Origin of the sequence: Plesiomonas sp. (assembly GCF_051652165.1) — a bacterium.
Lineage (GTDB): Bacteria > Pseudomonadota > Gammaproteobacteria > Enterobacterales > CAMTGL01 > Plesiomonas.
The window spans coordinates 57,672-115,342 of record NZ_JBOFTR010000017.1 but is presented as its reverse complement, the minus strand read 5'-3'; the positions used below and the strand labels follow the sequence as shown (position 1 = coordinate 115,342).

Below are 57,671 nucleotides of genomic sequence, written 5' to 3'. Positions count from 1 at the left end.
GGCCGAGATAATATTAATTTTAAGTTAATGAACCAGAAGTATTGGGATGGCATTAAAATTGATAAAGATGTGTTCTGGATATACCGTGATAATACAGAGTTGCTCAAAAAAATCGTAATGATTTGTCATCACTCTGCTGACGCTGTCATTATTGAAGGGGTTGAGAAAACAACAGATTGTGAAACGGCCAGAAAGTCAGGGGCTTATTATGGTCAAGGGTTTTTATGGTCAGATATTAATAGCGATGAATACCTAATCTATAACATTAAAAAATAATTATTACCCTATTGAGTTATGTAAGTGCGTATTTATAACGTATTGAAAAGATATACTTGCTTATTTTATCTGGCTTTATATTTATTTAATGGAGTTTGATTTGTCACCTCGCAATATTTTTGCAAGTGGCAAAGAGATGTGGTGCAGAAGCGATATCTGCTTTTTATTATAAGATAAATAGATGTGGTAGAAGAGTGAAATTATCAAAAATTGCATTATTAACATTAGCGGCATTAAGTTCAAATGCTTGGGCTCACGGTTATGTTGAAACGCCTCAATCACGTGCTTATGCGTGTAAAACAGGTTTAAACAGTGAGTGTGGTTCTGTGCAGTGGGAGCCACAGAGTGTAGAAGCGCCGTCAGGTTTCCCATTGGCAGGCCCTGCTGATGGAAAATTAGGCAGTGCCGGTGTAGTGCAATTTAGTGAGCTTGATGCACAAACCAGCACGCGTTGGGCGAAAATGCCAATGCGTAGCGGTAAGCAAAAAATCAGCTGGAATTTTACAGCTAATCACGTTACCCGTGAATGGCGCTACTACATTACCAAACAAAACTGGGATCAAAATGCACCACTGACCCGTGACTCATTTGAACTGACACCATTTGCCGTACAAAGCGGTAATATGGTACAGCCACCAAAGCAATTTAGTCATGATATTGTTGTACCTGAGCGCAGTGGTTATCAAGTCATTATGGCTGTTTGGGAAGTGGGTGATACCACTAACAGTTTCTATAACCTGATTGATGTCATGTTTGATGAAAATGGCAACGGGGGTGAGGAAACACCAAATGCGCAGTGGGATAGCGTAGGTACTATCTACCCAAGCGTGAACTTGCAAGTAGGCGACAAGGTAAAAGCACGCGCGTTTGATGCTCAAGGCGAGCGCCATGATCTGGCGACAACCCTGACCATTAAATCAGATGAGCTGGGCGAGAAAAACCAGTGGGCATACGCACTGGCAGAAACCATCAACCGTAACCAAACACTGTATCAAGCTGGCCAGAAAGATGCGCAGGATAAAATTAACCCTGTGTATGGTCAAAATACCGTGTATGCCAAAAAAGGCAGCGGTGTAGAGCGTGTTGAAATTCAAATTATTAAAGCTGAAACAAGCCTGCCACTTGATATTGAAATGAGCGGGTTACAAGAGACTTATCAACTGGTTAATGGTAGCACTACCATTAAGTTTGATGTACGTGCCGTTGGTGATTTGGCAGTACAAGCTACCGTATATAACCACAGTGGTGTTGCACAGGCATTTAGCGCGTTTGATCTGAAAGACAGTGCGCGTGCAGTTGAGCTGAAGTTGGATAACGCGCAAGCAGGCCACCACCGTTTGGTGATTAAAGCGAGCAATAAAGATCAGAAAGTCATTCAAAAGAGTGCTGATTTTATGCTAGAAGCTGAATCTACAGGCCCAGAAGAGCCATCTGATAAGTATGACTTTGTTTTCCCACAATCACTGAATACTTACACTGCCGGAACAACCGTTCTGCAACCTAAAACGGGCAAAGTATACGAGTGTAAACCTTTCCCATATAGCGGTTATTGCGTGCAGTGGAACAGCAGTGCCACTCATTATGAACCGGGTGTAGGTTCAAACTGGCAAGATGCCTGGATTGAAAAGAAGTAATTAAGTCTTTGCAGATGCGATCACGCATGCAGTAAAAACGTGCGTTAAAATCAGTACAACACAAAGCCCCGTATTTTTTGTACGGGGCTTTTTTACATATTGTCATGCAGTAATATGACAATGTTTTTATCACTGTTTTGTTTTCGCTTAATCATAAAAATAGCAGGTGTGATTTATTGTTATTTGAATAACATATTTCTCGTGATAAAGGAAAAGTGAAATACAGGCTATGCACGTTATTATGTTATCACAATGAGTTATTTGATATTTATGCTGGGATTATTGCAGTTTTCTCTTATCGTATAAATTCACTATTTTTCACCCCGTGCTCTTCTCACTTACCCGCACTTCTCTTTATTGCAATTGAATATACTCTGTTTATCACATAGCTGATATTAAATAGCCTATTTTATTAGCGCGAGTTTTGTGTGTGCAATGTGATTATTGTTTAGGCAATAAGCCTATGACTTTAACACGGCAGATAACAATAAACAGAGGAGTATTAACGTTGAAATTATCGCAAATAGTGTTATTAACCCTTGCCTTATTGAGTACACGAGCAGTACTCGCGCACGGTTCAATTCAACAACCAGCATCGCGAGCCTATGCCTGCCACCTTGGTGATAATCTCAATTGCAGCCACAGTGGTTCAACATTTGATTATTTTAGTTTAGAAGGGATAGCTGGATTTCCAGAACAAGGTGTACCTGATGGTCAGATTGCCAGTGCAGGTAAAGAAAAATTTGGCGCATTAGATATTCAAACATCAACACGCTGGAAAAAAACGCCTATTTCGGCAGGCAATAACACTTTTCGTTGGGTGCTCACTGCAAATCATATTACCCATAATTTCGTCTATTATATTACCAAGCAAGATTGGGATCAAAATGCAGTATTAACCCGTGAGTCGTTTGATTTACAGCCATTTTGCACGGTTAATAGCAATATGCAACAGCCGGCTAAAATATCACTGCATACCTGTCATGTTCCTGCGCGTACCGGTTATCAAATTATATTAGGGGTGTGGAATGTCGGCGATACTCAACATGCTTTTTATAATGTGATAGATGTTGATTTTGGTGGAGCAAGTGAAAAAACAGATTCACCTTGGCGAGATGTCGGCGATATTAACCCTACTGAAGATTTAAATACGGGGGATGAGATAAAAATCAGTGTGCTCAATAAACAAGGGGGAGACCAACCTGATTTATCGGCATCATTCACTATTGCATCAGAAGATCAAGGTAAAAAAGATAATTGGGTCTTTGCATTGGCTAGTAGCATTAATGAAAAGCAGACATTATATCAAGTAGGCAGAAAGAATACGGAAGATAAAATTATCCCTGTTTATGGAAGAAACGATATTTTTGTGAAAAAAGAGAGTGATATTAGCTCCGTTGTTGTCGATATCGCCAAAACTAAAACAGAACAACCGTTAGATGTGGAGTTTACTGGGTTAAAAGATAAATACGCCATTACTGATGGAAGCGCACAATTTGATTTTACGTTACATGCTATTGGCGATCTTACGGGTGATGTCCGTGTGTATGATCATAACAATAATCTAAAATGGATGATGCCGTTTAAACTTAATAATACCACTCAGCCTATTAATGTAGATGTAAAAAAGGTGACAGAAGGGCGCTATAAGGTTGTAGCCGTGGCACATGATAAAGAGAATAACTCTGTGCAGCAAAATAGCAATATCACACTCACGAATGAAGCAAGTATCGGAGAGGGGGATTATGACTTTATCTTCCCAGATTCATTAGCCGCTTATACTGAAGGCACAAAAGTGCTACAACCTAAAAATGGTAAAATATACATCTGTAAGCCTTTCCCAGAGAGTGGTTATTGTATTCAGTGGAGTGAAAGTACTCCTCAATATGAGCCAGGAGTAGGAGAGAGCTGGCAAGATGCTTGGGTTGAACAATAACCTCGTTTTGTTGACTACCAATATAGCAGGCTAATAACTACACTTGATGCCGATTCGGTGTTATTGCATGTTGAGCAAACCTGATGATGAAACATCGGGTTTTGCTCTTTGAATGCTCTGTTCGTCACCTTTGCGCAAAATGACGAATAAAAATTCCCTTTTTGTAATAAGTTTGGCAATTCTTTCCCTCTTTTCCCTTGAATATCGCCCTAACTCTGAGGCATGCTGAACGATGTTTGTTTAGTGTTGCGCAGGATGTCTAATGGCTTTGAAACTTCACCCTTTACATATTGAACTTCTATGTCTGGCAATAAGCCACTACACCTTATCGGTCGAGCAAGTATGCCAGAGGGTTCAAGTTACTCAGTCATTAGCACACCCTTTAGTGGTGCAGCCGGTTATTGATGAACTGTTTGAATACGGGTTATTTGATCAACACCCTACCGATACAACATACCATATCAGCGGTTCAGGCATCTGGGTGGTTTTGCGTTTGTGGCAGAGCGGAAAATTGCTGCAACCACTTAGCATTGCAAAAGATGATAGCCTGATGGCATGCCTATTCCAGTTATTATCTTGTTGGGCTGAACCGGCTACAACAGTTGAAAAAAGCCCATGCACCTTAGGCATACCATTACTGACGCACCCTGCATTAGGGGGATCGGTGATAGAGATAAGCTATTGGCTCGATGTGTTAACCAGCTCACCACTGTTGTGGGTTGGCTTACCGTATCTGCCTGAGGCATGGCGTAGCCCTCTTTACCAGCATGCACTGTTTAGTCAAATTCGCAGTGAGTGTGATCCCGACTTTTGGCAGCAAGCGGCCACATTTGCACATTTATTGCCAAATGCAGAGACCCGATTGGCCTGGCAAGCGGATGCTCAATTGTGTCACTCTGGCACACTTTCGCCTGAGCACTGGTTTTCAGCGTGGAGTCGGGAAGGGCTGGAGGCGTTACGCCATACCTTGCAACAGGGGTTTCCTGCAGATAAGAGCACAGCGCCAAGTTTCGTGACCCTGTTAGGGGCAGTATTACTGAATACCGATCAGCGCAGTCAGCGTAATAGCCGTTACCCTGAACAAAGCGAAGAGGCATACTCACTTTTTTGTCACTGCAGTGAGTGGGCAAAAAAAACGGGAAATCAAGGCCTGCAACGCGTGATCGTGCAATTAGCCACCCTTAATAACAATACTGACGCGTTGAGTACTATTCAGGCACTCGAACAACAACACCCTGACTGGGGAGATACCCTATTAATTGGGTTAGCCTTGCTTGTTCATGGTAAGCTTCTCGGCAATGTGCTGAAAAATCAACCGACTTATCAGCATATTATGCGTTATCCCCCACGTGCGCCGTTGATTAGCTTAACCCAAGCCATTTTTCATGCTTTAGCTGATGAACCGGTTAACCATCCACTACTCAACCGCTTTTTTCCTGATGGTTTTAAACGCACAATCGCCCCGCCAGCCAATGCTGATCTTACTAAACCACATGAAATGGCTGATACCGCATCATCTCTGGCACGATTGACCGAGTTACCACAAGAAAATAGTGAGCGAGTGATCTGGATTTTAGAGCCGAAAACCAAAAAATTGCAGGCAAAAATTCAAAAACGCGGTAAAAAGGGTTGGACTAAAGGGCGGATTGTCAGCATCTATAATCTACGATTAGAAGCTGAACGCTTGTTAGATGAAGATGATCTCAAAGTATATCGCGCGACTAACCCGCAAGAGCACTATTTTTATCGGGATGTGATAGTCGATGAAGCTTTGTTACAAGCACTGAGCTTGCATCCTAGAGTCTTTTTACCTGAAGGCGAGCCGCTTACCTTATTACCGATTCAACCCCTGATTCGCTTTGAAGTTCAGCCAGACAGTGAGGGTGTAAACTGTATTTTAGCCCCACGGCAAGCGATGGATCCGGGAACATTGCGTGCAATTACAGCCGATATCTGGCAGTTTTATCAGTTGCCACAACAGCTTGCTCCACTATTGCGATCATTTCGCCGTGCACCGAGCGCACTGCCTGCAAGCTCGTTGCCCTCCCTACAAAAAATGATCCAACGTTGGCCACAACAACCGTGGTATAGCCAACACCCAGCTTTACCGGGAAATATTGACCTTACCGTATGGCAGCCAAAACTCTATTTATGGCTCAACTGGTTGGGTGATGGGTTAGAACTTCAGTTGTTAAGTCAACCACAAATGAGCTGGCGACACCCCGTTCCTGCAGGAAAAGGTGATGAGTGGGTTGTTGATCCACAAAATACCCTGCACTGGTATCAGCGTGATCTGGCGCAAGAGCTCGCACAGGCCCAGCCATGGCATACACTACTTGGTGGGGAAGAGGGGCAGTACCAATGGCGTTGGCAAGGTAGTGCTGCAATAGGTCTGTTACAACAGTTGCAACATAGCCCACTGTTGCGGCAAGTGAATGTATTATGGCGTAAACAAAGTCAGCGTGCACACACGGTAGATGTTGCCGACTTACAACTGCGCGTGAGTGATCAAAAAGAGTGGTTTGCCCTTGAGGGGGACATCACTATTGATAAAGTGGTGGTTGCCTCACTGAGCCAGTTGTTAACCAACGAAGCACAAAACTACATCACGCTTGAAGATGGCCAAATCTTACTGTTAACCGAACAACTGCAACAGCATTTGGCTGCACTACGAAACTTGGTCAATGACGATCACAGCTTCAACAGCCAATTGGCATTTCCACTGCAACAACTCTTAGGGCAAAAAACACTAGAGGGGGGCTCGCAGTGGCAAGCACTGACTGCACGCTGGCAACAGCAAGTTACCCTGCCCGAATCTCTTTTGCACCTATTACGCAGTTATCAGCGTGAAGGGGTGCAATGGTTAGCGCATTTAAGTGAGCATGGTTTTGGGGCGTGTTTGGCTGATGATATGGGGCTAGGAAAGACCCTACAAGCCCTAACCTTATTACGATTCCGGCAACAGCATGGCCCTGCATTGGTTGTTGCGCCAAAATCAGTTTTGCATAACTGGAGTGCTGAAATTGCCCGTTTTGCCCCCGAACTGAATGTACACAATATTGAGCATGCTGATGATCGGGCTAGCATGTTTACGCGTGCTACTGCTGGCGATATTGTGTTACTCAGTTATGGTTTGATCGCCCGTTGTGAAACGTGGTTATTAGAAAAATCGTGGTCAACCGTGGTGCTTGATGAAGCCCAGCAGATTAAAAATGCTAACACGCAACGAGCTCGCTCACTGTTTAAATTACAAGCGCAAGCCCGTATCGCCCTAAGTGGTACGCCGGTTGAAAATGATCTTACTGAATTGTGGAGTCTGTTTGCTTTTATCAACCCAGGCTTACTGGGCAGTAAAAATAAATTTACCCGCCAATACGCAACCGCTGTGCGTGATGATGAAAGTTTGCAACGCCTGCGAGCATTAGTTTCACCCTTTATTTTGCGTCGAACTAAAAAGCAGGTATTAACCGAGCTACCAGATAAAACAGAAATTACTCATAGCGTCAGCTTAACTGCGCAAGAGTGGGCATTGTATGAAGCAGCTCGCCAACAAACGCTGACAGAACTCAACGATGATAGCAACCAAAGTGGCAGTATGACACTGCTCGCAGGCCTAACCCGTTTACGGCAAATTTGCTGCCATCCACGCCTATCAATGGCTGATTACCACGGGCCTGCAAGTAAACTTGAAGAGGCGCTATTACTGATTGAAGAAGCCCTTGGTGGTCAACATAAAGTGCTGATATTTAGTCAGTTTGTAGGTCTACTGACCCTTTTGCGCGAACAACTTGATCAGCGAAAACTCACCTATAGTTATCTTGACGGTAGCTGTTCAAGTACTGCCCGCCAACAAGCAATTAGCCGTTTTAAAGAGGGTTTGCATCCGCTGTTCTTAATTAGTTTAAAAGCAGGGGGAACGGGGCTGAATTTAACCGAAGCCGATACGGTGATTCATCTTGATCCTTGGTGGAATCCAGCAGTTGAAGATCAAGCCAGTGATCGTGCGCACCGCATGGGGCAAACTCAACCGGTAACGGTATATCGCCTTGTTGCTGAGGGCACAATAGAAGAGAAAATAGTGGCTTTGCACAGTGAAAAACGCGAGTTGGCTGATAAAGTATTAAGTGGGCAATCACATGTTGATAAGATTGACAGTGAACAATTGTTTAACTTATTGCAACAGTAGCGATATAGTCTGACTTTTTAGTTTTTATCAAAACAATCTGCTTTGATGCCCAATAAGCAGTTAACCTATAAAAGTAGGTTAAAAAAGTGCGTTATTGAGTGCTAAGTAGAAAGGGATAAAAAATATCAGAGTAAGCGAAATCAGACAGGGAAGATGAACGCGTATTAATAAAAAAGAGGCAATTAAGCGATAAAATCATTAAAAATGGCAGGATAATTATTTTAACCAAATGATTGTTCTGCTGTTATATCGATCATGCTCTGTATTTTATCGTACTGATCCGTACGACAAAGATAGATTATTGTGTTGCCCTGATCGGGTATACACATAATAGGTCATATCTACAATATTGATTACGTTATTGCCATACGGTTTATGATTATCACCGTATAATAACTTATCTTCTAGCACTGCTATTTATTGCTTTGTATAAAAGCCAATGTGTAAAAATAGCTATACCAACAATAAAAGATAAAAGTGTTTTATCAACAAATTAAATGCTTTGTGCGTTGCGGATGTGCCAATACGCGCGTGCTTTATTGAAGGCGCGAGAGACTAAATTGATGGTAGCTTGTTGCTTTTGAGCCTGAACCGCACGTTGACGAATGATAGATAATGTCATGATAAGTCGCCCTAGTATTAAGAGAGGTTGATATTTATATACCTAACAAGCTGTGTGACTAACGTCTCATTTCCTGTTAAAGCTAGAATAGCTGAAACGATACAGCGATGCAATAGTGTGATCGCCTTAACACTAAGATTTTTTTTATCTGTACAACGGTATTTTTTGAAATGTATGATAATTAGTTAACCGAGCAACTAATCGACACTCTTGCACTCCGAAAGGTCGAGAGTGTATTGCGCTGAGTGTGCACTAAGTCAAGTGGGTATTTGGGAAAGCGCACACTTAACATGATCATGTGTGTGCTTGTAAATAACGCAGTGAAATCTAACGCAGCTTAAGAGAGCTGCGCATTGTTATCAGGCTTTTGCGGTTATATCGAATATACTCTATTGTTGATCGTATATTTCGTCTAAGCGTCATGTTTATTATTGCGGTAGGTATTAAACGCCTGCTGCACCTTACAGTTCACTGAGTTCACTACTGAATGATAAGTCAATGCGTAAAAACAAACAAAAGTTAGGCTTATTCTATCTCTTTATTATTATTAATATTTTAGTGACGTTATTTCTATTTAATAACGCACAAACGCGTTATGTTTTACGTAAAACTATTTTACTCGATGAAATTAATATTTTATTTCTCGATAGCTATTATCAACTGCGTAATATGGCCGTGGCTTACCATAATGCACCAAGGGTTTCGCTAGATGAAGCGAAAACCAAAAGTCAGCAATACCACAATATGACCTTTTTTACTTCAACAAAGTATGATCATCTGGTCTATAATGTTCCCGATATTTTTAATGATATCAATGCAATAAAACATAACCTTGAGAGTGTGACTCAAGGGTATTTGGCCACGTTATCGCTCGTAAAATATAATCGCGAATATGCGTTGATTGTACCGCAGCAGTATAATAACTACTCCCCACTACACCGCTCGGTATTGCAAAGTATTTTTCAAAAACACACATTAAAACAAGATGTATTTAGCGAAGAGTATAATCAGTCCTCCTTTCGGGGCTGTTTTGTGTATTTAAGCGAGCAACATAAAGAAAATGATTCAGGATTATCTCTATTTAGCATTCTTATGCCATTGTATAATAAGGGAAAGCTTGATGCGGTCGTGATTGCTGATATTAAATCAACCCTTTTTCCTGACATCATTCGCCGTTTTAATCGTGATAACAACACAACATTCTATTTATCCGCGGCGACTGCGCGTGAGCACTATACAATTCCCTGTTCACCGTATCAATTTTCCATCGGTTACAGTGACTTATCATTATTGCGAGTCTCTGATCTGCTTATTGCCCTGATCATCTCTACAGTCAGTGTGTTTGTGACTTCTCATCTGCTTGCCTTTCGAACCAGAATTTATTTAGACAGCTTAACTGGGCTACATAATCGCCACTATGTACATGATAATTTGAGAAAATTACCCCCTTGTTATAGCGTATTGGTGATTGATGCAGATGATTTTAAACAGGTTAATGATGTTTATGGGCATGATGTGGGTGATCAAGTTCTAAAATCTATTTCATTGGTATTACAAACACTTACGCGTGAGACCGATATTGTCGCCCGTTGGGGTGGAGAGGAGTTTGTCTTAATTATGATGACTGATAGAGAAGACATAATCCGTCATCGTGCCGAACATATTTGTCACACCATTGCGCAGATGTCTCCGGCAACCGATATTAAGCAGATTACAGTCTCAATTGGTGGGTGTATTGCTCGGTATCAAACATTTGACACAGTATTTAAAATTGCTGATGAGTGTTTGTATGCCTCTAAACACAAGGGTAAAAATCAGGTCACACTGACACAAATTTTGTAATACACAGGCAGGGGTTAGCAGCAGCAACCGGTTCTCGCCCTGCCGGGCGAGGACAAATTAAGGTTGAACATCACGTAAAATGGGGTTTTGCAGTGAGATCAGCGTTTCTGTTGACTGAATTTCATCAATATTCTGAATTTTATTGACCAGCACATGCTGTAACTCATCAATTGAGCGGGTCATCACCTTGATAAAAATGCTGTAGTTACCGGTGGTATAATAGGCTTCAACAACTTCATCAAGATCGCGTAATTTGCTCAGTGCCGAGGGGTAATCTTTGGCGCTTTTCAGATTAATACCGATAAAACAGCAGACATCATAGCCCAGCCGTTTGGCGCTAACTTGTACTCGTGTTCCCTCAATGATTCCGGCCTCTTTCATCTTCTCTACCCGCACATGAATTGTACCGGCGCTGACCCCAAAACGCTTGGCCAGTTCAGCATACGAAGTGCGCGCATTATCCATTAATGCACTTAATATCGATTTATCCAGATTATCGATTCGGTAATTTTCACCCATTTTTACCGCCTTTAATTATTGATTCATTAAATATGATGCTATTTTTTTAGCGATAATCACATGTAATGGTTATTTTTATTAATGAATATTGAATTGTAGAGTGGTTTTGTTGAAGAATCAAAAACAATGAGGCGCAGGAGCAAATGATATGCATGGCTCTGTTAGCGCGATATCCACCTTTTTTGACGGGTCAGCAGACCGGCAATAACAGAAGAAGAGCCGTATCATGAGCAGAGAATTTATCCAGCGCCAGCAGCAAATCAGCTTTGTAAAAACCTACTTTTCCGATCAACTGGCACAGCACCTTGATCTGGTGGAAGTGCAAGGGCCTATTTTGAGCCAAGTGGGTGATGGCATTCAGGATAACTTGTCGGGCAGTGAGCAGGCCGTGCAAGTGAAGGTCAAAACCTTGCCACAAGCACAATTTGAAGTGGTGCATTCATTGGCAAAATGGAAGCGCCATACACTAGGGCGCTACGGCTTTCAGGCCGGAGAGGGGATCTTCACGCACATGAAGGCACTGCGCCCTGATGAAGAGCACTTATCCGCCATTCACTCTGTGTATGTTGATCAGTGGGATTGGGAACGCGTCATGTTGGTAGAAGATCGTACACCGGCCTATCTGCAACAGACAGTGCAACATATTTACCGTGCGATTAAGCAAACTGAACGGGCTGTGTGTGCTGAGTATGGGTTAACACCATTCCTGCCCGCTGAAATCCAATTTATACACAGCGAGCAACTGTTACAACGTTACCCGCAGCTCAGTGCCAAAGAGCGTGAGCGGGCGATTGCCAAAGAGTGGGGTGCGGTATTCCTGATAGGCATCGGCGGGGCGTTGTCAAATGGCGAGGCACATGACTGTCGCGCGCCAGATTATGATGACTGGAGCTCTGCGGGAGTTGAGGGCTTGGCCGGTTTAAACGGTGATATTTTGGTGTGGAACCCTGTGCTGGATGATGTGCTTGAGCTGTCATCAATGGGGATTCGGGTCGATGCGGCCGCACTGCAACATCAGTTAGCCTTAACCGGTGATGAGGCACGTTTAAGTCAAACATGGCATCAGAACCTGTTGCAGGGCGCGATGCCGCAAACTATCGGTGGCGGCATCGGGCAATCGCGGCTGACTATGCTGTTATTGCAACGCCCACATATCGGGCAGGTGCAGTGCGGTGTCTGGCCGAGCGCGTTACACCATAAAGTGAGCGGGCTATTGTGATCTGACATCATTCCTCTTTCTGAACCGTTCGGTATCAACCCGTCGGTATAAAAACGCCCCTGAGTAGCATGGCTGCTCAGGGGCGTTTTGTTAACGAAAATGAGTGGCTGTTAGCCACCCAACGGTGGTTAAATCAGCCCTTCGGCTTTGAGTGTTTGCTGTACAGCCGGACGCGCGCCGATACGGGCAAGATACGCTTGTACATGTGGATACGGAGCAAAATCAATTTTCAGCGGTGTTGCCCAGCCAAGAACGGTAAACATATAGGCATCGGCTATCGAGAAGGTTGCACCAGTAACATACTCTTGCTGGGAAAACTGCTGATCTAAATAGGCCAGTTGCCCCTGAATGCGGGTTAGTACGACTTCACGCCATTCGGCTGGCATCGCCGGATTGAACAGGCTGCCCCAGGTTTTGTGCAGCTCGGTCGCAACATAGTTTAAACATTCGAGCAGATGATAGTGAGCACGACTGCCTGCCGCCGGTGTCAGTGGGTTGTTTGGGCGTTGATCGGCCAAATACTGCACAATCGCTACCCCTTCGGTCAGTATAGAGCCATCATCAAGCACTAGAGTAGGAATTTGCCCTTTGGGATTGATGGTCAGAAAATCAGTGCCGTGCTCAGTCAGTTTTGAGCGTAAGTCAACTTTTTCAATACTGTGAGGAAGTGCAAGTTCATTGAGCACAATGTGTGGAGACATTGAACAAGCGCCAGGGGTATAGAACAGTTTCATTATTCATCTCCTTTAGATAACGGCATGTATTGGAAACTAAGGTTCAACAACCAAAAAGAGCAGATTAATATGCATAGCACTTACCTTATCTACTGTAAACCAATATAGGTGACGGATATGTAGGAGAGAGCTCGTCATGCAGGCTAAATCCGATTACATAACCTTGAGTGGTTGACAACAAATACGGTACAGGCAGTGCAAGCAATAAGCGGATGGCTGGTAAAAGATCGTGCACAAAAAACAGTGGCTAAGACAGAATGTGACATCACACTAACGTGATTTTACTGCTGCGATTTAAGTCAGGATGCAGGATACTATGTACTCTACTTTGCCGCGACAAGGTGTATTTATGCCGCTTTATGTATGGTTATTTTCTTTTCGGGGGCGATTATTGCGCCAAGGCTTTTGGCAGGGAATGGGCATTTGTCTGCTGCTGTTGATGCTGGCAACCTGGTTGCTTGACGGTTACACCAATGCGGTCAGTGCGGTAGTGATAGTGCTGCTGTGGCCGATGCTGGCGGTCTTGGTCAAGCGTCTACACGACAGGGGTAAACCCGGCTGGTTTGCGGCACTGTTGATTATTCCGGTGTTTTTTCCGGGAATTGGCCCGTATTTAACCGAACCGCTGTGGCAGTGGGCGATTGCCCGTTTTATGCCGCTGTTCGTACTGGTGATTTTTGCCCTTGATTGTGGGCTGTTTCGTGGTCAGCCAGACCGTAATCAGTATGGTGATGTTCCGCAACCGGTGCGTTTTCGCCGCTAGTGTTGCGGGCTAATTGACGGTAATCGTTTCAAACTGATGACGTTTTATTATAGCGCGCGGCACGGTATTGGGTTGTTACCGTGCCGCGTCTGTGCATTGAACAGATTACGCGGGTGTTTTACTTACCAGTAATGCTCACAGGTGATCTGGCCGGGTTTACGGCGTAGATGTTTTTGCAAGTTAAAGCTGTTGATCAGCGTTTGCTGGGTATCGCGCACCATTTGTGGGTTTCCGCACAGCATAATGTGTGAATGTTCGGCCGTAATAGCTAATTGCGCTTTTTGCTCTAGTGCACCTGAGGTTAATAGCGCCGGAATTCGCCCCTCTAATCCATCAGGATTTGCCTCACGGCTCACTACACTCAGGCAGCGTAATTTTCCGGCATATTCAGCCTCCAACGCCTGCATCTGTGACCAGTAGCTGAGATCTGACTGTTGGCGCACGGCATGGATCAGGCGGATATGGCCAATAGACTCAAGTTGTAAGGGTTGTGCCAGCATTGATAAATACGGGCCAATGGCCGTACCGGTAGCGATCATCCATAAATCACGGGTCGGTGGTAGCTCATCAAGCACAAAAAAACCGTTGGCCTGTGCTGTCAGCCAGACATTATCCCCCACCTGTAGCTGCTGTAACGCACCAGAGAGTTTGCCTTCGGGCACTTGGATCACATAAAAAATCAGATCATCGCTGTCGGGAGCATTCACATACGAGTATGCGCGCTGTACCCGTTCACCCTGAATATCGAGCGCCAGCTTGGTGAACTGGCCGGCTTTAAACGGTGCAACCGCTGCGCGGACGTGCAGCGAAAACAGGCGATTGGTCCAGTGTTCGATTTTACTGACGCGGCCTTGAACCCACTCTGTCATGCTGTATACCTTCTGTGTGTTGCTCAATATATTGTTTTTATTCGGATATGACTTTATTTATCAGGATATCCATCTATGCCTATACAGATATCAGCGTTGTTGTATCAACGGGCTGAAATAGCATAGGCACAGCGGCGGTCTCCGCCAACAATATGTTCGATACGTTCAACCTGATAAGGTTCACCGAGCAGGCGCTGAAATAAGTGTAGTTCACTGGTACATAAGGCCTGACACGCACTGGCGGCAGAACAGATCGGGCAGTGCTGTTCAATCAGTAAAAATCCGCCGGCATAGGGGTGCAGTTCGGCCATATATCCCTCGTTTTGGCGCAGCCGCACCAGTGCACTCAGGCGGGCTTCCAGCGTCTGGGCATGCAAGAGCGCACCGTGATACTGCTGATACAATTGCTCTTCACGCTCGCTCATCAGTTGGTTGAGCATCGGCTCGCCATACAGTTTACGGATGCTGATCAGTAATCCGGCAGAAAGGTCGGCATGGCGATCAGGAAAGGTGGCATGCCCTTGGGCAGTGAGTGACCAGTAGCGGGTTGGCCGGCCAATTTTTAGCCGTTGATCGGACCATTGTACCAATTGCTGTTGCTCAAGTAGCTGCATGTGTTGGCGAATCCCCATTGCTGTCATGCCTAAGTCGGTCGCAAGCATTTTTGCACTGAGCGCGCCTTGGCTTTTTAGCCGGTGCAGAATAATATCTGCCGTTTTCATGATGGCCTCTGCTCCGGTTTCATCACCATGTTAATAGAATGTTTATTATGCCGTGCGCAGTTGATAAAGCAATGCGTTTACCTTGCCTGTTGCAGTATCAAACCGATCCTGTCGAGTTGGGGGAGTGGGCATGCAAGACCGATTGTGAGCTTAAAATCATACCCAAGCCGGCTACAGTGTAAATATTTTATTCCACTGGGTGATCGGTTATCTGTACGCTGACTGGGTCGCTTCCTTGTGCAAAAAGTTGTGAGCTGGCTCACTGGTTTGTTATCGTATCACTCATGACTCTTTCCAGTCATTTTTCTCGCTACTATTTCCCTTAATCCACAGAATAATACGCTGCATTGCTCACACTGCAATTTACGTTGTGGTGGCATTGTGCAGTGGAATTGAAGCCAATTAAACATGAAGAAAATAAACGAAAACAAAATGCTGCTTTTGCTGATTTTGTTAGTGGCTGTTGGGCAGATGACACAAACCATCTATGTGCCCGCAATGACACAAATTGCAACCGGATTAATGGTACGCCCAGGCGCAGTACAAGCGGTGATGGCCGCCTATTTACTGACATATGGTTTATCACAGCTCATTTATGGCCCACTGTCGGATAGGATTGGCCGCCGCCCGGTTGTGCTGGCCGGTTTACTGGTATTTGTTGCCGGTACACTATTGGCTATTTTAGCACCTAATTTAGACCTGCTGGTGGCCAGCAGCGCGATCCAAGGGTTGGGGACAGGGGTTGCGGGTGTCATGATCCGTACTGTGCCACGTGATCTGTTTGATGGGGCACCGCTGCGTCGTGCGAATAGCTTAATCAGTATGGGTGTTATTTTCAGCCCACTACTCGCGCCAATATTAGGGGGGGTATTATCCACCCATTTTGGTTGGCGAGCCTGTTTTGTCTTTTTACTTGGATTAGGATCTGCAGTATGGTTGTCCATGGCATGTTGGCTACCAGAAACACGACCAGAAGCAGCAAAAAATCATACAACCAGTCTGTTTAAAGGGTATAAACACCTGTTACAACAGCGCGATTTTGTGGGATATGTGCTGATTATGGTCTGTGCATTAGCTGGAATTGCGGTTTTTGAAGCCAGTGCGGGTGTATTGATGAGCAATGAGCTAGGGCTCAGTGAGGTGATGGTCAGTGTCTTGTTTATTCTCCCCTTACCCGCAGCATTTTTAGGCTCATGGTTAGCCTCACAAAAGCGTTTTACCTTACATCAATTGATGTGGATTGGGGTTAGCTCTGCAGTCTTTGCTGGTTTTGCAATGTGGGCATGTGGTGCACTCGGTATTCTTACTGTATATAGCCTATTGATTCCTGCAGCAATGTTCTTTTTTGCAGGCGGCATGCTGTTTCCATTGGCAACGACGGGGGCGCTCAACCCTTATCCACTGTTGGCCGGATCAGCCGGTGCTTTGGTGGGGGGCTTACAAAATATGGGCTCAGGCATGACTACGTGGCTCTCTGCAAGTTTGCCTATGCAAGGGCAAACAACCCTTGGTTTGTTGATGTTACTGATGGGTTTACTCATTGGTTTGAACTGGTTACTGATTGTCTACCGTCAGCGCCAGCAAAAGCAGCCATTATCGGCTCGCCGCATAGGTTAATACTATTTTGCATTCATATGCAGTGACATAACGATAAAAACGGTACTCTATGGAGTGCCGTTTTTGTAATTGTATAACAACACTGCTTATCATCAATAACGCATTGCGGCATTATCACAGAATAATCTGGCAGATCTCTGGGTCTTTACGATCTAAATAGTGAGTAGATTTAATGCGGCGAATGGTGCGCGATTTACCTCGGATCAACAGCGTTTCGGTGGTTGCCACATTGCCCTGACGATAAATACCCTCAAGCAGATCGCCTTTGGTGATCCCTGTTGCCGAGAAAATAACATTATCATTACGTGCCATATCTGACAGCGTCAGCACACTATTCGCTTCAATGCCCATCTCTGCACAGCGGGCCAGCTCACTTTCACCCAACCGGCGGTTCTCTTCACTGTCACCTTTTACCTGATGACGTGCCAGCAAACGGCCCTGCATATCGCCATCAAGCGCACGGATCACCGCCGCAGAGATAACGCCTTCTGGCGCACCGCCAATACCGTACAGCACATCCACTTCACTCTCTGGCATACAGGTCAAAATAGAGGCCGCGACATCCCCATCAGGAATAGCAAATACCCGTACGCCCATTGCTTGCATCTGTGCAATAGCACTGTCATGGCGTGGTTTAGCCAGTGTAATAACGGTCAGTGCATGCAGCGGCTTGTTCAGTTTTTCAGCCACACGGGTCAGGTTTTCAGTCAGGGACAAATTCAGATCTATCACCCCTTTTGCTGCCGGCCCTACTGCCAATTTTTCCATATACATATCAGGGGCACGTAAAAATGTGCCTTTTTCGCCCACAGCCAGTACTGCCAGCGCATTGGCCTGCCCCATGGCTGTCATCCGCGTGCCTTCAATTGGATCAACCGCAATATCAACGGCACAACCTTGACCAGTCCCTACTTTCTCACCGATATACAGCATGGGTGCTTCATCAATCTCACCTTCACCGATCACTATTTCACCGGCGATTTCAACTTGATTGAGCATAATGCGCATTGCACGCACTGCAGCATCATCGGCGATATTCTTATCGCCACGCCCTAGCCACTTATAACCGGCCAGTGCCGCTGCTTCGGTTACACGGGAAAACTCGATCGCTAATTCACGTTTCATGAGGGGAAACCTGTCAAAAAGAGAATGAATAAAAACGCTGCGAGTCTAGCATAAAACAGACGTAACCGTTTGCGCTTGCGCGTTTAAAATCACGCTCATTCCCTCTAAAAAAGGAAATCGTCACAGTAAAACAGAGTCTATAAGGGGGATAAAAACCGGTGCTTTAAACACAATTTGAAGGGAAAAGATAAAAAAACACCCGCTGACATCGTGCCAGCAGGTGGGATGTAAATTGAGAATTTGGTAGAATAACCAAAAACTTAGTTAGCTGCTGGTGCAGTTGCAGCAACAGGCTGACGAGCCTGATAACGTTGGTTAACTTTGGCTTGTTGCGCAGGGGTTAACAGGTTATACATTTGGTTGCGGATACGCGCTTGTTCAACTTGGCTATCAACACGCTGTGCATTGACTTTTTCAAACATTTTACGTGCTGCGGCTTCATCAAACTTAGAAGCTGTCATGATTTTATGCATTTCAGCACGGGTTTCACTGTCCATACGTGGCTGATGCTTTTGCTGCTGGCACAGAGCTTGTAGTTGTGCTTGCTGTTGTTCACTTAAGTTTAGCCCCTTGGTGCTAAAACCCATGCAATGCATTCCTTTATGCCCACCATTTTTCATGTGGTGCTTATGCATCATGCCAGTGTTTTCTGCTGGTGCAGCACCATTTGCAGCGGTCGTTGTTGCTGCGGTGGTTTGTGCCATAGCCAGACCTGACGTCAGTGCTAATACAGAAGCAATCATTACTTTATTCAGTACTCGCATGGTTTTTCCTTTTTAATAATTTTAACAGGGAGAGGAAATTTGTTCGTGAAGCCAGTAAGACGCATTGTAGGTGTATCTATGCAAAGAGTTGTCAGGTGGTGTAAAGCTATGTAAAGGGACATGGTTGTCAAACGGGGGATAGCATACCTTATATCAGGCGGAGGGACAGTATGACCAAACTATTGCTTGTGGATGATGACCACGAATTAACCGATTTACTCTCAGAATTGCTCGAAATGGAAGGCTTTTCAGTGCTTATTGCACATGATGGCGATCAAGCACTGCATATATTAGATGAGAGTATCGATCTGATTTTACTTGATATTATGATGCCAAAACGCAACGGGCTTGAAACACTCAAGGCATTGCGTTTGAACTTCACAACGCCAGTACTGATGCTGACTGCACGCGGCAGTGAGTTAGATAGAGTGCTGGGGCTAGAGCTGGGTGCGGATGACTACCTGCCTAAACCGTTTAATGATCGTGAACTCGTCGCACGCATTCGCGCTATTTTGCGACGAACTATCCGGGCCAGTGGCAGTGAAGAGAAGGGGCACGAGAGCCTGATTTTTGATGTGATCACACTCTATCCAGGGCGACAAGAGGTGCGTTATCAAGATACTGCCCTCGATTTAACGGGAACTGAATTTACCCTGTTGCACCTGTTAATTCAGCATCCTGGTGAAATTATCTCGCGGGAAACCTTAAGTCTCGACATTTTAGGTAAACGCCTTTCACCGTTTGACCGTTCAATTGATATGCACATGTCTAATTTGCGTAAAAAATTGCCTGAGCGCAGTGATGGCCAACCTTGGTTTAAAACCCTGCGAGGGCGCGGTTATCTGTTGGTGACCACGGCATGATGGGGGTACTCACTACCCTCAATAGCCTGACTGCGCGAATTTTTGCGATTTTTTGGTTTACGCTGGCATTGGTGTTGTTGTTGGTGTTGATGTTGCCACGCTGGGATAGCCGCAATGTGACCGAACTGTCACCACGTGAAAGAGTTACCTATCAACGCATGGCTAACCAACTCAGTCGGCAACTGCAAGCCTTGCCCGCTGATGCAACAGATCGGCAAATTCGGCAATCGCTAAATAGCAATCAGCACTCTCGTGTGCGGGTGGTGATCCAACGGGGTGATGGTTTACTCCTTAGCTCAGGTCATATGGGCGCGCGCGACATGAATAATTTTGTCTCGCTGTCAGAAGATTTACAGCATCCGCGTAAAAAGCTGTACGACCAGCGCATCGTTATTGGGCCCTTTATTGTGTTTGCGCACAGTGAAATATACCGCCTTTTTTTATCGCACCCTACCGATCCTAATCGAGGGCTGATTAACTACTTGCTCGATCACCCAATCACCCTATTGGCAGTGACAATGCTAAGTAGTACCCCCTTTTTGTTATGGTTAGCTTGGAGTCTGGCACGCCCAGCGCGGCGTTTACAGCAAGCTGCCAATAAAGTGGCAGGTGGCGAACTCACCCTTGATCCACTGCTTGAGCGTGGATCAAAAGAGTTTCGTGCTGCAGGGCGCAGTTTTAACCAAATGGTCACCGTTCTTGAGCAGATGGTTGGGAATCAACAGCGTCTGTTATCTGATATCTCTCATGAGTTACGCACCCCACTGACTCGCTTACAACTGGCGACCGCACTGGTACGCCGCCGTCAGGGGGAAAGCAGTGAGCTGGCCCGAATTGAAACCGAAGCCCAGCGGTTAGACGGTATGATTGGCGATCTCTTGGCGCTGTCGCGTTTACAGCTCAACAGCCATCTTGATCGTGAAGCCCTGCATGCAGATGAGTTATGGGAACCTGTGTTAGACGATGCGACCTTTGAGGCAGAACAGAGCGGAAAAACCTTAGTGATTGAGGATGTGCTGCAACCGTGGCCACTGAGCGGTAATCGTGCACTGCTCGAAAGTGCCCTTGAGAACGTGATCCGCAATGCTCTGCGCTATGCGTATCATATGATTAGCTTGCGCTTTCAATGTGATACGGGCAGTGATATGCCACGTATGCTGCATATTTTTATTGATGATGATGGGCCAGGCGTGCCACCCGAAGAGCGAGAGAAAATTTTCCGCCCCTTTTACCGTACCGATGAAGCACGTACGCGGACTTCTGGTGGAACCGGTTTAGGGTTGGCCATTGTGGATAATGCGATTCGACAGCATCGTGGCACAATCAGTGCTAGTACCAGCCCACAAGGTGGATTACGGGTGATCATTAGCTTACCGTTAGCCGACTAAAGCGTTTTATCCGTTAACGCTGTTATTCACTGGCCGGTTTTTTGTTAACTGGCCAGTGTTATCGTATTTTACCCTTTCGTATGGATCGGGTATTCTCCTGCTACTCTATTAACCCTGATCAGTGAAATCCTCTGTATGCTGAATATCGTTCTGTATCAGCCTGAAATTCCGCCGAATACTGGCAATATTATCCGTTTGTGTGCCAACACGGGCTATCGGTTGCACCTGATCGAACCGCTTGGATTTACTTGGGATGATAAGCGCCTGCGTCGGGCGGGGCTCGATTACCATGAGTTTACTGCAATTAAACGTCACCACGATTATGCCGCTTTTCTGGCCAGTGAGCAGCCAATGCGCCTGTTTGCGCTGACCACCAAAGGCACGCCAAATCACAGTGAAATCAACTATCAAGCAGGGGATTTTCTGCTATTTGGCCCAGAAACTCGTGGTATTCCGGCTGACATTTTAGACGCGTTACCACCAGAGCAAAAAATCCGAATCCCCATGTGCGCAGAGAGCCGCAGCATGAATTTGTCAAATACCGTGGCTGTTGTGGTGTATGAGTCATGGCGGCAGTTAGGGTATGCAGGAGCGCGCTAGTTTGCGTGCGTGATGAAAGGGTCAATTGTACCGTTGCGTAAGCTAATCCTCACCTAACGGCGGCGGTTAAATACCGTCGCCATGCGAGAAGTGATGCCGCAGCAGATCAAAGTCTTGATCCATCTCCAGTGAGGGCTTGGCACAACCTGGTCGCCCGACAATACGCGCAGGAATACCCGCGACAGTGGTATGTGGTGGTACAGCCTGTAACACCACTGAACCTGCGCCAATCTTAGCCCCGCGCCCGACTTCAATATTGCCCAGTACTTTTGCACCTGCGCCAATCATTACCCCTTCACGGATTTTTGGATGGCGATCGCCCGACTCTTTACCCGTGCCACCAAGAGTGACATTTTGCAAAATAGACACATCATTTTCGACTACTGCCGTTTCACCAATTACAATGCCGGTGGCATGGTCGAGCATAATCCCGTGGCCAATACGAGCTGCCGGATGAATATCTACGGCAAACACTACCGAGATTTGGTTTTGCAAGTAAATGGCCAGTGAAGTGCGATTTTGCTGCCATAACCAATTTGCCACCCGATAGCCTTGCAGCGCATGAATACCCTTTAAATACAGCAGTGGCGTAGTACACATGCTGACGGCCGGATCACGATCGCGTACAGCGCGGATATCGAATGCTGCACTTTCAATGATGCCACAATCGTGTTCGTGTGCCTCTTCAATGATCTCTCGCACTGAAATGGCAGGCATTGTTGCTGTTGCTAATTTGTTGGCTAAAATATAGCTAAGTGCATTACCTAAATGGTTGTGTTTTAAAATCGTGGCATGAAAAAAACTGGCCAGCATTGGCTCGCCTTCAACCAGTTGCCGCGCCTCTTGTTTGATCTCTTGCCAGATCAGATCCAGCTCTGGTTTATACATGCCAACCGACTCCACCATAACCCACAGACATAGGTATTACTCGTTTTTGCTGGCACGCGCGAGCAGTGCAACAGCCGCTTCACGCGCATCTTTCCCGCAATAAAGCACCTGATAAATTTGTTCCGTAATCGGCATTTCAACGCCAAGGCGTTGGGCTAAAATATACACCTCTTTGGTATTGCGATACCCCTCAACCACCTGACCGATACTCTGTTGGGCGGTATCGACACCATTGCCTTGCCCTAACATAAGCCCAAAACGGCGATTGCGTGATTGGTTATCTGTGCATGTTAATACCAGATCGCCTAATCCGGCCATGCCCATAAAGGTGGCAGGCTCTGCGCCCAACGCGACCCCTAACCGGCTCATCTCGGCCAAACCACGGGTAATAAGTGCAGTGCGTGCATTAGCACCAAACCCCATACCGTCAGAGATACCCGCACCAATGGCGATCACGTTTTTTACCGCACCACCGAGCTGCACACCGACAAAATCAGGGTTGTTGTAAACACGAAAACTTTTTCCACAATGAAACAAGGCTTGCAAATCTGCAGAGAATTGTGGATCGGTTGCTGACACTGAAATGGCCGTTGGCATACCAGCAGCCATCTCTTTGGCAAATGTTGGGCCAGAGAGCACCGCCAGTGGTATTGCATCACCTAAAATTTCACGCGCCACCTCTTCTAAAAGGCGGCCGGTATCCGCTTCGAGCCCCTTCGTTGCCCAGACAATCCGGCTTTCAGGGCGTAAATAAGGTTTGATCTTCGTCAGCACTTGGCCAAATACATGGCTAGGAACAACAATCAGGAGATCACGGCTAGCGGCCACGGCAGTGGCTAAATCGGGTTCGATTGCCAATGCCGCAGGGAAGGGAACACCCGGCAAAAAAGCACTGTTTTCGCGCGAAGAGACCAGACTCGCCATGTGCTGTGGATTATGTCCCCACAACATGACACGGTGATGATTACGAGCAAGAGTAAGAGCAAGTGCTGTACCGTACGAACCGGCACCGATCACTGTCATGGCGACATCTGGTTTCATCATGGTGTTATCTTCTTTTTTCGGCAACAAAACAGAATGTATTGCTGCAATTATGCCTGTTCAGTTTGACCTTGTTGAGCTTGTTCTTGCAAGTAGTTCATGAACAATGCATCAAAATTTACTGGCGCTAAATTCAATTGTGGGAATGTACCGCGGGTCACTAGACTCGTCACACACTCACGGGCATACGGGAACAGAATATTCGGGCAGTATGCACCTAGGCAGTGTGCTAATTGTGAAGCATCAAGGCCTGCTACAGAGAAAATACCGGCTTGCTGAATTTCACATAAAAACGCAACCTGATCGCCAACATTTGCCGTCACAGTCAAACGCAGAACCACTTCATAAGCGTTATCACCTAGCTCATTTGATGCAGTATCCAGATCTAATTTCACATCGGGCTGCCACTCTTTTTGGAAAATAGTTGGCGAGTTAGGTGCTTCAAAAGAGACATCTTTCGTGTAAATACGCTGAATTTGGAACAGGGTTTCACTCATATTTTGCTCAGACATGACAATTATTACCTTCTAGTTTCGTTTCCTTGAAAACGGGGAGGATGCTTTGCCAGTGCTGTTGCCATAGACATTGGTGGCGTTTATTGCACTGTATAGCAAAGCGTAATAATAAACGAAGTGTTTACTTTCCACGCGCCAATGGCATGTGAGCGGCTGACCAGCCAGTAATCCCTTCGCTCAGTACGCTAACTTGCGAAAAACCGAGCTTATGCAAGTTCTCTGCCGCACTGCGTGCGGTCATTCCGGTAGCACATACTACAATAACAGGCTGTGCTTTATACTTTTCTAGCTCACCGACATGATTATCTTTAATCGCAGAGGGCAGGATGTTTACACTATCAACGATATGGCCTTTACGATAATCCTCAGGTGAGCGGATATCGACTGCTATCGCATTTTCACGATTGAGCAGTTGTGTAGCACGTGCATTATCGACCGTTTTAATGGGGGAAAAACGGCTTTTATATGTGGTTACGATCACGGCCACAAATAGCCCAATCCATGCCACACTAAGAAGGGTGTGACCCTGAATAAATTGCATGATTTGTTGCTGCATAGTATTTCGCCATTAAGGGTAAATGAGTGAAAGAGGTCTGAGTATACCTGCCTAGAACACCAATTACAGCTTTCCCGCCTACTGATCACTGCAATATGTGGGCGTATTGGCACTCAGTAATCCTTATTGCCAATTTGTCAGAGTAATAACCGCCTCGTTTTGTTCCATTGTGGGCCAAAATAGAGCCAACCTATCGTGCTTCATACCCTGTAGTATTCGCGCCACAAGCAGATAAAAGCACAACGTAAAAACCATAACAATGTGCAGGGAAAAGAGCATAAAAGTCAGAAGGGGGTAAACACAGTGAGTACTAATCGTGTTAACGTGCGCAAAAAAAGTAAAGACAGAACCTAAGAAAAGTGAATAAAGGAATGAAAGAAAGATGGAGTAAAAAGAGAAGGCATTTTTGTGATAAGGCGATTGCATACATACAAAGTGCATTCACTTAAAACAGAGACGAATACACAAGAAAATATAGCAAATGCACGCTCTGACCTTGTTCATGGTAATAGAATGCAAAAAGCCCGCTCATTGAGCGGGCTTTTTTTAATATGGTCGGTGAGAGAGGATTCGAACCTCCGACCCACTGGTCCCAAACCAGTTGCGCTACCGGGCTGCGCTACTCACCGTATGACGCGCATCTTAATCAGCACACATGATCGCGTCAACTCTTTTTATAATCAGAAGGGTGCAACTGTATTTTTATTGCCCTATTTGTATTATTTATCAACAAGCTATACGTTGTTTTTTCTGTCTCTCTTCATTTTTGTATCAATACACTGCACGCACCGGTTAATAGCATAAAAAAATGGTCATGCGATATACATAAAGATGTAAGCAATTTTCGTAAATAGGCAACAGAAAAAATCATGCAATCCTAAAATCTATGATGGCTCTCAGATAAATCGATTCAAATAGCTGTTATATTTTTCCAATTCTGTTTTAGAACCGCAGTAGTTTGCTGCGCACACCACAAATAATGCATCTTATTGATAAGATTGTTGATTGGAGAGTACAAGCATGCGTCGTCCATTAGTGATGGGTAACTGGAAGCTAAACGGTAACAAAGCCATGGTGCAAGATCTGATCGCAGGTCTAAATGCGGAATTGGCCGGTGTTGAAGGTTGTGGCGTAGCCATTGCACCGCCGGTGATGTATCTGGCTGAAGCCCAGAACGCATTAGTCAATTCTGCGGTGGTATTGGGTGCACAAAATGTGGATGTGAACGTTGCAGGTGCATTTACCGGTGATATCTCTCCTGAGATGCTCAAAGAGTTTGGTGCACAGTACATTATTATTGGCCACTCTGAGCGTCGTACTTACCACCATGAGAGCGATGCGTTTATCGCACAAAAGTTTGCCGCACTCAAAACGGCAGGTTTAACACCTGTACTCTGCATTGGTGAAACGGATGCACAAAATGAAGCCGGTGAAACAGAAGCGGTGTGTGCAACTCAACTCGATGCAGTACTTACAACATTAGGCGCGCAAGCACTGATGGGCGCAGTGATTGCCTATGAACCTATCTGGGCCATTGGTACAGGAAAATCGGCAACTCCTGCACAAGCACAAGCAATTCATGCATTTATTCGTGGCCATATTGCCAAGCATGATGCTGCCGTTGCAGAACAAGTTATTATCCAGTACGGTGGTTCAGTTAACGCGGCTAATGCTGCCGAGCTGTTTACTCAGCCAGATATCGATGGTGCACTGGTCGGTGGTGCATCACTCAAAGCAGATGCTTTTGCCGTCATCGTAAAAGCGGCTGCAAAAGCAAAAGCGTAATTGTGTTTCTATCTTGTTGGGGCGAGGTAATACTTTGCCCCAACAAGGTGTTTAGGGAAATTAATGCAGTTATATTTAGTATAAACGCGAATATTGATAATATCATGTATCGGCTTTTTATACTTGTTATTGCACCAATAGCCTACCGTGATACTAACAGCCCGTAATAGCATCGACGGTCAGAACGTGAGCCACTTTTTCGAGCATGCGCAAGGTAGCATTTTGGTCATCATCACACGCGGCGATGCAGCAATCACTGACCACTGTACAGATAAAATCTTGATCGTGCGCTTCACGTACTGTGCTTTGCACAACTAAATCAGTCGCACAACCTGCCATAACCAATTGGGTAATTCCTGCAGCCCGTAACCGCAATGCCAAGTCAGTACCATACCATGCACTCACACGGTGTTTGGTGATCACATCTTCCCCTGCTTGCGGCGCAAACGCTGGATAAAACTCTCCGCCCCAACTGCCATCTTGGAATGCACCGGCTTTTGCTGCACCAGCGAATAAAGGTGAGTTAGTGTTTACTTCGCGATAATCAGCAGAAAAAGCAACCCGTACATGTATCACTTTCCACTGCTGTGCCCGTGCATGATGTAAAAGCGTAGCGATATGCTGCAAAGAGTGGTGTTGGTGCGCAAACTCAGCATAACCTCGTGCGGCTGATTTGCCCTGCGGGTCAATAGTTTCGTTCATAAAATCGAGCAGTAATAGCGCAATTTTTGGGGTCGCATGGTGGTTATCTTGGCAGCATGATACAGACATGGGTTTACCTTATTTATTCTAGAAATAGTGACAGAGATAAAAGAAAAAGTATGCGCTAGAGCCCTCTCTCCTTCAAGAAAATCACGGGGTAATCTTGTGTGCAGTTGCGTCAATGGCAGCATAGGCGACATAACGTGGAAAACGTTATACTGGCCTTCATAGAAAAACGAGAGGCAAAATGAGCCAGTATGAAAACAGAATCAGAAGGGGTTACACCATGAATCAGGATTATGGGCGCTGGGTAAAACTGGCTGCCTTATGTTCTACCTTAGTGGCCACCTTGCTGCTATTGGTAAAAATAGTGGCATGGTGGAAAACCGGTGCTGTCAGCCTATTGGCTTCGGTGGTTGATTCGCTCCTGGATATTGCTGCGTCATTAACTAACCTATTGGTGATCCGTTACTCGTTGCAACCACCAGATGAAGATCACCGATTTGGCCACGGTAAAGCTGAGTCACTGGCGGCATTGGCACAAAGTGCCTTTGTCTGTGGGTCGGCATTTTTCCTGCTATTACAAGGGGTAGAGCGCCTAATCAAGCCACAACCTATGGACGATCTGAGTCTAGGGGTTGCGGTGACCTTATTTGCACTATTAGTCACTTTAATGCTACTGATTTTTCAGCGTTACGTCGTACGCCGTACCGATAGCCAAGCCATTAAAGCTGACATGCTGCATTATCAAAGTGATCTACTGATGAACGGCGCGATTTTGCTGGCGCTGGGTTTAAGCTGGTGGGGCTGGGGTAAAGCTGATGCGCTGTTTGCAATCGGCATTGGTTGCTACATTTTAGTCAGTGCATTTTACATGGCATATCAGGCAGTGCAGTCATTAATGGATCAAGCATTGCCTGTTGCAGAGCGTGAGCAAATTTTACAAAAAGTGCGGTCTACTGCGGGTGTCATGGGGGTGCATCAGTTACGTACTCGCCGTGCTGGGCCTACACGCTTTATTCAATTGCATCTTGAGTTAGATGATGCCTTGCCGCTGGTTGATGCGCATAGGATTGCTGACGGGCTGGAAAAAGATCTGATCGCGATGTTTCCCGGTGCCGATGTGATGATTCACCAAGATCCTGTTTCTGCTGTACCTGAAGAGATGAAAGACAGTGCACAAGGCCAAACCGTTTCAGGATGAAAAATCAGCTATGGTAGGTTGATGAGACATAAAACGTTAAGCTGAATGGAGTAAGCTTGGCGATCTTGTCTGCCCAGTAGGTGAGATGAGTTACTGTGATGAGCATCAACGTAGTTTTTTGTCAAAATTGTAATACTCATCACTTCATTTTATTACTATTAGCGTTACTGGGCGTGAATGAGGGTAGCGTGCCGATTGTTGAGTTGTAATACAGAACAGCAGTGACATTGGGGGATGCCTGTTGTGCTGTACAACGAAAACAATCATTAACTTCGAGAGTCAGAGGGTTGTCATGATCAAAAAGATTGGCGTATTGACCAGCGGTGGTGATGCACCGGGAATGAATGCTGCAATTCGTGGTGTTGTGCGTGCGGCATTAGGCGAAGGATTGGAAGTGTACGGGATCCAAGATGGATATCTGGGTCTGCATCAAAACCGGATTCGTCAACTTGATCGCCAGAGCGTATCAGATGTCATTAACCGTGGTGGTACATTTTTAGGCTCGGCACGCTTTCCAGAGTTCCGTGAAGAGAAGATCCGTCAAGAATCTATCGCCAATTTACATCAGCATGGTATTGATGCGCTGGTGGTTATCGGCGGTGATGGCTCTTACATGGGTGCAAAAAAGCTGACTGAAATGGGTTTCCCGTGTATCGGTCTGCCGGGCACAATTGATAATGACGTAGCTGGTACTGACTATACTATAGGTTATTTTACCGCGTTAGAAACGGTACTCGAAGCGATTGACCGCCTGCGTGACACCTCCTCTTCACACCAGCGTATCTCGATTGTTGAAGTGATGGGTCGTCATTGTGGCGATCTGACACTGGCAGCGGCCATTGCAGGTGGCTGCGAGTTTATCGTTATCCCTGAAGTTGAATTTAACCGTGCTGAACTGGTCGATGAGATCCGTGCCGGTATCAGTAAGGGTAAAAAACATGCCATCGTTGCTATCACTGAGCATATGTGTGATGTGAATGAACTGGCGCGCTTTATCGAAAAAGAGACTCAGCGTGAAACCCGATCCACTATTTTGGGCCATATTCAGCGCGGTGGTGCACCGGTCGCTTACGATCGTATTTTAGCGTCTCGTATGGGGGCGTATGCTGTTGATCTGCTGCAAGAGGGTTACGGTGGCCGTTGTGTTGGCATCCTCAATGAGAAGATGGTACACCACGATATTATTGATGCGATTGAAAATATGAAGCGCCCGTTTAAAGCTGATTGGCTGGCAACGGCAAAAAAACTGTTCTAATGTCAGCGGCAATGCCGTTGCTCACAGACGATGATTTACCGCCTCAGGTTCATGAGTAGGTAAAGCTAAAGGGCTTGTGAACTGTGCGATATAAATGACGCAGGATAAAGATGGTTATGTGAGCATGACGATTATATCAACGCGACTGCATAAATAGTACCGTGTGAATTGCACCCCAAACGTTGGGTATACCAACAAAGTAAGGTGCATTTTTTTATCGTATGCGTATATCCGTACAGAGAGTACACCGAGCTATCAAGGCATTTATTTGGGCGTTATTGGCGGATTAAGTGCCTCACGATTAAGCACACTGGCGCGGTGCAGATAGACCGTTACCGCAGGTGCAGTGGCTAACACCTTCCCCTTATCAAACAGTTGTGCACTGATCTGATGTGAACCTCGGTCAATATTTTTCAATTGTTGCTGAATACTGCGGGTAGGCAGTCCGTTTGGGCTACCATCTAGCAACAGTTGCACTGTTTGGCTCTCAGTGAGTTTGGGAACAACCATCACAGTCACATCAATATCACCACTATTGTTACGAACAGTTTGCTCATCAATTGGCGATAAAATTGCAATTTGGGTTGTTAAGTTGCTGACCTCTTGCGGGTGGATGCGTGGCACACTGGCCGTGCTACTACTGGCAACCGACGCTCGGTTAGGTAGTTTACTGCTTGGCAGTTTGCCAGAGTCATATTTTATCGGCGCACTGGGTGAAATCTCTTTACAGGTCGCCCCTTTAGTTTTGGTGGTACTAAAGTGTGTCGTACCACGAGCGTCTGTCCATGAACAGATCACGCGAGTTTCACTGGCCAGCACCGGTGTGCTTAATAGCAGCAATGTTAAACAAAACAGGCGCATGACGCATTCTCCGCAAATCAAAAAAGTGGGGTTTTAGGCTACCACACAGTATCTCTATAGTTATGCTGCGTGAATGGCGATACCAGATATTCCGTGCATGTCTGAGATTTTGTATGAAGATCTGGTGACACGATAGCGTTACGTTATCGCAATATTCATCATAACGTTAAGGTACGATACTGCAGATTGGCGTTACAACACGTCACGATAATACCGCAATGGTATAGTGTCATCAGTTCAGGTGGTGTACCGCAAGCGTAAAAAAGCCCGCTTGTGAGGCGGGCTGAAAGTTTCCACGGCAACAAAATGAGTTGTTACACGCATGAGCGGTGAAGTTTCCGCCAGTGTTTTATTTTTCGATAGGCTAAATGCAAGTTTAGCAGCAAGAAAAACTTAAACGCTGTAGTACATTTCAAACTCAACAGGATGCGGCATCATGCGCACACGGTCGATATCCGCGCGTTTCAACTCAATATAAGAATCGATAAAGTCATCAGTAAATACACCACCACGGGTTAAGAACTCGCGGTTTTCGTTAAGTGCTTGCATTGCTTCTTCCAGAGAACCGGCAACAGTTGGGATCTCAGCCGCTTCTTCCGGTGGCAGATCGTACAGGTTTTTATCCATGGCATCGCCAGGATGAATTTTGTTGATGATGCCATCAAGACCGGCCATCAACTGGGCAGCAAACGCCAAGTATGGGTTAGCACCTGGATCTGGGAAGCGCACCTCAATACGGCGAGCTTTCGGGCTGGCAACCACTGGAATACGGATAGAGGCCGAGCGGTTACGGGCAGAGTATGCCAGCATAACTGGCGCTTCATAACCTGGCACCAAACGCTTGTAGGAGTTAGTGGTTGGGTTAGCAAAAGCGTTGATGGCTTTTGCATGCTTGATGATACCGCCGATGTAGTACAGTGCCATTTCAGACAAACCGGCATACTTATCACCTGAGAACAGGTTTACGCCATTTTTTGCTAAAGACTGGTGGCAATGCATGCCTGAGCCATTATCACCGTACAGAGGTTTAGGCATAAAGGTTGCAGTTTTACCGTATGCATGCGCAACGTTGTGCACCACATATTTATAAATCTGAATTTCGTCTGCTTTGATGGTCATGGTGTTGAAGCGGGTAGCCACTTCGTTTTGGCCAGCAGTGGCCACTTCATGGTGGTGTGCTTCAACCACTAAGCCCATCTCCTCCATCACCAAACACATGGCAGAGCGCAGGTTTTGTGATGAATCAACCGGGGCAACCGGGAAGTAACCGCCTTTGACGGCCGGACGATGGCCTTTGTTGCCACCTTCGTACTCTGTGCCGGTATTCCATGCCGCTTCGATATCATCAAGCTTAAAGAAAGAGCCAGAAATGCCGGTGCTAAAGCGTACATCATCAAACACAAAAAACTCAGGCTCTGGCCCGAATAACACCGTATCAGCAATGCCAGTAGAGCGCAGGAAATCTTCTGCACGTTTGGCGATAGAGCGCGGATCGCGATCATAGCCTTGCATTGTTCCTGGCTCAAGAATATCGCAACGAACGATCAGTGTGCTTTCATCAGTGAACGGATCTATCACAGCAGTGGTTGGATCAGGCATTAAAACCATGTCTGATTCATTAATGCCTTTCCAGCCTTCAATAGAAGAGCCATCAAACATCTTGCCCTCTTCAAAGAAGTCAGCATTGACTTGATGTGCTGGAATTGATACGTGCTGCTCCTTGCCTTTGGTGTCAGTAAAGCGCAGGTCAACGAATTTAACTTCGTGTTCTTGCAGCAGTGCTAATACGTGTTCAGCTGACATGGTGTAACCTCCGATGTTGTCGCAATCATGGTGTTGTCGTGGATGTTTAGTGCACAAACTCACGGATAAATGGGTTGCGTGCGGCTAATGTATACCTGATTTGTTGCTCATTTATATCTGAAACCTAGGCCGCTTCGTGCCTTCATAATGAACTAAGCGAGAAGCATGCCAACTCTAATGGTTCGTGATATTCCCTGTGAAGGAGCAGCATGCCATGTCAAACTGTGGTGTTCAACCCCGTAGTAATGCACTAATATGGTGAGTGGTCGCACTATTTTGGTGCAACGAAGGAATTAATATCCTTCTATATCAAGTTGGTTGTATAATTCATCAGCGAAGTGAGCAGAGGATTCGCCAAGTTTGCCGTTAAAATCATATTGAGATCGATATGTGGCAGCAAAATGATGATTCTTCTGTAATAATGTTCACACTGTAATTGTGTACCTTGTGAAGTGGCTCACGCCCGCAGGCAGGTAAACTTGCCAGCAATGTTTTGCTGTGATCGGTTTAGTCTTTTGCTCAACCTGTGTACAATAGCCGCTAATTTGTTAACCCCCCAGAGACCACATCTGTGATTGAGAATCTGCGTAATATCGCCATCATTGCCCACGTTGACCATGGTAAAACCACCCTGGTTGATAAGCTACTGCAACAATCCGGCACTCTCGGAGAGCGTAATGACGCGACCGAACGTGTAATGGACTCCAACGATCTGGAAAAAGAGCGTGGGATTACCATTCTGGCTAAAAATACTGCTATCGAGTGGAACGGATACCGCATTAACATCGTTGACACCCCAGGTCACGCCGACTTCGGTGGTGAAGTAGAGCGTGTGATGTCGATGGTAGATTCCGTGCTGTTGCTGGTAGATGCAATGGATGGCCCGATGCCACAAACCCGTTTCGTGACCCAAAAAGCATTTGCTTATGGTTTGCGTCCGATTGTGGTTATCAACAAAGTTGACCGTCCGGGTGCACGCCCTGATTGGGTTGTTGATCAGGTCTTTGATCTGTTTGTTAACCTTGGTGCAACGGATGAACAACTCGACTTCCCTATCGTTTATGCTTCAGCACTGAACGGTATTGCAGGTCTGGAAACGGATCAGATGGCAGATGATATGACGCCACTGTTCGAAACTATCGTTAAGCACGTTGAACCTCCAAAAGTTGAGATGGAAGCACCATTCCAGATGCAAATCTCTCAGCTCGATTACAACAACTATGTTGGTGTTATCGGTATCGGCCGTATCAAGCGTGGTTCAGTGAAGCCAAACCAGCAGATTGTTATCATTGATAGCGAAGGCAACCGTCGTAACGGTAAAGTCGGTAAAGTGCTGGGCCACATGGGTCTGCAACGTATTGAAGCTGATGTGTGTGAAGCGGGCGATATCATCGCTATCACCGGTTTAGGTGAACTGAATATCTCTGATACGCTGTGCGATCCAGCAGCAGTTGAAGCTCTGCCAGCACTGACGGTTGATGAGCCTACTGTTACCATGTTCTTCTGTGTAAACACCTCGCCATTCTGTGGCCGCGAAGGTAAGTTTGTGACTTCACGTCAGATCCTTGATCGTCTGCGTAAAGAGCTGGTACACAACGTTGCACTGCGCGTTGAAGAGACAGAAGATCCAGATGCATTCCGTGTATCAGGCCGTGGTGAATTGCACCTGTCTGTTCTGATCGAAAACATGCGTCGTGAAGGTTACGAGCTGGCAGTATCTCGCCCGAAAGTAATTTTCCGTGATATCGATGGCCGTAAACAAGAGCCATTCGAGCAAGTGACTCTGGACATCGAAGAGCAGAACCAAGGTTCTGTGATGGAAGCGATGGGTCTGCGTAAGGGTGAAATGCGCGATATGATCCCTGATGGCAAGGGCCGTATCCGTTTGGATTACATCATCCCTAGCCGTGGCCTGATCGGTTTCCGTACCGACTTCATGACCATGACTTCTGGTACTGGTCTGCTGTACTCCAGCTTCAGCCACTATGATGACGTGCGTCCGGGCGAAATCGGTCAGCGTATCAACGGTGTTCTGATCTCTAACGGTACAGGTAAAGCACTGGCTTATGCCTTGTACAGCCTGCAAGATCGTGGTCGTCTGTTCTTGGGTCACGGTACTGAAGTTTACGAAGGTCAAATCATCGGTATTCACAGCCGTTCTAATGACCTGACTGTAAACTGTCTGCAAGGTAAGAAGCTGACTAACATGCGTGCTTCTGGTACAGACGAAGCGACAACGCTGGTTAGCCCTATCAAGATGACGCTAGAGCAAGCTCTTGAGTTTATTGATGATGACGAACTGGTAGAAGTTACACCACAAAGCGTTCGTATTCGTAAGAAACACCTGACTGAAAACGATCGTAAGCGCGCGCACCGTAAGTAATCCCTGTGGATTAGTGCTTGTGTGCTCGGCTACCTAATATGTCACTATGATATTTTAGGTGATGAGAAAGAGGATGCCTTCGGGTATCCTCTTTTTTTATTTATCACACAAAAAATGAAAGTGAAACTGAGGAGGAAAAGCAGCGTTGCGTTTTTTTAGGATGACAGTGTACTCAGCACCACTTACGTTTAATGAGTAAGAAATGTTAAGCAACGTAATGTTGTTGCGTGCATTATCATTACACAATGTTCTGATAAAATAACAATAGATGAGGGAAAGTGCGATGCAGACAGGGTTGCAGCCGACAATATGGCGGCAAAGTCGGAGTTTTCTCCGCCTATTATTGGCACGTAGCCATGAGAGCCGTTTGACCGTGACAGCCGGTTATCTTGCCTATGTGACACTGCTTTCATTAGTGCCTTTAGTGACGGTCATTTTTTCAGTCTTTACTGCTTTTCCGGTTTTTGTTGGGATCACCGATAAGGTAAAGCATTTTATCTTCAGTAATTTTGTGCCGGCAACCGGTGATGTGGTACAAAATTATCTTGATCAGTTTGTTTCTAATTCGAGCAACATGAGTGCGGTAGGCATTATTGCGTTGGTTGTGACTTCGTTACTGCTTATTTCTGCGGTCGATAAAGCGTTAAATGCAATCTGGCGCAGTAAACATCGCCGCCCGGCGATGGTGTCATTTGCAGTGTATTGGATGATTTTAACGCTTGGCCCACTGCTGGCTGGAACAAGTTTAGTCACTAGCTCCTATTTATTATCACTTAAATTGCTGACAGACACAGGCATTAATGGTGCGTTAGATCGGTTGTTAGTGCTGTTACCGATGATGTTATCTTTGTTGTCATTTTGGCTATTGTACAGTGTGGTGCCGACTGAACGGGTTGCAACACGGCATGCTCTTAGTGGTGCAATTTTTGCCGCACTATTGTTTGAAGTCAGTAAGAAAATTTTTACACTGTATATTACATTTTTCCCATCGTATCAGTTGATTTACGGTGCGATGGCCGTGATCCCTATTTTATTTGTTTGGGTTTATTTAAGCTGGTGTATTGTGTTATTAGGTGCAGAGGTTACGGCAGCATTGGGGGAATGGCAGCAACAAAAGCTAGTGAGCACACTGACCGTAAACCCTGACTCAGAAGGCAAATAAAGGCCAATAGCGTGCCGTTAAATATGTGTTCACCACGGTATAGGGAGTTGTTATGTTTCATTTGTATCCACCTATTCACCCGTTTGCAAGCGGCTTTATGCGCCGTGGAGAACACCAAATCTATGTAGAGCAGGCCGGTAATCCGCAGGGTATTCCGGTGCTGTTTGTACACGGTGGCCCTGGTGCGGGCTGCAATGAACAGAGCCGCCGTTTTTTTGATCCCGCCCGTTTTCATATTATTTTGTTTGATCAACGTGGCTGTGGCCGCTCACTGCCGTATGGCAGTGTGCAGGATAATCATCCACAAGCCTTAATTGATGATATGGAAGCGATCCGTGAATCGCTCGATGTATCACAATGGATGCTGTTTGGCGGTTCGTGGGGCAGTACGTTAAGTTTATTGTATGCGATTGCCCATCCGCAGCATGTCAGTGCAATGGTACTGCGCGGTGTTTTTCTTTCCCGCCAACAAGATTTTGATTGGCTCTACAGCCCGAAGGGCGGTGCCAGTCAGGTGTTTCCTGAGCATTACCAGCAGTTTATTGCACCACTTGGCCATGTTACCGATAGTGAGCAGGTGTTGGAGAGTTACTGGCAACGTCTGAGTTCGGATAATGAGTTAGAGCGCAGTGCCGCAGCAAAAAGCTGGGCGTTGTGGGAGGCGCATTTGATGCAGTTGCTGCCAGACCCAACGGTGTGGGAGCAGATGAGTAATTTGCAGCATGCGGTCGCGCTGGCACGGTTGGAGTGCCACTATTTTCGTGCGGCGACACGCTTGCCTGAGAATTTTATTGTGCAGAATGCGGCAGTATTGCAGGCGATACCGCTGCGTATTGTGCATGGCCGTTACGATATGGTGTGCCCGTTTGAGAATGCATGGCAGCTTTGCCAAGTGTTGCCACAAGCCACCTTGCAGGTAGTGCCAAATGCGGGCCACAGCAGTTTAGAGCCGGGGATTACCGACGGGTTGATTCGGGCACTGCTTAAGCTAACGGAGGCATACCCGCTGTAGTTGCCGATTTGGGTCTTTCAGAAAAAGAGAGTGATTAGGATGATTGGATTGATTCAGCGTGTGCGTGAAGCACGGGTCGAGGTTAACGGGCAAGTGGTGGGGGAGATTGGCCACGGGCTGCTGATTTTGCTGGGTGTGGAAAAAGAGGATGATGAGGCGAAAGCGCGTCGTCTGGTTGATCGGGTGTTGGGTTATCGCATTTTTGATGATGCCGATGGCAAGATGAACCTGAATGTACAGCAAGCCGGTGGCAGTGTGTTGGTGGTTTCCCAATTTACGCTGGCAGCTGATACCCAAAAAGGGATGCGCCCAAGCTTTTCAGCAGCGGCTTTGCCACAACAGGCTGAGGCGTTGTACGACTATTTCAGTGCCTATTGCCGTGAAAAAATCAGCACAGCCCAAGGGCAGTTTGCTGCGGATATGCAAGTTAGCCTACAAAATGATGGCCCAGTGACCTTCTGGTTGCAGGTATAACGGTATATTAGGCCATGTATCTTTCTATTTGGTTGTGCCAGTGCGCGTGGGAATTTTAAGTCGCGTGGATATCAGCAACCTATTTTTCTCTTGATTTTTTAATTGTAAAGAGGGCGACAAGGATGTATCGCTTAAGTACGCCGCTGACAGCAGAAGCTTTGCAGCGTTATTACCATTTTCGCTGGCAGATGTTACGTGAACCACTACGCCAGCCGGTAGGATCAGAACGCGATGGTTATGATGCCTGCGCACATCATCAGATGGTGGTGGATGATCAGGATAATCCGGTGGCGATTGGGCGGGTCTATATCAATGCCGATGATGAGGCAGCGATCCGCTTTATGGCCGTTGATGCTCGTTTACGTGGGCGTGGTTTAGGGACTCTCGTGGCGATGGCACTAGAGTCAGTGGCACGCCAAGAGGGGGCAAAACGGGTCGTGTGTAGTGCCCGTGAAGAGGCTGTGCCTTTTTTTACTCAGCTGGGTTATCAAAATCACGGTGAGATCCAAGCGGGGCTGACAACACCAATACGGCATTTCTTGATGATAAAGCCGCTGCCAGATATGGATGCCATTTTACACCGGCCAGACTGGTGTCAGCAGTTACAGCAGGCGTGGTATCAGTCCATTCCGATCAGTGAAAAAATGGGGGTAAAGATTGTGCAGTACTCCGGCCAGCGTTTTGAAACAACACTGCCGCTGAATGCCAATTTGAATCCGCATGATTCGGTGTTTGCTGGCAGCCTATTTTCACTGGCAACGCTAACCGGTTGGGGGCTAATTTGGTTGCTGCTGCGTGAGCGTAATCTAGGTGGTGAGATTATTTTGGTAGATGCGCATATCCGTTATCCGCAGGCAGTGCGTAACCGTCCGCGGGCGGTGGCGGATCTGAATGATTTAGGTGGTGATCTGGATCGTTTGGCACGCGGACGCAAAGCCCGCGTGCAGATGAAAGTGCGCTTACTGACCGATGAGTCGCAAGGCGCGGTGTTTGTGGGTACTTACATTGTATTGCCTGCTGGTACACATTCAGGAACGCCATTCACTGAACTGCTGCTGTGAACAGATAAGCTATTTGGTGTTGTATCAGAGATACTCACTGTGTTTGCAGGGAGCGCCGATGGCACAGTTTTGATGAGTGGTGCAGCCCATATTCGCGTTAGCCGCTGGCAGTTAACACGGTTATCGAGTTGCAGTTGCAGTGGGTCTGGTGCGGCCATTAGGCTGACCGGTGGCTGTATAAGTGAATAACTACCACGGATCTTCCCTTGCAGTTGATCGCCGCTAAAGGCAGTATTTTGTACCTGTATTTGCCCATTTTGGGCTTGTAGATGCAGTTGTAGATTTTTCAGTACTGTTTGCTGCCCTTCGAGGGCAGCATGTGTAAGCCATTGATTAGGTAAAGATGACAGCGCAGCACTTTCCCATAAACGTGGGGCACTGATGTTGCGTAAGAGAGCTTGGTCAGCTGTGAGTTGCAGCTCTCCGTTGAGGGATTGCCGTACTGCATTCGCTGTACGCAGATTTGCGCGCAAGTGTAGTGTGAGATCTCCCACTCCCCGTAGGGGTAAAGTTTGCCATCCCCACCGTTGTAGGCTGTCGAGTGCTATCTGCTGTCCACTCAGTTGCAGGCTGGCTGGCCAGTTATCACGTTGCAGCAGTGTGCCACTCCCTTCAAGCAAGCCCTTTCCGGTAAATGCACTGAAATCACGTAAGGTGACTGCGCCGTTATCTGCGTGCAGATCAATGGCAACATTACGCATATCTACTTTGTTGACGGTGGCTTCGCGAGCACTAACGCGCAAGTTGCCATACCACAATCCCCACCGTTGCTGTTGTACCAGCTGCAGATTGCTGCCGTTGGCATTGAGGGCCGTGAATTGAAAAGGGTGCAGCGGGTTTGTATCCACCAATAAGTTGTTGTTGAGCTCTAGTTTTACGATGTCGATTTGGCTAAGTGCTGTTGGCAGTGGGCGAGTAAACCCTTGTACCCATTTTATGGGCATCGGGTATTCCACACCGGTGATATTGAGTTGATCCCATTGTAGGCGATGATCAGCCGAACGCCAGTTGCCATAGCCACTAATAAGCCCATTTTCAAAACGGGTACTAAAATCATCAATATTAATGCCCTCAGGCGTAAAGCTAAGGTGCAATGCAGGCTCGCGTAGGTGTAGATCTCCTTGCACCAGATCAGCTGCGTTGATATTCAGTTGACCCTCATGTGATGACCACATGCCTTGGCCGATGTGTAGGTTATGCAGGCTCAGATCAAGATCGTTAACTGACCAATCATTGCCTTCAACCCGTATGCCAATAAGATCAGCGCGTTGTAAGGTCATCTTGGGTAAGATGCGCCAATAGTGAGAAAGTAACGCAGGCAAGCGGTTATCTTGTAGGCGTAGATGTGTAAGCCGTAGCGCATTAATTTTCCATGCCCCTTGTGTGCTGCGCTCGGCTTTGGCTGTGATTTGCCCTTGTAGGATATCAGCACCAAAATCATCAATACTCAGTTTTCCTTGCTGCCAATGGCCCTGTAAAAAGAGGTTATTGAGGCTTAATTCACCTATCTCTAACTGTGGTGATGCGAGTTCAAAGCGGGTATTTTTCCCTAAAAAACGCTGTTGATCAGGGCTAAATGGGGTGATCCCGCCATTCACTGGATGGGCTGTTAAGGGCATGCCGGCAATACGGCTGCTGATAGCCATGTTATCAAGTTGCAGTAGTTGTGCGTATAAAAATGGGCTACTTGCCGGCTGTAGCAGTGCAGGGAGGCGCAACTCTCCTTCTTGTAATTGGATTTTTTGCCAGTGCAGTGGGTGCAATAAGGTTTGTAGATTCAGTGTTAAGGTGATTTGCCGTGCATCAACAATGGCAGTACCACGATGCGCTAAACGTACCTCTTTGAGGTGAATTTGGCGTGGCGATAACAGGTTGTGCTGAATACTCCGCAATGACAATTGATACGGCGTATGGGTGGAAACCCAACGGCTCACCTGCTCTGCGCCAAACGGTGTTTGCAAGAGTACGTAAGCCAATATGCTGGCTAACCCGAGTAAAACAACGAAGGTGGCTAAAAATTTTGTCAGTATCTTCATAATAGGCGATTGATGACAATCCAAAGCGTTATGCACAAGAAGAGTGGTGTTGCATATTGGATTCAATGTGTTGTCTATTCAAAGGGGACATGCCCGCTTTTGTATAGGCATGGGCTAACCGCATTTCAAGCTGAGGAGATGTTCCTAACTGTTGATAGACGTGCTCAAGACAGCGTATCGCCAAGTGTAGCAAGCCTTGTTTGAGGAGCAGATCAGATAAAAATAGGAGTTCTTCAGGTGTGCGCTCTTTGAGTATTTGGTTAAGTAAGGTGAAATTATCAGACATGGACTCTCCGTGTATTTTTTGTGGTAAGAACAGTACTTTTCCATAAGCAACATGTGCTGATTTTATCAACAGTCTGCCTGTTTCTGTTGTAAGTTTCTAGTCTTGCGGCATGTTGTTATTGATTATCTTGAACAGATACACCTGACGCGAAATAGCAGGTTCGTGCTCTGCGCTTAGCTGCTAGCAAGCGCGGTGGGCAGTGAAGAGCGTGCGGCGAGTTGAGTACAAAATATAATGCACTGAGTCATGTACTAAATAGAAATGCGCTTAATAGATCAAGTGAATGATCTATTAAGCGCGTTATAAGGGGGATGCGCTTGCTTAAGGTTATTTAACGGTTTGCTCTTCAGACACCGTTTGCGGCAAGATTAAGTTGAGTGCGATGGCTGTAAACCCTCCAGCCGCAAGACCAGATGAGAGCACTGAGCGCAACCACTCAGGGGCAAATTGCAGAATTTGTGGCTGTTGGGCTACGCCTAAGCCCATAGCCAGTGAAATAGCAATAATCAGCACAGCGCGATGATCGAGCTGTTCACGTGCAATAATTCGTACACCAGCGGCAGCAATTGAGCCAAACATCACAATGGTTGCACCGCCCAGTACCGGTTCGGGAATGCTCAGTACTCCGTTGGCGATTGAAGGAAATAGGCCAAGTAGCGTCAGCATTGCGGCTACGGCATAACCGACATAGCGGCTGGCAACGCCAGTCATTTGAATAACGCCATTGTTCTGGCTAAATGTTGAATTAGGAAAACTATTAAAGATTCCAGCAAGTATAGAATTGACACCATCAGCCAGCACCCCACCTTTAATACGACGGATGTAAATTGGCCCGCTAACAGGTTGTTCAGAGATCTCAGAGGTGGCGGTAATATCACCAATCGCTTCGAGCGAGGTGACTAAAAATACCAGTACCAGCGGCAGCAGTAAGCTCCAATCAACGCTCAGACCATAGTAGAGTGGCGTTGGCAGCATCAGTAATGGCGCATCGTGCGGAACACTCGGTAGCATGTTCAATGCCCATGCCACCAGATAACCGGCACCCATGGCAATCACCAGTGAAGCAACCCGTAAATAGGGGTTACGCTGGCGGTTAAGCAGTACAATCAGCCCGATAACTACACCGGCCAGCAGCAGATTTTTCGGGCTACCAAAACTGCCATCACTGAGCGCGCCAAAACCGCCGCCAATCGAGACTAAACCCACTTGAATCAGCGTCAGGCCAATTAAGGTCACGACAATACCCGAGACCAGTGGGGTAATCACTTTTTGCGCCAGATGCAAAATCCGCGATAACAGCACCTCACTGAATGAGGCCAGAATAATGGTGCCAAATAGCGCCGCCATCATGGTTGGCACATCTGCGCCACCCTGTTTTAAGGCCAGCCCTCCGGCAATAATTGGGCCGAGAAAATTGAAACTGGTGCCTTGAATTGAGAGTAAACCTGAACCCATTGGCCCGACCGTGCGAATAGTCAGAAAAGAGGCGAGGCCTGAAACAAACAGTGACATGCTGATGATGCGCTGGGTATCGGCGACTGGCAGGCCAAGGGCCTGACAAATCAGCAAGGGTGGCGTGATAACGGCCACAAACATCGCCAGTAAGTGCTGACCGGCCGCAAACAGGGTTTGTGGCAACGGCGGGCGATCATCGAGACGATAAACCAGATCGGGGTTATGTCGGGCGGCAGGTGCAGGAGTGGTATCGATGTGTTCCGGTTCGATAGCTTGTGAGCTCATGCTAGATTCCAGTGATCATAAAAGTGAGAAAACAGTGTGATGTATGAAGTCCACAATGATTGATTGTGGTTAGTGCATTAACGCGGGTATGGCTAGATATGGCGCGCATTTTAACGTGATCACCACAAAAAGCAAACGTTTGCCTGTGATCTTGGCGAGATTATCGGTTAGAGAATAGGATTATAAAAGCGGAATAACGCGGGAGAATCAGGCGTTGGAGTAGTCAGTACTGTGTGCTAACCAACGATCAATGATTGCCTGACTGTGCTGCGGATAGTGCTGGTGCAGGTAGCGCGCCAGTTTTTGTATATCGGGGATTAGATGTTGATCGCGCAACAGATCGGCAATTCGAAAGCTCATCATGCCGGTCTGTTTGGTGCCAAGCAGTTCACCCGGCCCACGAATATCCAGATCGCGCTGGGCGATAATAAAGCCATCGTTGCTGTCGCGCAGTACCGAGAGCCGCTGCTGGGCGGTTTTACTCAGCGGGGTTTTATACAGCAGCACACAGTGTGAGGCGATAGCGCCTCGGCCAACTCGTCCACGTAACTGATGCAACTGTGCCAAGCCTAGACGCTCGGGGTTTTCGATAATCATCAGGCTGGCATTGGGCACATCTACCCCGACTTCGATCACGGTAGTGGCGACCAGTAAGTTGAGTGCGCCGGCTTTAAACTCTGCCATCACAGCCTGTTTCTCTGTGGCTTTCATTCGCCCGTGTACCAGACCGATATTCAGGTGCGGCAGTTGCAAGCGCAGGTCAGCGGCTGTCTCTTCTGCTGCCTGTGCTTCGAGCACCTCTGATTCATCAATCAGGGTGCAGACCCAGTATGCTTGCCGCTGCTCAGTGTGGCAGGCTTCGTTAACGCGGCGAATGATATCTGCTCGCCGTGAATCGGGGATTGCAACGGTCGTCACGGGTGTGCGGCCGGGCGGCAGCTCATCGATCACTGAGGTATCTAGATCGGCGTAGGCGGTCATCGCCAGCGTGCGTGGAATGGGGGTTGCTGTCATGATCAGTTGGTGCGGAGAGTAGCCGTGGGTACTGCCCTTTTCCCGCAATGTGAGCCGTTGGTGCACGCCAAAGCGGTGCTGCTCATCAATAATGATCAGTGCCAGATCAGAGAAGATAACGTTTTGCTGGAACAGAGCGTGGGTGCCGATAATCATCGCCACTTCACCCGATGCAATAGCTTGTTCTTGTGCTGCGCGTGCTTTGCCTTTTTGTTTTCCGGCCAGCCAGCCGACCTGAATGCCAAGCGGAGTAAACCACTGGCGAAAGGTGTTGGCATGCTGTTCGGCCAGCAGCTCGGTTGGGGCCATTAGCGCCACCTGTTTGCCGTGGCTGATGGCACGTAGGGCTGCCAGTGCTGCGACCAGTGTTTTACCGGAACCTACATCACCTTGTACCAGCCGCATCATCGGAAATGGGTTGGCCAGATCAGATTCAATCTCACTGACGACCCGCTGCTGTGCACCGGTGGGTGAAAAGGGCAGAGCTTGCAAAAATGCAGGTTTGAGCGGCACTTCCTGATGGCGTGGCAATATTTCGGGCAATGCGTAAGCCGGATGCGCCTGTGCGCAGGTGCGGGCGTGCAGCATACTGAGGTTGTGCGCCAGCAACTCTTCTAAAATCAGCCGTTGTTGTGCCGGATGTTTACCCTGCTCAAGCTCGCTCAGTGCAATATCCGGTGTGGGGCGGTGCAGCAAGTGTAAAGCTTGTTGGATGCTGATCTGGCGATGATTGAGCTGCGAAGGAAGCAGCTCAGGAATAGCCAGCTTATCGAGCATAGCCAGTGCCTGATCAGTCAGTTTACGCAGGCTGGCCTGCTTTAAGCCTTCGGTGGTTGGGTAGACCGGTGTGAGCGTCTCTTCGGTGACTGCCGGATCGTGCTGCCCGATGGCGCGGTACTCAGGGTGAATGATCTCCGGCCCGTTAACACCGGGTTTGACCTCACCGAACACCTTGATGCGCTTTCCTTCGCTCAGACCATTTTTCATGGCCGCCGTGAAGTGAAAAAAGCGCAGTGTGAGTGTGCCGGTACCGTCACTGATGCGGCAGGTCAGCATCCGCCGACGGCCCGCGCTGATCTCGGTGCGCAGCACCGAACCCTCGGCGCTGGCGTGTAAACGCGGTAACAACTGGGCAATCGGGGTGATGCGGGTACGATCTTCGTAACGCAGCGGCAGATGAAACAGCAAATCTTGCACGCTATGCAAACCGAGTTTGTTTAAGCGTGCGGCAATACTGCTGCCGACTCCGGACAGTGCCGTTAATGGCTGACTATCAAGCTGCGAAATTCCCATTAGTTACGGTTACGGCTGACCTTTATCACATCCGGCATCACACGAATTTTACGCATAATATTGGCCAGATGCACCCGATCACGGGCGCTTAGGCGAATGAAAATATTGTACAACCGGCCATCGCGCTCTTCGGTAGTCAGGTTGTAAATATTGGCTTCGGCCGTGGCGATAACGGCGGTTAAATCAGCCAGTGCACCGTGATGGTTCACCATCTCGACTTTAATTTCGGTGATAAATTCCTGCTCGAGAACGGTTTTATCCCACTCTACAGCCATGAATTTTTCCGGCTCTTTTTGGTAGCCGCGAATATTCCGACAAGATTCATGATGGATAACCAAGCCTTTACCGGGGCTGACATGGGCAATGATGGGATCACCCGGAATAGGTCGGCAGCACTTGGCAAAGGTCAGTAAAATACCGTCTGCACCACGAATTGGCAGTTTTTTATGTGTATTTGGCTTTCCGCTACTTTCAGCAACGAGTTGCGGTTCGGTGCTGTTTTGTTGTAATCGGCGCGCAATCACCACGCTCATGGCATTACCCAAGCCGACCTCTGCGAGCAGATCATCGAGCGTATGCAGTTTGAGATCATCGAGCACGCGTTGGGTATTTTCAGGGGTAATATCGGTGAGTTTGACTGCGCCTAGGGCGTGATTGAGTAAGCGTCGGCCAAGCACGACCGAGTCATCTCGTTTCAAACTCTTTAGCATTTGGCGAATTTTTGATCGCGCTTTTGAACTGACCACAAAATTGAGCCATGCGGCATTGGGGCGAGTACCTGGCGCGGTAATAATTTCAACCGTTTGGCCGGAACTTAAGGCCTGAGAGAGTGGGAACGGTAAGCGATCAACTCGTGAACCCACGCAAGTATGCCCAATATCGGTATGTACCGCATAAGCAAAATCGACCGGTGTTGAGCCCGCAGGCAGCTCGACAATTCGCCCTTCTGGGGTGAAAACGTAAATCTCATCAGGGAACAAGTCAGATTTGACGTTTTCAATAAATTCAAATGAGTTACCAGCACTTTGTTGTAACTCCAGTAGGCTTTGCATCCAGCGTTGTGCCCGCAGTTGTGCAGTACTGACCGGTTCGCCCTGTTGCTTGTAAGCCCAGTGTGCGGCTACCCCCATTTCAGCCATTTGATCCATATAGTCGGTACGGATCTGCACTTCCACCGGCACGCCGTGCGGCCCGATCATGGAGGTGTGCAGTGACTGATAGCCGTTAGCTTTAGGGATAGCAATATAATCTTTTACCCGTCCAGGGCGAGGTTTGTACAAGCTGTGCATCTGCCCAAGTACACGATAACAACTGTCGACATCTTTAACGATCACGCGAAAAGCATAGATATCCATAATGCTGTGGAATCGTTGCTCTTTGAGCCGCATTTTATGGTAGATAGAGTACAGATGTTTTTCACGCCCGCTCACTTTTGCGGGTAGCCCAACTTCTTGCAGACGACCATCAATTTCAGACAGGATCTTTTGGATCATCTCTTTACGGTTACCACGCGCAGCTTTGACCACCTCTTTGAGTACACGAAAGCGGTTGGGATACAAAGCTTCAAAGCCCAGTTCTTCAAGCTCAGTTTTGAGATGATGAATACCAAGGCGATGTGCCAGTGGGCTGTAAATTTCAAGCGTTTCACGTGCGATACGGCGGCGTTTATCAGGGCGCAATGAACCGAGTGTACGCATGTTGTGCGTACGGTCAGCCAGTTTGATCAAGATGACGCGGATATCTTGCACCATCGCCATGATCATTTTGCGAAAATTCTCGGCTTGTGCCTCTTTTTTATCGCGGAATTTGAGTTTATCGAGTTTTGACACCCCTTCAACCAGCTCGGCGACGCTTTTTCCAAAACGCTCTTGCAGATCTTGATGGGTTATTTCGGTATCTTCAATAACATCATGCAGCAGCGCAGCCATCAAGGTTTCGTGGTCAAGATGCATCTCGCCCAGAATACAGGCTACGGCAACCGGATGGGTAATATAAGGCTCTCCGCTGGAGCGGGTTTGGCCTTCGTGTGCATCACGCGCGATAATAAACGCCTGCCTGAGGCGTTCGATCTGATCCTCAGGCAGGTAGCGTTGTGCAACTTGGTACAGGCTTTCGAATAAGTACAAGGTGTAGGGTGCACTCAACAGAGAATTAACGACGACCTTCTGCAATCGCGGCAACCGCTTGCAGTTCTGCGGCTTCTTGCTCTTGCTGCTCTTGACGCGCACGCGCATCGAGAATATCAGCATTGATCAAGCCATCTTCGATCTCGCGTAGAGCGATCACGGTGTATTTGTCGTTCTCTTCAGGAACTAAAGGATCTTTACCTTGAGTTTGCATCTGACGCGCACGACGTGCAGCGACCAGTACTAGGTCAAAACGGTTACCAACTTTCTCAACAGCGTCTTGTACGGTTACGCGGGCCATGAATGACTCCAATAGGGAAAAGGTAAATGACGAGAAATAATACTCAATCCGAGCTTACTCTGCCAACAATTTGCTGATCATCACAGAATGACGCAAGGTTTGTCGATCCTGCTTTAGGCGTTCAGCGCGAATAATGTTCTTTAAATCAACCAGTGCTTGATCAAAATCGTCATTAACAATTAAGTAATCATACTCATTATAGTGTGACATTTCGCTGACAGCTTTTGCCATGCGTTTGGCAATGACATCACTGCTGTCTTGGCCACGTCCACATAAACGGCGCTCTAACTCTTCACGTGAAGGCGGAAGAATAAAGATGCTACGTGCATGTGGCATGAGCTGGCGCACTTGTGCTGCACCTTGCCAATCGATATCTAAAAAGACATCAATCCCCTGATTGAGTACTTTCTCAATACTTGGGCGTGATGTGCCGTAGTAGTTTCCGAACACTTCGGCATACTCTAAAAATGCATTTTCATGGATCAGATGAGTAAATTCAGCCACCGTAACAAAGTGATAATGTTCGCCATTATTTTCGCCCGGACGCGGATCTCGGGTGGTATGCGAAACAGAAACCTGCATGTCATAAGTTGGGTGAGTTTTCAGTAATGCATTGATTAAACTAGATTTACCCGCACCACTAGGAGCAGAGATAATATAGAGTGTACCTTTTGGCATAGTGTGGTTATCCGGTTACTGGCTATACGGCTGCCTGTAAATGGGCAAGAGATTATCATCATGGCAGGGCATTTTACGCTGCGATGTAACACTTTTGCAGCGGTAAAACGGTGCTTATTTTTTTATCACTGTTTACCACTGTGAACAGGTAAACGATCATTTTAGCTGATTTTATTTGTGCTGTCGTTAACGGCGCTGGAAAAGAGTAAAGCGAAGGTCATTATTATTGATCCGCGTTTTACCGATAGCGTGACCGCGCTGAATGCAGAGTGGATCCCGATTCGGCCAGGTACTGATGCTGCATTAGTGGCAGCAATCGGCTATTGCCTGATTCAAGAAGGGCTGACGGATGAAGCATTCCTGAAAACATATTGTGTTGGCTGGGATGCAACAACATTGCCTGAATCAGCTCCCGAAAATGCCTCTTATAAAGATTATATTCTTGGCTCTGGCGCAGATAAGGTCGCTAAAACGCCTGAGTGGGCCAGTGAGATCACCGGTATTCCTGCCACCCGTATTCTTCAATTGGCGCGTGAAATGGGCAGCTCAAAGGCGGCTTGGATTTCACAAGGCTGGGGATTACAGCGAGCAGCAAATGGTGAGCAATCCGCCAGATCGGTAATGATGCTGCCGATCATGACCGGAAATATCGGTAAGCCTGGTACTAATACCGGTGGTTGGGGCGGTAATATTAAATACAGCGTGCCAAATTTCAGTATTCCTAATCCGGTAAAAACCTCTATTCCATGTTTTTTGTGGACTGACGCGATCGTTCGCGGCACAGAGATGACGGCTAAAAATGCTTATGTGCTGGGTAAAGAGAAGCTCGACACGAATGTGAAGTTTTTGTGGAACTATGCCAGTAACGTAACGGGCAACCAACACTCTGATTTAAATAGAACACACCAGATCCTGCAAGATGAGTCGTTGTGTGAGTTTGTTTTAGTCTGGGATAACCACATGACGGCATCAACCCGTTATGCTGATTTGGTTTTGCCAGATGCAACGTCGGTTGAGTCGAGTGACTTAATTGATAATTCGTATGCCAGTGGTGCGTACCATTATATGGTGCGTTTGCAGCAGGCTATCCCACCATTATGGGAGTGCCGAACATCGTACGATGTGTTAAGTGAGCTGGCCAAAAAAATGGGCATAGAGCAGGCGTTCACCGAGGGCCGAACCCATGATCAGTGGATTGAGCACATTTACAATCAAGTTAAAGCCAAAAATACGTATTTACCCGATTTTAAAGATACTGATGGTATGGGTATTGTTGACCGTAAACTGGCCGATAGCAGCCAATATATTGCGTTGCAAAAATTCCGTGCCGATCCGATAGCCAACCGCCTAAAAACCCCGTCTGGAAAAATTGAGATTTACTCTGAGCAGCTCGCAGTGATCGCCTCTGAATGGGAACTTCCTGAGGGCGATAAGATCACGGCTGTGGCGGAGTACTGCCCGACCGCTGAAGGCGTGAGTGCTCTTAAAACGCAAAAACGCTACCCGTTACAGATGACAGGTTTTCACACCAAAGGCCATACACACTCAACTTACTATTCGGTGGCAGTGCTACGAGAAGCTGTACCCGACAAGGTGTGGATCAACCCGATTGATGCACAAGCACGCCAGTTACAAGATGGTCAGCTCGCAGAGATTTTCAATGATCGCGGTGCGATGCAGATGCCGGTCAAGGTCACTCAACGTGTGATGCCCGGTGTGATAGCGGTACCGCAAGGGGTATGGCGTAAAACCAATGCTAAGGGAATTGATGTCGGCGGCTGTATTAATACGCTGACGACACAGCACCCGTCACCGCTGGCCAAAGGCAACCCGCAGCACACTAATCTTGTTGAAATTAAGCCGGTATAAGGGGCGTTAACTCATGACTCAATATGGATTCTATGTCGACTCCGCAAGTGCACCGGCTGTAAAACTTGCCAAGTGAGCTGTAAAGATGAAAAAGATCTGGGTATCGGCCCAAAATTTCGTCGGGTGTATGAGTACGGCGGCGGTAGCTGGGTAAAACAGGGTTCGGCGTGGAAGCCGGATGTGTTCAATTACTATCTGTCGATTGCTTGTAACCACTGTTCTGAGCCGACCTGTGTGGCAGGTTGCCCAACCGGTGCGATGCACAAGCGGGCGGAAGATGGTCTGGTGGTGGTTAATCAAGATGTGTGTGTCGGTTGCCGCTATTGCGAGATGCGCTGCCCGTATGGTGCGCCGCAGTTTGATGCGCAAAAGAAGGTGATGAGCAAGTGTGATGGTTGCTATCAACGAGTTGCAGAAGGGCTGATGCCCGTTTGTGTGGGATCATGCCCGCAGCGTGCACTTGATTTTGGTGATATTGAGCTGTTACGCCAGAAGTACGGTACGCAAAATGCCATTGCACCATTGCCTGATCCTATGCTGACGAAGCCTAATCTGATTATTAAACCTCATCCGGATGCGCGTCCGTCAGGGGATACCACCGGTGCTGTGCAGAATAAGGGAGAGGTTTAAGATGCACGAACTTCCGTTAGTTTTTTTTACCGTGTTTGGTCAGGCTGCCGCCGGTTTACTGCTGTGCTTGTTGATTAGCGTTGCACTGGGGCTGACATCGGCTGAACCTGCTGGCCGGTGCAGTTCGCTCACCGATGAGCAATGAGATTATTTTGAGCGGCTTCTTTTTAGGATCGGCGGCACTGAGTGTGCTGCTTGACTGGCGCAGTGTGGGGCAGCAGGTATTCAGCAAGCTGGTACATACGGCGACGGTGCTGCTAGGGCTGATGTTTGTTTGGTCAATTCCACGGGTCTATCAGCTTGATACTATCAGCGCATGGGCCAGCCCGTATACCTCACTGCATATGTTACTGACCGTGCTGGTGGCTGGCGGGATCTGTGCGGCACTGTTCGGCGCTTGCCGCGTGGGGGCACTGGTCAGTGTGGTTGGAGTGACAGGCACTGTGCTGAGTAAAACCAGTTATGTCGGTTTTCTGACCGCAACATCACCGCTGTTGGCTGAACAACAACACAACTGGTGGATGGGGCAGAGTGCAGCACTGCTCATCGGTGGTGGGATCTGTTTAGTGCTGCTGTGCCAACCGAAAACCGCGTTGACATCGCGTTCAACTCCGCTGTTAGCTGCCGGTACATTGATTATGCTTGCTGGTGAACTGGCTGGCCGTATTGCCTTCTATAATCTGTGGGCGATTGGCATGTAAGTACTTGTATATCTTTAGATAAATTATGTCATGGGCATGCCAAGGTGAGTAAATTGCACCTTGGCATGGCTCTGCATCCCCCAATACGTTTATTTTTTTCAGGATAGATGATGATTGCTGTGGTTTCCCGCATTCTTGGTGGCTTGCTCTATTACCCGCCAGATTCAGAACAGGCCGCACCATTACGGGCAGTGTTACCAGAACTTCCAACCCTATTTAGCTGGCCAGAGTCGGCCTTAATTGAGCCGTAGTGTGCTCAACTTGCGGTTGCCGAACCGGATTTACGTTATCACTTCTCGGTACTGTTTGAGGGGCAAGGTGAGATGCCCGCACCACCGTGGGGTTCGGTGTATCAGGATCAGGATAATCTGTTGCTGGCCGAATCAGCGCAGCGTTACCGCGCGTTTTTAGCCGATCAGAATATCTGTTTTGACAGCGGGTTAAACGAGCCGGAAGACCAGATTGGCTTGATGTTACTGGCTCTGGCCTATTTGCTGGAGCAGGGTCACGACAGTGCGGCAATCACGTTGCTTGAAGAGCATGTATTGCCGTGGAGTGCGCGTTATGTGCAGCTGTTGAGCGCCGCTGAGTATGGCCATTTTTACCCCACATTGGGGAAGGTGCTGGGCTGTTTTTTGCAAACCTTAATTGCAGAGCTGGAGCTGACTCCGCGCAGTGTTCGCTTGCACCGTTAACCCATTAAGCCTGTTGAAACATCAAGAGAAAAGCAGAACAGACCCGTTATGAGAGATGCGCGTTACTATCAAGCTTATATGGAACACCGCACGGTCAGCCGTCGTGGTCTGCTGCGTGGGCTATTTTCCGGCATCAAGCAGGCCGGTGAGCCGCGCGCAGAAGCACAGGCTATCGCGTTGCAGGCTAAGGTGATCCGACCGCCGTATGCACGTGAGGAAGCCTTGTTTGCGATGCTGTGCTCAACAGAGTGCCATGCCTGCCAGTCAGCTTGCCCTGAAGGGTTGATTCAGTCTGAGCAAGGGCTGCCAGTACTTGATTTTACTGCTACGAGTTGTAGCCGTTGCCAGCAGTGTGTTAAGGCTTGTCCGAGTGGTGCATTGGCGCTGCTACAACCTGACTCACCGCTGCATATACAGGCTAAACCTGTTTTGCAGCATACCTGCCACAACACCTTCAGCACATGCCAGCAGTGTGCTGACAGTTGCACGGTTGATGCGTTGATCTGGCAGGCTAGACAACCGCCACAGATTAACCATCAGCAGTGTGATGGGTGCGGCGCTTGTGCATTTTCTTGCCATGTGAATGCATTGCAGATGTTGGTCTGCTAGTGTTTTGTGTGGTGACTGCTTGATAGAAGAGAAATATCATTTCATCGGCTGTTGGTCTGTTCTAGGCTGTGTGGCACGATAAGCATCCATGATCGGGGCCCACTGCATACCGAGTGGGATGGGGTGTTGTTTGAATAATTTACCGTATTTTTTATCGAAGGAATCTATTCCATATTGTTCAGCAACAGGAACTTTCTTATCGTACCAATCATCAGTAACTTCTTCAGCAACTCCCCGAGAGAGCAATATATCGGGGTTAACCCCAAGGCTGTGCCCCATCAATACCACTTCGTAGTACCCTCCGGGAGCTAAACCAAAGTAGAGTTTATTTCGGTACTCATATTGGCCATTAACGTTATAGGCCATTTTCATCTGTTGCTCCAAACTCTTGGGCAAATTCGTTTTAATGCGATAGCGTTTACGGTCATGAAATGAGATCATTTCAATGGTTGCATAGTCGGGAACTATGATTCCATTAGTTGAAATTCCACCGCCGCCAGCCCAGTAATGTTTTTTGTTTATTATGCGTTCTGATAAGAGCCCGCCACTACCCCCTCCTATACGAGAAGAAAAAATGATGTGGTTATTTTTATAGAGATCAGTTTGTATCGTTATTGTCCTATCTATATTGCTCCCTGTTCCATATGACCAGTTAGTAGATATCGAGGATGACTTGACTGAACCTGTAATCAACATGCTCAAACCTGAGACTAGAAATAATAATTTTCTAAGCATTACGTTTCCTGATTACCGATTAAATCACGGCGCTCTTTACTCACTGTATTTCCGTTTTTATTGAGATTAGCTGGGTTGGCGATGCCTTGGTTACTCGCGCTGTGATGCAGATAATCACGGCGCAGAGCACGATAGGTTTCGTGTGGTAGTTGATAGACTAGATTTTTAACCACGCCTTGCTCTATTGCGGATTGAGCCCAATGCTGATCTAGTTTTTCTAGATTAACGATTGTTATTTTTTCAGAAAGAGATCCTAACTGAAGAGTTCTATTTTTGCTTGTCCACTCCTTTAGTGGTACACCAGAGGCTCTACCTGCTTCGACCATTATATGGAGAGGAATACGGGAATATTCTCCTTCAACAATGCGATTCATTATTACCTCGACATATACTGCTTTTTTTGGCCATGGGCTGTCCTTCCCCTGTGGGCGGGTATAGGAATAAGCAATTAAACTGATGGCATTGAGGGGCGGAGTTGCAGTACGTGATAAATATGGATGTATGCGATTAACCCAACCAATTGCAACTTTTTCATCAGCATAAGCTTTTGCCTGCTGATAAGCTCGGCTGTCTGAGTAAGGAGTTTGTACATTTTCCTCACTCATAAAACGCTCCAGTTCAATGCATTCGGTTAAGGCTGGATCACTATTGGGATTATTTAAACTCCACCGACTGTAATACCCTCCACCGATGTCTGAGTGCGATCCCGGTAGGGCCACTTCGGTAAAATGAGGAGGAATAGAGGTGCCTGCTGAATCATCAGTAATACGTGAAAGAGGAAAGTGTTTACGTACTTCATCTTGTGCAGTGAGATGTACGACGCGCTCTGCGCTTTGAGGATGTAGGCGAATATTAACATTGGGGTTAAAAGAGGATTTGACAGTATCAAATAACCCGACAAAAGCGATGCGTACATTCTGACGGTTTGCCCAGTCAAACCCCACTTTAAGTCGAATAGCAGAGTAACTGGTTACTGCTTTAACCAGTGGATGATCATCTTTTTGGTCGATAACATTAACAAAGTGACGAGCTGCCGCCGCTCCTCGACTAAAACCAAAGACATCAAATACGATACGGTGTATGTACTCAATTTCTGGTAGTACGTTTTTTAAATCATCATCAATTGCTTTGATGATACGTAGCTGACAGGCCTCAGTAACCTTACCAATAATCGAGGTATTTTCACCGCTAAAATCAAGATCTAATCCTTGGGTAATAGTATCGTCCGTACGATACTCCTTCTCTTTTTTTCCACTCACTGGATCACGAGTACCAATACCGCTTATATAGCAGTGGGAAATTAATTTTTCAGCTTCAAGGTCATACAGTGAAAATAGCTTACCCACATTAGTTACATCATTGGCTGCACTACCATTTACGGGGAGTTGCCCTACTTGGCAAGCTCGCAGTTCTTTCTCCTTTTGGGCTGGATTTGAACAGGTGTGAGCTAACCACTGTTCAACTTTCGCCAAACCATTTTGTGTGTTGGCAGTATTATTCCCCGTTCCATCAAAAAATACACCAATACGCAGAGTGCCCAACTTATAACCTTTTACCTCAATGACATAAGAGTGATTAGTGATAAAACGGGGTGTTTGAGCTTCTCCGGCGTTGTGCCCTTTCGGTAACGTTTTTTCCGGTTGAGTAAGGCAAAGATCACCGGTAGTAACTTGACAGTGCTCGCGTTTGATGCCGGTGTACCCTGACAAATAATCGGTATAGGCAGGAATTTGGCTGGTTTGCCCTTCTTTTAATGTTTCGCGCGATTGTGCCATTTTTAGCCAAGGCTGTGTCTCTAACTTGACAGTCACAGGCCCAACTGCAAACCCCCATACCTGTATTGGGCTATCTGTTAGCGTTACTGTTTTCGTCATTCCGGTACTGTCAGTCAGTATGGCTTTTTGCCCAGAAAAGGCATGGTTATTCTCATCGCGAATATCAAGCTCTATCCAGCGATCATATTTTTCACAGGGAATGCAGTAAGGGTCAGAGGACATCATACAACTCCTGTGAATATGCAGTATTTATTCAGCCAATGTTTAACAAAAGTGAGTTCGTTATCGCTTAACATTAGGGGTGTTTGGATAGCATCGAGCGGCATATTTATTTGTAAGGCAAGAGTTGCTGCTACTACACCGTCTCGGATATCACCGTCTAAACCATCAAGATTGGCTCGCCGTAATACCGCAGCAATTGTGGTTTGAGGATCGGTGTGGCGAGTCATTATCGGCTCTATACGTTGCCATAAGTGGCGATAAAGTGTGTAAACATGACGGGCTTCATCATACAAGTGTGCTAAATGCTGGGGTTGAATGCGAAACCAAGGTGATATTTGGGGGATAAACTCATAGTCGGGGCTACGTAGCCAGCCTTGTGCATTGGCCCATAATCCAGAGCAAGGGCCTAAGATCTGATCTCGTTCGGTCTGGCTCATCGCCGCGAACATTTTTGGGAAGAGGCGTGGGTCTGCATAACGTAGCCACATGACTTCACCGTTTCGGGCGACTTCAATCAGACTTTGCCAATGCTGACGTACAATTTCTACTGTGGCATAACTGGTGATATAAAAGCCACTGAGCGGCAAAACATGATTAACAAAATCGGTAGAGGGAAAGGGTAACAGCCAAGGGCCTTGCTCTGCGTGATCAGCAAACGCTGTGGTGGCGAACAGTGGGTAGGCATCTTTCCCGCCAGTATCATAAAAGCGTGCGACAGCCGTGGTATCAAGCGTGGCATCAATAATTGCAAATAACGAGTCTTGTCGCTGGTTGCGCCATGAATCAAAAGTATCAAAACTCATGCTTTACTTCCCTTTGGTGCTTGTGAGCATGATTTAACCAAGGGAGCCATTGACGCCATGCTTTTTTGAATGGCTACTGCGGGGATAGTGGCTGGTGGTGGTGTTGGCATGCTGACATCACCAGGCAGTGCTGGCATCTGACCTGCCCAGCCTGAACCCATACCCGCTTCGCCACCAGAGTTCATCTTGATGGTTGGGCCGCTGATAGTGACACCTTCAGCATCAATTTTGATAAAGCTTCCGCCGACTTTAACGGTGATCTCTGAACCGGCTTCGAGCACAATTTTGGCGCCAGATTTAATATGCACTTCGTGCCCAGCTTGCATCAGCAGTGATTGCCCGAGTTTTTGATGCATTGTGTTATCCACAGTCAGTGAATAATCAGCCTTGATGTGGTCACGTTTTTCACCATTAATAGTCAGGTGATCATCGGCTTTGATACGGGTTAAGCGCGTGTTATCAATAGTAGTATGTTGATCGTGCTTGATGTGCCATGCAACATCGTGCTGGATCAGTAAGTTCAGATCTTTTTGCCCATGAATGTAAATCTCCTCTTGGCCGGCCTGATCGTCAAAACGCAGCTCATTAAAACCTTGCCCCTGATGTGTCTCGGTGCGCAGCACCGTTCGGGTTTTGTGGGCGGGCAAAGCATAAGGTGGGCGGTTGGTGGCGTGATAAGTGCGGCCGGTGACCACCGGCTGATCAGGGTCACCTTCTAGAAAACTGACAATCACCTCATGGCCAACCCGTGGAACGGTAATCATGCCGTATTGCCCGCCAGCCCAACCTTGTGATACCCGTACCCAACATGAACTTTGATCATCGCTTGCGCCGTATCTATCCCAGGGGAATTGCAGTTTTACCCGCCCGTGCTCATCGCAGTAAATCTCTTCCCCTTGTGGCCCGACGACAGTCGCCATTTGTGGGCCATCGACTTTCGGTTTATACGGCATTAATGCGCGCCACGGTGTTTGCGCGTTGATTACATGAAAGGTGTTGTAATACACCGTTGGGCCGTTGCCGCCTTCCTCTTCTAACGCTTGCGGCTGTTTACCCGTGTGGGTAATGCGCACCACTTGCCATTTAGTATTCTGGTTGCTGCTTGGGTGTTCACTCAAGGTAAATATCAGCCCCGGCATTAACTGAGGGGCATTGGCCTGACCTTCAGCGGTTGCGGCATCAGCACGTAAGGCCTCAAGACGATAGGCGGTGAAGGCTTGGCCGCTTGAGTCTTGTTTAAATCGTCCCGGAAAATCAAAATGCGGATAGTGATTATAGGGGGAGTGATGGCGCTGCTGTTTCAGTGCAGAGCGTTGTTTGCTGTGTGATAGAGCGTAATCCGGTGTTTTAAAACTGTAATCTTTCAGCGTGACTTCAGTGGTACGAACATTTTCGGCATAGCTAAAACGGCGAACAAAAGGGCCATGTTGTAGGCTTTGATTGGCAGGATTAAAGAACAGATCTGGCCCTTGCTGTAAGGCAGTTGTATTGTCAGAAAATATAACGCGATGCGTATTTTTTTCAAATTCGTGATAACAGAAAATACCCTCTTCGGCAGCTAAACGCTGAATAAAAGCGAGGTCACTTTCACGATACTGTACGCAGTACTCCCGCGGTGCATGCTGATCTTTCAGTGCAAAGGCGTACTCGGTAACTCCCGACTCTTGCAGCAAAATGCTGATAATTTGCTGTGGCGTTTGCTGCTGAAAAATACGGGCATTGTGGCGTAAAGAGAGCCGCCACAGGGCCGGTTGTACCTGCAGTGAGTAACGGGTAC

General features: G+C 47.1%; 48 protein-coding genes, 1 tRNA gene and 3 pseudogenes (2 of these 52 cut by a window edge). 26 read left to right on the top strand and 26 right to left on the bottom strand.

Annotated features, from left to right (window positions below; genetic code table 11):
* From ACRC53_RS12625 to ACRC53_RS12610, 4 genes are all read left to right on the top strand, one after another.
* A protein-coding gene (locus ACRC53_RS12625) for an EAL domain-containing protein (RefSeq protein ID WP_438643745.1) crosses the window boundary here: on the top strand, nucleotides 1-276 show its 3' portion. Its footprint begins 258 nt before the window's first position; only the last 276 of its 534 coding nucleotides appear in the window; the start codon falls outside the window, past its left edge; its stop codon occupies nucleotides 274-276.
* Between the two features lie 194 nt (nucleotides 277-470).
* On the top strand, nucleotides 471-1,910 hold the full coding sequence (gene gbpA / locus ACRC53_RS12620; RefSeq protein WP_438643744.1) for an N-acetylglucosamine-binding protein GbpA: 1,440 nt from the start codon (nucleotides 471-473) through the stop codon (nucleotides 1,908-1,910).
* A 508-nt stretch (nucleotides 1,911-2,418) separates the two neighbouring features.
* Nucleotides 2,419-3,846 carry an N-acetylglucosamine-binding protein GbpA gene (gene gbpA / locus ACRC53_RS12615; protein ID WP_438643743.1) on the top strand — a complete coding sequence of 476 codons (1,428 nt, stop codon included), beginning with the start codon at nucleotides 2,419-2,421 and terminating at the stop codon, nucleotides 3,844-3,846.
* 262 nt (nucleotides 3,847-4,108) lie between these two features.
* The gene (locus ACRC53_RS12610; protein WP_438643742.1) at nucleotides 4,109-8,032 is read left to right on the top strand and encodes a DEAD/DEAH box helicase; all 3,924 of its coding nucleotides are present in this window, start codon (nucleotides 4,109-4,111) and stop codon (nucleotides 8,030-8,032) included.
* A 493-nt stretch (nucleotides 8,033-8,525) separates the two neighbouring features.
* Here the strand turns inward: ACRC53_RS12610 and ACRC53_RS12605 are convergent, their stop codons facing one another.
* Nucleotides 8,526-8,654, bottom strand: coding sequence for a hypothetical protein (locus ACRC53_RS12605; RefSeq protein WP_438643741.1), 129 nt, complete (start codon nucleotides 8,652-8,654; stop codon nucleotides 8,526-8,528).
* A 498-nt stretch (nucleotides 8,655-9,152) separates the two neighbouring features.
* Between ACRC53_RS12605 and ACRC53_RS12600 the strand changes: the two genes are divergently transcribed.
* Nucleotides 9,153-10,496: a GGDEF domain-containing protein gene (locus ACRC53_RS12600; protein ID WP_438643740.1), complete on the top strand. Its 1,344-nt coding sequence runs from the start codon at nucleotides 9,153-9,155 to the stop codon at nucleotides 10,494-10,496.
* A 57-nt stretch (nucleotides 10,497-10,553) separates the two neighbouring features.
* Here ACRC53_RS12600 and asnC read toward each other — a convergent pair whose 3' ends face one another.
* Complete coding sequence (gene asnC / locus ACRC53_RS12595; protein WP_438643739.1) at nucleotides 10,554-11,015, bottom strand: transcriptional regulator AsnC; 462 nt, start codon at nucleotides 11,013-11,015, stop codon at nucleotides 10,554-10,556.
* A gap of 226 nt (nucleotides 11,016-11,241) precedes the next feature.
* Here asnC and asnA point away from each other — a divergent pair, with 226 nt between their 5' ends.
* Nucleotides 11,242-12,234, top strand: a complete 993-nt coding sequence (gene asnA, locus ACRC53_RS12590) for an aspartate--ammonia ligase (RefSeq protein ID WP_438643738.1) — start codon at nucleotides 11,242-11,244, stop codon at nucleotides 12,232-12,234.
* 128 nt (nucleotides 12,235-12,362) lie between these two features.
* Here asnA and gstA read toward each other — a convergent pair whose 3' ends face one another.
* On the bottom strand, nucleotides 12,363-12,968 hold the full coding sequence (gene gstA, locus ACRC53_RS12585; RefSeq protein ID WP_438643737.1) for a glutathione transferase GstA: 606 nt from the start codon (nucleotides 12,966-12,968) through the stop codon (nucleotides 12,363-12,365).
* A 349-nt stretch (nucleotides 12,969-13,317) separates the two neighbouring features.
* Between gstA and ACRC53_RS12580 the strand changes: the two genes are divergently transcribed.
* Nucleotides 13,318-13,731, top strand: a complete 414-nt coding sequence (locus tag ACRC53_RS12580; protein WP_438643736.1) for a DUF805 domain-containing protein — start codon at nucleotides 13,318-13,320, stop codon at nucleotides 13,729-13,731.
* Nucleotides 13,732-13,853: 122 nt separating this feature from the next.
* On the opposite strand, the gene ACRC53_RS12575 is transcribed toward ACRC53_RS12580, so the two are convergent.
* Entirely contained in the window at nucleotides 13,854-14,600 is a 747-nt protein-coding gene (locus ACRC53_RS12575; protein WP_438643735.1) for an FAD-binding oxidoreductase, read from the bottom strand.
* Nucleotides 14,601-14,704: 104 nt separating this feature from the next.
* A complete protein-coding gene (locus tag ACRC53_RS12570) occupies nucleotides 14,705-15,322 on the bottom strand; it encodes a helix-turn-helix transcriptional regulator (RefSeq protein ID WP_438643734.1) in 618 nt (205 codons plus the stop codon).
* Between the two features lie 408 nt (nucleotides 15,323-15,730).
* Here ACRC53_RS12570 and emrD point away from each other — a divergent pair, with 408 nt between their 5' ends.
* The gene (gene emrD, locus ACRC53_RS12565; protein ID WP_438643733.1) at nucleotides 15,731-16,939 is read left to right on the top strand and encodes a multidrug efflux MFS transporter EmrD; all 1,209 of its coding nucleotides are present in this window, start codon (nucleotides 15,731-15,733) and stop codon (nucleotides 16,937-16,939) included.
* Between the two features lie 114 nt (nucleotides 16,940-17,053).
* Here the strand turns inward: emrD and glpX are convergent, their stop codons facing one another.
* Complete coding sequence (gene glpX, locus ACRC53_RS12560; protein ID WP_438643732.1) at nucleotides 17,054-18,064, bottom strand: class II fructose-bisphosphatase; 1,011 nt, start codon at nucleotides 18,062-18,064, stop codon at nucleotides 17,054-17,056.
* Between the two features lie 260 nt (nucleotides 18,065-18,324).
* Nucleotides 18,325-18,828, bottom strand: coding sequence for a Spy/CpxP family protein refolding chaperone (locus ACRC53_RS12555; RefSeq protein WP_438643731.1), 504 nt, complete (start codon nucleotides 18,826-18,828; stop codon nucleotides 18,325-18,327).
* Nucleotides 18,829-18,998: 170 nt separating this feature from the next.
* Here ACRC53_RS12555 and cpxR point away from each other — a divergent pair, with 170 nt between their 5' ends.
* The 3 genes from cpxR (at nucleotide 18,999) to trmL (ending at nucleotide 21,679) form a co-directional block, all read left to right on the top strand.
* Complete coding sequence (cpxR, locus tag ACRC53_RS12550) at nucleotides 18,999-19,691, top strand: envelope stress response regulator transcription factor CpxR (RefSeq protein WP_438643730.1); 693 nt, start codon at nucleotides 18,999-19,001, stop codon at nucleotides 19,689-19,691.
* A complete protein-coding gene (gene cpxA / locus ACRC53_RS12545; protein WP_438643729.1) occupies nucleotides 19,688-21,079 on the top strand; it encodes an envelope stress sensor histidine kinase CpxA in 1,392 nt (463 codons plus the stop codon). The genes cpxR and cpxA overlap by 4 nt, the downstream gene beginning before the upstream one ends.
* A gap of 135 nt (nucleotides 21,080-21,214) precedes the next feature.
* Nucleotides 21,215-21,679 (top strand): tRNA (uridine(34)/cytosine(34)/5-carboxymethylaminomethyluridine(34)-2'-O)-methyltransferase TrmL, encoded by a 465-nt coding sequence (gene trmL / locus ACRC53_RS12540; RefSeq protein ID WP_438643728.1) that lies wholly within the window; start codon nucleotides 21,215-21,217, stop codon nucleotides 21,677-21,679.
* A gap of 66 nt (nucleotides 21,680-21,745) precedes the next feature.
* Here the strand turns inward: trmL and cysE are convergent, their stop codons facing one another.
* The 5 genes from cysE to ACRC53_RS12515 form a co-directional block, all read right to left on the bottom strand.
* Nucleotides 21,746-22,567, bottom strand: a complete 822-nt coding sequence (gene cysE / locus ACRC53_RS12535; RefSeq protein WP_438643727.1) for a serine O-acetyltransferase — start codon at nucleotides 22,565-22,567, stop codon at nucleotides 21,746-21,748.
* Nucleotides 22,568-22,603: 36 nt separating this feature from the next.
* Nucleotides 22,604-23,611, bottom strand: a complete 1,008-nt coding sequence (gene gpsA / locus ACRC53_RS12530; protein WP_438643726.1) for an NAD(P)H-dependent glycerol-3-phosphate dehydrogenase — start codon at nucleotides 23,609-23,611, stop codon at nucleotides 22,604-22,606.
* 47 nt (nucleotides 23,612-23,658) lie between these two features.
* On the bottom strand, nucleotides 23,659-24,120 hold the full coding sequence (gene secB / locus ACRC53_RS12525; RefSeq protein ID WP_438643725.1) for a protein-export chaperone SecB: 462 nt from the start codon (nucleotides 24,118-24,120) through the stop codon (nucleotides 23,659-23,661).
* Nucleotides 24,121-24,244: 124 nt separating this feature from the next.
* Nucleotides 24,245-24,679, bottom strand: a complete 435-nt coding sequence (locus ACRC53_RS12520; protein ID WP_438643724.1) for a rhodanese-like domain-containing protein — start codon at nucleotides 24,677-24,679, stop codon at nucleotides 24,245-24,247.
* Between the two features lie 552 nt (nucleotides 24,680-25,231).
* A tRNA-Pro gene (locus tag ACRC53_RS12515) sits at nucleotides 25,232-25,308 on the bottom strand.
* A gap of 391 nt (nucleotides 25,309-25,699) precedes the next feature.
* Here ACRC53_RS12515 and tpiA point away from each other — a divergent pair.
* Complete coding sequence (gene tpiA / locus ACRC53_RS12510) at nucleotides 25,700-26,464, top strand: triose-phosphate isomerase (RefSeq protein ID WP_438643723.1); 765 nt, start codon at nucleotides 25,700-25,702, stop codon at nucleotides 26,462-26,464.
* A gap of 153 nt (nucleotides 26,465-26,617) precedes the next feature.
* Here the strand turns inward: tpiA and ACRC53_RS12505 are convergent, their stop codons facing one another.
* A complete protein-coding gene (locus tag ACRC53_RS12505; RefSeq protein ID WP_438643722.1) occupies nucleotides 26,618-27,235 on the bottom strand; it encodes a cysteine hydrolase family protein in 618 nt (205 codons plus the stop codon).
* A 217-nt stretch (nucleotides 27,236-27,452) separates the two neighbouring features.
* Here ACRC53_RS12505 and fieF point away from each other — a divergent pair, with 217 nt between their 5' ends.
* A complete protein-coding gene (gene fieF, locus ACRC53_RS12500) occupies nucleotides 27,453-28,370 on the top strand; it encodes a CDF family cation-efflux transporter FieF (protein ID WP_438643721.1) in 918 nt (305 codons plus the stop codon).
* A 292-nt stretch (nucleotides 28,371-28,662) separates the two neighbouring features.
* The gene (gene pfkA, locus ACRC53_RS12495; RefSeq protein WP_438643720.1) at nucleotides 28,663-29,625 is read left to right on the top strand and encodes a 6-phosphofructokinase; all 963 of its coding nucleotides are present in this window, start codon (nucleotides 28,663-28,665) and stop codon (nucleotides 29,623-29,625) included.
* A 264-nt stretch (nucleotides 29,626-29,889) separates the two neighbouring features.
* On the opposite strand, the gene ACRC53_RS12490 is transcribed toward pfkA, so the two are convergent.
* On the bottom strand, nucleotides 29,890-30,486 hold the full coding sequence (locus ACRC53_RS12490) for a hypothetical protein (protein ID WP_438643719.1): 597 nt from the start codon (nucleotides 30,484-30,486) through the stop codon (nucleotides 29,890-29,892).
* 393 nt (nucleotides 30,487-30,879) lie between these two features.
* Nucleotides 30,880-32,289, bottom strand: coding sequence for a glutamate--ammonia ligase (gene glnA / locus ACRC53_RS12485; protein WP_438643718.1), 1,410 nt, complete (start codon nucleotides 32,287-32,289; stop codon nucleotides 30,880-30,882).
* Nucleotides 32,290-32,860: 571 nt separating this feature from the next.
* Between glnA and typA the strand changes: the two genes are divergently transcribed.
* From typA to fabY, 5 genes are all read left to right on the top strand, one after another.
* Nucleotides 32,861-34,672: a translational GTPase TypA gene (gene typA, locus ACRC53_RS12480; protein ID WP_438643717.1), complete on the top strand. Its 1,812-nt coding sequence runs from the start codon at nucleotides 32,861-32,863 to the stop codon at nucleotides 34,670-34,672.
* A 283-nt stretch (nucleotides 34,673-34,955) separates the two neighbouring features.
* Entirely contained in the window at nucleotides 34,956-35,834 is an 879-nt protein-coding gene (locus ACRC53_RS12475; protein ID WP_438643716.1) for a virulence factor BrkB family protein, read from the top strand.
* A 52-nt stretch (nucleotides 35,835-35,886) separates the two neighbouring features.
* The gene (gene pip, locus ACRC53_RS12470) at nucleotides 35,887-36,846 is read left to right on the top strand and encodes a prolyl aminopeptidase (protein WP_438643715.1); all 960 of its coding nucleotides are present in this window, start codon (nucleotides 35,887-35,889) and stop codon (nucleotides 36,844-36,846) included.
* A gap of 39 nt (nucleotides 36,847-36,885) precedes the next feature.
* The gene (dtd, locus tag ACRC53_RS12465) at nucleotides 36,886-37,320 is read left to right on the top strand and encodes a D-aminoacyl-tRNA deacylase (protein WP_438643714.1); all 435 of its coding nucleotides are present in this window, start codon (nucleotides 36,886-36,888) and stop codon (nucleotides 37,318-37,320) included.
* A 122-nt stretch (nucleotides 37,321-37,442) separates the two neighbouring features.
* Nucleotides 37,443-38,381 (top strand): fatty acid biosynthesis protein FabY, encoded by a 939-nt coding sequence (gene fabY, locus ACRC53_RS12460; RefSeq protein ID WP_438643713.1) that lies wholly within the window; start codon nucleotides 37,443-37,445, stop codon nucleotides 38,379-38,381.
* Here fabY and ACRC53_RS12455 read toward each other — a convergent pair.
* The 7 genes from ACRC53_RS12455 to gmk form a co-directional block, all read right to left on the bottom strand.
* Nucleotides 38,321-40,417: an AsmA family protein gene (locus ACRC53_RS12455; RefSeq protein WP_438643712.1), complete on the bottom strand. Its 2,097-nt coding sequence runs from the start codon at nucleotides 40,415-40,417 to the stop codon at nucleotides 38,321-38,323. The two genes, fabY and ACRC53_RS12455, sit on opposite strands and share 61 nt — an antisense overlap.
* Nucleotides 40,418-40,445: 28 nt before the next feature.
* Nucleotides 40,446-40,703, bottom strand: a complete 258-nt coding sequence (locus ACRC53_RS12450) for a hypothetical protein (protein ID WP_438643711.1) — start codon at nucleotides 40,701-40,703, stop codon at nucleotides 40,446-40,448.
* A 327-nt stretch (nucleotides 40,704-41,030) separates the two neighbouring features.
* Entirely contained in the window at nucleotides 41,031-42,443 is a 1,413-nt protein-coding gene (locus ACRC53_RS12445; protein ID WP_438643710.1) for a uracil-xanthine permease family protein, read from the bottom strand.
* A gap of 207 nt (nucleotides 42,444-42,650) precedes the next feature.
* Complete coding sequence (gene recG / locus ACRC53_RS12440) at nucleotides 42,651-44,750, bottom strand: ATP-dependent DNA helicase RecG (RefSeq protein WP_438643709.1); 2,100 nt, start codon at nucleotides 44,748-44,750, stop codon at nucleotides 42,651-42,653.
* Complete coding sequence (gene spoT / locus ACRC53_RS12435; RefSeq protein ID WP_438643770.1) at nucleotides 44,750-46,876, bottom strand: bifunctional GTP diphosphokinase/guanosine-3',5'-bis pyrophosphate 3'-pyrophosphohydrolase; 2,127 nt, start codon at nucleotides 46,874-46,876, stop codon at nucleotides 44,750-44,752. Before spoT ends, recG begins: the two co-directional genes overlap by 1 nt.
* A gap of 25 nt (nucleotides 46,877-46,901) precedes the next feature.
* Nucleotides 46,902-47,177: a DNA-directed RNA polymerase subunit omega gene (gene rpoZ / locus ACRC53_RS12430; protein WP_438622659.1), complete on the bottom strand. Its 276-nt coding sequence runs from the start codon at nucleotides 47,175-47,177 to the stop codon at nucleotides 46,902-46,904.
* 54 nt (nucleotides 47,178-47,231) lie between these two features.
* Nucleotides 47,232-47,855 (bottom strand): guanylate kinase, encoded by a 624-nt coding sequence (gmk, locus tag ACRC53_RS12425; RefSeq protein WP_438643708.1) that lies wholly within the window; start codon nucleotides 47,853-47,855, stop codon nucleotides 47,232-47,234.
* Between the two features lie 192 nt (nucleotides 47,856-48,047).
* Between gmk and ACRC53_RS12420 the strand changes: the two are divergent.
* The 7 genes and pseudogenes from ACRC53_RS12420 to ACRC53_RS12390 form a co-directional block, all read left to right on the top strand.
* Nucleotides 48,048-49,724 (top strand): annotated as a pseudogene (locus tag ACRC53_RS12420) (DMSO/selenate family reductase complex A subunit); the annotation flags it as partial.
* 13 nt (nucleotides 49,725-49,737) lie between these two features.
* Nucleotides 49,738-50,354: pseudogene (locus ACRC53_RS12415) on the top strand (DMSO/selenate family reductase complex B subunit).
* Between the two features lies 1 nt (nucleotide 50,355).
* The gene (locus ACRC53_RS12410) at nucleotides 50,356-50,499 is read left to right on the top strand and encodes a hypothetical protein (RefSeq protein WP_438643707.1); all 144 of its coding nucleotides are present in this window, start codon (nucleotides 50,356-50,358) and stop codon (nucleotides 50,497-50,499) included.
* Complete coding sequence (locus ACRC53_RS12405; RefSeq protein WP_438643706.1) at nucleotides 50,489-51,055, top strand: DmsC/YnfH family molybdoenzyme membrane anchor subunit; 567 nt, start codon at nucleotides 50,489-50,491, stop codon at nucleotides 51,053-51,055. Before ACRC53_RS12410 ends, ACRC53_RS12405 begins: the two co-directional genes overlap by 11 nt.
* Before the next feature lie 107 nt (nucleotides 51,056-51,162).
* On the top strand, nucleotides 51,163-51,306 hold the full coding sequence (locus ACRC53_RS12400; protein WP_438643705.1) for a hypothetical protein: 144 nt from the start codon (nucleotides 51,163-51,165) through the stop codon (nucleotides 51,304-51,306).
* Nucleotides 51,307-51,342: 36 nt separating this feature from the next.
* Nucleotides 51,343-51,750 (top strand): annotated as a pseudogene (locus tag ACRC53_RS12395) (molecular chaperone TorD family protein); the annotation flags it as partial.
* 48 nt (nucleotides 51,751-51,798) lie between these two features.
* Nucleotides 51,799-52,359 (top strand): 4Fe-4S binding protein, encoded by a 561-nt coding sequence (locus ACRC53_RS12390; protein WP_438643704.1) that lies wholly within the window; start codon nucleotides 51,799-51,801, stop codon nucleotides 52,357-52,359.
* 36 nt (nucleotides 52,360-52,395) lie between these two features.
* On the opposite strand, the gene ACRC53_RS12385 is transcribed toward ACRC53_RS12390, so the two are convergent.
* The 4 genes in view from ACRC53_RS12385 to tssI are tightly spaced (each overlapping or abutting the next) and all read right to left on the bottom strand, a layout consistent with a single transcriptional unit that may run on beyond the window.
* On the bottom strand, nucleotides 52,396-53,094 hold the full coding sequence (locus tag ACRC53_RS12385) for a DUF2931 family protein (RefSeq protein ID WP_438643703.1): 699 nt from the start codon (nucleotides 53,092-53,094) through the stop codon (nucleotides 52,396-52,398).
* Nucleotides 53,094-55,094, bottom strand: a complete 2,001-nt coding sequence (locus ACRC53_RS12380; RefSeq protein WP_438643702.1) for a T6SS phospholipase effector Tle1-like catalytic domain-containing protein — start codon at nucleotides 55,092-55,094, stop codon at nucleotides 53,094-53,096. The genes ACRC53_RS12385 and ACRC53_RS12380 overlap by 1 nt, the downstream gene beginning before the upstream one ends.
* On the bottom strand, nucleotides 55,091-55,894 hold the full coding sequence (locus tag ACRC53_RS12375; RefSeq protein ID WP_438643701.1) for a DUF4123 domain-containing protein: 804 nt from the start codon (nucleotides 55,892-55,894) through the stop codon (nucleotides 55,091-55,093). Before ACRC53_RS12375 ends, ACRC53_RS12380 begins: the two co-directional genes overlap by 4 nt.
* Nucleotides 55,891-57,671: the 3' portion of a type VI secretion system tip protein TssI/VgrG gene (gene tssI / locus ACRC53_RS12370; protein ID WP_438643700.1), read on the bottom strand. The gene runs 265 nt beyond the window's last position; 1,781 of the gene's 2,046 nt are visible here — the last part of the coding sequence; the start codon falls outside the window, past its right edge; the stop codon is at nucleotides 55,891-55,893. The genes ACRC53_RS12375 and tssI overlap by 4 nt, the downstream gene beginning before the upstream one ends.

Bases quoted from the DNA above. Each gene is read 5' to 3' on its own strand.
- ACRC53_RS12600 (WP_438643740.1), top strand. From the start codon at position 9,153: ATGCGTAAAAACAAACAAAAGTTAGGCTTATTCTATCTCTTTATTATT.
- cpxA (WP_438643729.1), top strand. From the start codon at position 19,688: ATGATGGGGGTACTCACTACCCTCAATAGCCTGACTGCGCGAATTTTT.
- gpsA (WP_438643726.1), bottom strand. From the start codon at position 23,611: ATGATGAAACCAGATGTCGCCATGACAGTGATCGGTGCCGGTTCGTAC.
- ACRC53_RS12380 (WP_438643702.1), bottom strand. From the start codon at position 55,094: ATGATGTCCTCTGACCCTTACTGCATTCCCTGTGAAAAATATGATCGC.
- ACRC53_RS12405 (WP_438643706.1), top strand. From the start codon at position 50,489: ATGAGCAATGAGATTATTTTGAGCGGCTTCTTTTTAGGATCGGCGGCA.
- ACRC53_RS12605 (WP_438643741.1), bottom strand. From the start codon at position 8,654: ATGACATTATCTATCATTCGTCAACGTGCGGTTCAGGCTCAAAAGCAA.
- cysE (WP_438643727.1), bottom strand. From the start codon at position 22,567: ATGTATAAACCAGAGCTGGATCTGATCTGGCAAGAGATCAAACAAGAG.
- ACRC53_RS12375 (WP_438643701.1), bottom strand. From the start codon at position 55,894: ATGAGTTTTGATACTTTTGATTCATGGCGCAACCAGCGACAAGACTCG.
- cpxR (WP_438643730.1), top strand. From the start codon at position 18,999: ATGACCAAACTATTGCTTGTGGATGATGACCACGAATTAACCGATTTA.
- ACRC53_RS12610 (WP_438643742.1), top strand. From the start codon at position 4,109: ATGGCTTTGAAACTTCACCCTTTACATATTGAACTTCTATGTCTGGCA.
- glpX (WP_438643732.1), bottom strand. From the start codon at position 18,064: ATGAAACGTGAATTAGCGATCGAGTTTTCCCGTGTAACCGAAGCAGCG.
- gmk (WP_438643708.1), bottom strand. From the start codon at position 47,855: ATGCCAAAAGGTACACTCTATATTATCTCTGCTCCTAGTGGTGCGGGT.
- glnA (WP_438643718.1), bottom strand. From the start codon at position 32,289: ATGTCAGCTGAACACGTATTAGCACTGCTGCAAGAACACGAAGTTAAA.
- ACRC53_RS12555 (WP_438643731.1), bottom strand. From the start codon at position 18,828: ATGCGAGTACTGAATAAAGTAATGATTGCTTCTGTATTAGCACTGACG.
- recG (WP_438643709.1), bottom strand. From the start codon at position 44,750: ATGGGAATTTCGCAGCTTGATAGTCAGCCATTAACGGCACTGTCCGGA.
- ACRC53_RS12570 (WP_438643734.1), bottom strand. From the start codon at position 15,322: ATGAAAACGGCAGATATTATTCTGCACCGGCTAAAAAGCCAAGGCGCG.
- dtd (WP_438643714.1), top strand. From the start codon at position 36,886: ATGATTGGATTGATTCAGCGTGTGCGTGAAGCACGGGTCGAGGTTAAC.
- ACRC53_RS12410 (WP_438643707.1), top strand. From the start codon at position 50,356: ATGCACGAACTTCCGTTAGTTTTTTTTACCGTGTTTGGTCAGGCTGCC.
- ACRC53_RS12445 (WP_438643710.1), bottom strand. From the start codon at position 42,443: ATGAGCTCACAAGCTATCGAACCGGAACACATCGATACCACTCCTGCA.
- gstA (WP_438643737.1), bottom strand. From the start codon at position 12,968: ATGAAACTGTTCTATACCCCTGGCGCTTGTTCAATGTCTCCACACATT.
- rpoZ (WP_438622659.1), bottom strand. From the start codon at position 47,177: ATGGCCCGCGTAACCGTACAAGACGCTGTTGAGAAAGTTGGTAACCGT.
- ACRC53_RS12490 (WP_438643719.1), bottom strand. From the start codon at position 30,486: ATGCGCCTGTTTTGTTTAACATTGCTGCTATTAAGCACACCGGTGCTG.
- trmL (WP_438643728.1), top strand. From the start codon at position 21,215: ATGCTGAATATCGTTCTGTATCAGCCTGAAATTCCGCCGAATACTGGC.
- asnA (WP_438643738.1), top strand. From the start codon at position 11,242: ATGAGCAGAGAATTTATCCAGCGCCAGCAGCAAATCAGCTTTGTAAAA.
- fabY (WP_438643713.1), top strand. From the start codon at position 37,443: ATGTATCGCTTAAGTACGCCGCTGACAGCAGAAGCTTTGCAGCGTTAT.
- tpiA (WP_438643723.1), top strand. From the start codon at position 25,700: ATGCGTCGTCCATTAGTGATGGGTAACTGGAAGCTAAACGGTAACAAA.
- ACRC53_RS12580 (WP_438643736.1), top strand. From the start codon at position 13,318: ATGCCGCTTTATGTATGGTTATTTTCTTTTCGGGGGCGATTATTGCGC.
- secB (WP_438643725.1), bottom strand. From the start codon at position 24,120: ATGTCTGAGCAAAATATGAGTGAAACCCTGTTCCAAATTCAGCGTATT.
- asnC (WP_438643739.1), bottom strand. From the start codon at position 11,015: ATGGGTGAAAATTACCGAATCGATAATCTGGATAAATCGATATTAAGT.
- ACRC53_RS12385 (WP_438643703.1), bottom strand. From the start codon at position 53,094: ATGCTTAGAAAATTATTATTTCTAGTCTCAGGTTTGAGCATGTTGATT.
- fieF (WP_438643721.1), top strand. From the start codon at position 27,453: ATGAATCAGGATTATGGGCGCTGGGTAAAACTGGCTGCCTTATGTTCT.
- ACRC53_RS12520 (WP_438643724.1), bottom strand. From the start codon at position 24,679: ATGCAGCAACAAATCATGCAATTTATTCAGGGTCACACCCTTCTTAGT.
- ACRC53_RS12390 (WP_438643704.1), top strand. From the start codon at position 51,799: ATGAGAGATGCGCGTTACTATCAAGCTTATATGGAACACCGCACGGTC.
- pfkA (WP_438643720.1), top strand. From the start codon at position 28,663: ATGATCAAAAAGATTGGCGTATTGACCAGCGGTGGTGATGCACCGGGA.
- ACRC53_RS12505 (WP_438643722.1), bottom strand. From the start codon at position 27,235: ATGTCTGTATCATGCTGCCAAGATAACCACCATGCGACCCCAAAAATT.
- ACRC53_RS12400 (WP_438643705.1), top strand. From the start codon at position 51,163: ATGATGATTGCTGTGGTTTCCCGCATTCTTGGTGGCTTGCTCTATTAC.
- pip (WP_438643715.1), top strand. From the start codon at position 35,887: ATGTTTCATTTGTATCCACCTATTCACCCGTTTGCAAGCGGCTTTATG.
- ACRC53_RS12475 (WP_438643716.1), top strand. From the start codon at position 34,956: ATGCAGACAGGGTTGCAGCCGACAATATGGCGGCAAAGTCGGAGTTTT.
- ACRC53_RS12575 (WP_438643735.1), bottom strand. From the start codon at position 14,600: ATGACAGAGTGGGTTCAAGGCCGCGTCAGTAAAATCGAACACTGGACC.
- ACRC53_RS12455 (WP_438643712.1), bottom strand. From the start codon at position 40,417: ATGAAGATACTGACAAAATTTTTAGCCACCTTCGTTGTTTTACTCGGG.
- emrD (WP_438643733.1), top strand. From the start codon at position 15,731: ATGAAGAAAATAAACGAAAACAAAATGCTGCTTTTGCTGATTTTGTTA.
- ACRC53_RS12450 (WP_438643711.1), bottom strand. From the start codon at position 40,703: ATGTCTGATAATTTCACCTTACTTAACCAAATACTCAAAGAGCGCACA.